This window comes from Kocuria turfanensis (genome assembly GCF_001580365.1).
GTDB lineage: Bacteria > Actinomycetota > Actinomycetes > Actinomycetales > Micrococcaceae > Kocuria > Kocuria turfanensis.
Genome location: NZ_CP014480.1, coordinates 344,215 through 399,647, shown reverse-complemented (window position 1 = coordinate 399,647; position 55,433 = coordinate 344,215). Strand labels below are relative to the sequence as shown.

The following is a 55,433-nucleotide window of genomic DNA, read 5'->3' as shown; positions in this document are numbered from 1 at the left end:
GAGCCGTCGTCCCGCGCAGGGGACGCGGGAACGAACCTGACGGTCCGCGGGTCAGAACCCATGACGGGAGCCTCCGTGATGTGCTGGACAGATGGGGTGTCCAGCGGTTGCTGCGGGACGCGCGGCATGGAGCTGGGGATTGATGCCCTGCCGCAGGTGATGTTCGAAAAGGCGGTACGTCGCTCGACAATGCGCCGGTCCATCCAAAAGGCTACCGTCGCGACGATCGCGGCTGGCGCAACCCGCAGGCAAGGAGATTCCTGACGCCGACGAGAAAGGACGAACCGGAGGGAATTTCCACTGCAAGGAGCGGCGTCTTCGATCGCAGGCCTCGCATGCTGACCAACAAGCGGATCGCGATCAGCACTCCCAGAGTCCACGCGAGTGAGCTGAACACCGGACCCAGACACGTCTCGATCAGTTGGTCAAGGATCCGAACGAGCAAGAGAGCCCCACATATCAGGACCGTTACTGCCGTCAGGATCCGGGAGAGTTGTCGTGCCATCAATTTCCCCTATCCGGCTTGTTCGGACGGGTCTCCAGTCAGGCCAAGCCGTTGCCAGAGGCATCGTCCGGCTCAATGACGAACCTCTGCCCCAGCCCGGTCGGCCGATATCCGGCCGGATGTGAGGCGCGAGCGAAAGGGCTTCTCCCGCATCAAGGCTGGCGATGGTCCCGCATCCGCTGGGACGGGGCTGTCCGATGAACGGATCAGCTGCGGCAATGGGCTTGAGCTGCTGAGCGGGCCAGGCGGCGGCCGACGTCGATCGGCGACTGGGGGTAGCCGCGCAGGAAGGCGGCGAGGGCTCCGCCGTAGGCCACGAGCACCTCGTCGGCCAGGTCCTGGGCACGGGCCCCGGCGAGGGGGCGGGAAAGGTGCAGGAGGCGATCGGTGAGCAGCGCGGTGTCCGCGGCGAGGACCTCGCCGATCTCGCCCGTTGCGTCGGGCACCTCGGTGGCCGCGGCCAGGAAGGCGCACCAGCGTGACGGGTGGCGCCGGTCGCCCCGGTAGGAGTTCAGGGCGTCGAACACCGCCAGCAGCCGGGCCATGTCGTCGCCGGCCGCCACGATGTGCTGGTCCCAGACCGCCTGCCAGTCCGCCAGCCGGACCCGCAGCGTTTCGGCGACCAGGGCGTCCTTGCTGCCGAAGTGCGTGTACAAGGTGGCCGCGGAGACCTCGGCCTCGCGCAGCAGCTCGTCAACCGGTGTGGTGCGGATGCCGCGGTCGAACAGCACGCGGTCGGCCGCCTGGAGCAGACGGAGGCGCGCGGGAGGTCGCTGGACGGTGGTCACCGCACCAGTGTAGGGACCATCCTTCCAGAACGAGCGTTTTGAATTAGCGTAAAGGGCGTTCTGCAGGGCGGGGCTCTGGACAGGGGACGGCACGAGCGGTTCTCCGGTCCCTCCGCCCCAGTGCATCGATGAGCGGTCCGGTCGAACGCCCCGTGAGGCCGATTCCGCTGCGGCCGACAGCAGCACCAACACACACCCCACCAGGAGGCATTCATGACACTCACCGCAGGCACCCGGATCGGGCTGGCCGGAGCGGCGGTGGTCGGGGTCGCCTTCGGCATGGCCCGGTACGCGTACGGCCTGACGCTGCCCGGTATCCGGGAGAACCTGGGGCTCTCCGAACTGATGGTCGACCTGGTCTCCAGCGCCACGTTCGCGGGCTACCTGGCCGGCCTGCTGCTGGGCGGCCTGGCCGTCCTGTCCGCGCTGGGCTCCTGGCGCCTGGTCTGGGCCGGCATCGCTCTGGCCGCGGTGACCGCCGCCCTCGTGAACCTCCGTCTGGTGCCACGCACCAGGCCGGCCCCGCGGTCGAACGCACAGGGCGGTGCCTCCTCGCTGGTGGCGGCGCTGCGGGTCCCAGCCGCCTACTCCGTGGTCTACTTCGCGGTCGTCGTCATCTACTTCACCTACGCCGCCGATGCCCTCGACAGCGGCGCCCTTCCGGCGACGGCCGTCCCGGCCCTGTATGCGGCCATCGGTCTCACCGGCATGGTCGGCGTGGCGACCGGGGCCCTCGCGCAAAGCATGGGTAGCCTGCGGGTCGCCGCGCTGAGCCTGGTCACGGTCTCCGCGGCGCTGTCGCTGCTCGGGCTGGCCAGCGACTCCCTGACCGCGACCATGGCCTGGGCGTGCATCTTCGGTGTCGGGTACATGACAGGATCGGCGGTGCTCGCGGTCTGGACCGCCGAGCTGGTGCCCGACCGCGCAGTCGCGGCGTTCACGGCCTGCCTCGTCGTGGGGGCCATCAGCTCGGTCGCAGCACCGGCCATCGCCGGTGCGGTCATTCCTGGTCTCGGGCTGAGGGCACTCCTCGTCCTCACCGCCGCGGTGTCACTGCTCAGCGGAGTGGCGCTGATGCTGCACGGGTTCTCGCGAGGAAGGGCCGTGGGTCGAACCAGATCATGAACGCCAGGGCCCTGCTTGCCCTTGACGCGCACACACTCCCCCGTGATGAGCCCGTCCGGCGCCTTCCCACCCGACACAGATGTCGTCGCGCTGGAGTCAGCGGCCGGTAGCCGGCCATATGACAGGTAGCGAGGATTTCCCCTGCTCTTCTCGGACCTCACGCGGTCCCGGCCGATGGCCGCGAGGCTCCTCCGTCTTCGCGTTGCCGTGCCATGGCTTCGCCTCGACACCTCGCCGCGGGCCTCATGGATCCCGAGGGACGTCTGGAGCGTCGAGGATTCACACACCCGAACTCCGAGTAGGTCGTTGAGGCGTTTTCAGCCGAACGTGTGCCTGTCACCACCTCCGCGAAGGACGTGCGGGCACGGATTTCATCGAACAACCCCGCCGAGAGGCTCCACCAGGTCCGCCGCCACACCGACGCGGTGGGGATCTTCCCCTCCCGTGGAGCGATCATCCACCTGGTCGCGGCAGTGCTGGCTGAGCAGGTCGGCGAGTGGGACGAGGGCCGCCGCCACCTCGGTCTCCAGATCTTCACCAGCTGCCGGTTCACGCCGTCGACGACACCGGAAGTGCGGTGAGCACCGACCTCTGACCACGCTCGCGACCGGGCACGCTGGAGGGAGCGTTCCACCGTGCCCGGGAGCTCGACCCGGGTGGATCCCCAGCTGCTGTCCGAGACGGGCTGGCGCCCGGCCCGTTCGGACATGAACCGCATGCTCCGAACCGGGATCGCCAGGTCCTGCATCGTGACGAGCGACCACGAAGGAATGGTCTGCCACGCTGCCTTCGTCGCCCGGTCCTCCAGCGCGGACGCCACGATGGGCCGCTGGGTTGCGGCCATCTGCGCCGCGGTCGTCGGGTCGACGTCGGCCGCGAAGACCTCCCGGAACAGCTCTGGCCGTATGTACAGGTCGCTGATCTCCCGACCTCCCGGCAGGGGATGCGGCTCGAGAGCACCGCCGAGCTCGCCGCCAGGGAATCGGCCGGCGAGTTCGGCGGTGCTCTCGCCCGGTTCCAGTTGGAAGGAGGCGATGTAGACCAGGGCGGTGACGCCGGGGGCGTCGTCGGCGGCCTCGCTCATCACCGAGCCGCCGTAGGAGTGGCCGGCGACGACGACCGGCCCGGGGATGGTGTCGATGATGCTGCGCAGACAGGCGGCGTCTTCCCCCAGGCCCCGCAGCGGGTTGGCGACGGCCAGCACCCGGTGGCCGCGTGCGTGCAGCTCGGTGATGACGCCGTTCCAGCTGGCGGACTCGGCGAAGGCGCCATGGACGAGGACGACCGTCGGAGCCGAGCTCGACGACGAGGTGGTGGTGGTCATGGGTGTTCCTCTCCTGGGGTAGCGGCCCACGGACCGCCGGCATGGTGGATCCGGGTCAAGGCGCGATGACGAGGTCCTCGATGCCGTCACTGCCGACGCGGAAGCGGAGGCGGAGGTCGGCGACCCCGCCGGGAAAGTCGCCCTCGAGGTGGGCCAGCACGGTCCAGCTGCCGTGCCCGCGCGCGACCTGGCCGACGTATGTGGTCGTATAGGCGCACTGGCTCGCCGCGGTGGCCAGCCAGCGGCGGATCTCCTCCGTGCCCCGGTACTCGGTGTCCTCGTCGACGACGCGTGCGTCGGCGGTGAAAGTCGCAGCGCGTGCCGCGACGTCGTGGGTGAGCAGCTGGTCGTGCAGGTACTGGCTGACGGGCTCGGGCAGCAGCTCGGGCCGGTATGGGTCGGTGCCGGTAGTCATCGGTCTCCACTCCTCGGGTTGCGGATGCCACCACGGTCCGCCTTCCCCCAGGGGGAAGGTCAAGCCCCGCGGTCCGGCTACCGGGAGACGCGGAATACCGGCCAGCCGATCTCCGTCCTCGTCCACTCGTCAATGCCCGGGAAGCCCTCCAGGTACGCCTCCCGGGACGGGGCCTGCACGCCGAGCTCGCGGCGGGCCACGTACTCGCCGAGCACGCCGTACACCCGTGCGACCTCCTCGTCCGGACCCTCGCTCGTCGCGACAGCGAGCTCCACCGCGGGGAGCCGGACCGTGGACACGGCCGGCGGCAACGACGCCACGCTCTCCTCGACCGGGGCGTACAGCGTCGCCGCGCCGCGTCCGTCGAGGAACAGCTCCGTGGACCACACCCCGCCGTACGGCCCGGCCACGGCCACGTCACCTGATGCGACGAGCCCGGTGAGCAGGTCGACAGAGCGGCGGAACCACACCCCGAGCACGTCGCGGTTGATCGTCGCGTGGACTGCGACGGCGTGCATCGGCGGGATGCTGCGGTGGACGACCTCGAGGGACACGGGGCCGGGGTCGAGCAGGCCCCGGAGCGTGCGCACCGCCGACCGCGTCGCGGCGAGCCGCGTCTCCATCTCACGCAGGTGGGAGCGGAGCAGGGCCGAGCGCTCGGTGACATCAGTGGTGGCCATGACCTCGCGGATGAGGTCGAGCGGCGCGTCGAGGGCCCGGAGTGAGCGAATGACCTGGGCGTCAGCCACCTGGTCGGGCGTGTAGCGGCGGTAGCCATTGTGCGGGTCCACAGTCGAAGGTGTGAGCAGACCGGACTCGTGATAGAACCGCAGCGCCTTCGCGCTCAGCCGGGTGGCGCGCGAGAAGTCACCGATGGTCATCACGCCCATGGCGGTCATGGTAGTGCGGACGCCATGGCCCGGCGCGTCGCGCCCAGTCAGTGATCCCAGCGAACCTCTACTGCAACGCCGCAGGCTGGAGGTCATGGAAGTTGCAGCAGTCCCGTGGTCGTGCGGAGGGTGAAACTCGGTGCCGTCGCGGAAGCCTTCCGTCTCGTGCCGGTCGGTGATTCCGTCGCCGTCGCTGTCCTTGAGGTTGACTTCGTCCTCGATGTTCTCGAAGATCCCGGACAGCCCGTCCGCCTGGTCGACCTGGTAGTAGGTGGGGCCGGTGCCTCCGGCGATCTCCCCGAGCAGCGCGTCGTCGACGGAGCTGCCCAGTCCCACGGTGTGCACCCGGATCCCGGCCGCCGCGGCCCGGTCGGTCAGGACCGGGTCGTAGGCAGTGCCCGGGGCCCGGGCGGTGGCCGCGGTGGCCGCCCACAACGATGAGCTCCTGGCCTGGGTGACCGCCAGTACCCCGCAGCATCTGGGCGGTGACGTCCTGCCGGCTCCTCCCCTGGCCGCCGCACCGGTGTCCGCCGGGCCGGGGCAGCTCCTCCAGCCCAGCGGTTGAGCCACCAGCCATCACGCCCGCGGACTCCCCGGCCTCCTGGTTACTGTCCCTCGGGACCCCCTTTGTGGTGCACGCACCGCTACGGTGCCGGGCCGGATAGTCCGGAAAACGATCGTGGTGTGCCTCAGCGCCCCACCGGTGCTTCCTTCTGGGGTCACGAGCGTGGCTGAGCAGGCAGCCACCCTCGCTTCATCCTCCAGGCCACCACCTTGAGCGCCCTTGCTGTTCCTGATGCCGGACATGGTGTCGTCCCGCACCGAAAGAACCAGTACGGGACGACACCGCTGCTCGACCAAAGTACGGCTCAGCCGCCCGTGCCCGCCTGATGGTTGATCCCGGCCTGGTCGAGCTCGCGATGGAAGCGCATCCCGGCGATGCCGCCCAGTACGGTTCCCAGCAGCGGGACCAGGGCAGTGCTGACCAGGGCGATGATGCCCCCGGTGGTGAGGGTGCCTTTCCCGACTTCGGGTGGCTACGGGGTGAATGCTCGCTGCCGGGGGCGTGCGCACCACCGCCGGGGGACGATCAACAGGGCTGACAGTTGACTGATCGAATCATCAGCTTGCTTAATAGGTTCTCGTACTTCCGTGGTACCCGCCGCGAGAAGGCCCACGTCCGAAGCGGCTTCACGGCGCTTCCCCGACAGGGCCTCCTTCAGCTGGAAGGTGTTCTCCGGTGGTGCGCGTGCGAAGGATAAGGTCCTCGGCCCGGTGAGCACGGTTGCGGCCGCAGGAATAGCCCCAGGTGCAGTGCTGCGTCGCTGCGGGAACGAGGTTGAGGTGTTCGAAGCACCGAGTCTGATCTTCGCGGCCGCGGGCTTGGCGGTGTTCGCCGCCGCGCTGCTCCCCCGGTTGTTGATGCGCGCTCCGGTGTCGATGCCCATGGTGTTCCTCGGAGCAGGTGTGGTGATCTTCTCCCTGGCGGAGGGTCTGCCGAGTCCGGACCCGGTGGCCCACGGCGAGATCACCCTGCACCTGAGCGAGATCTGCGTGATCGTCTCCCTGATGGGCGCGGGCCTGGCCCTGGACCGCCCGATCGGATTCAAACGCTGGGCCACCACCTGGCGTCTGCTGGGCATCGCGATGCCACTGTGCCTGCTCGCCGTGACCCTGCTGGGTCTATCGGTGCTGGGGCTGAGTCTGGCCGCCGCCGTGCTCGTGGCCGCGGCCCTGGCCCCCACCGACCCGGTCCTGGCCTCCGAGGTGCAGGTCGCAGCGCCCTCGGAGGCCCAGGAGGACCTCGACGGCGAGGACGAGGTGCGCTTCGGCCTGACCTCCGAGGCCGGGCTCAACGACGGGCTCGCCTTCCCCTTCGTCTACCTCGCCATCGCCCTCAGCGTCGTGGGAACCGCCCCGGCGGCATGGTTGCCGCACTTCACCGCCGTGGACGTCGTCTGGCGGATCGCGATCGGCTGCCTCGCCGGATACCTCGTGGGCAAGCTACTGGGCCGGATCTTCTTCCGCTCCCCGGTCGAGAGCATCCGCATGGCCTCCCACTCGGAGGGCTTCGTCGCCCTGGCCGCGACCTTCCTCACCTACGGCATCACCGAGATGATCGAAGGCTATGGGTTCATCGCCGTGTTCGTGTGCGCGGTGACCATCCGGGCCGGTGAGCGGACCCACGGGTACCACGGGGTGCTGCACAGCTACATCGAGCAGCTCGAGCGACTCCTCACCGTGGTGGTGCTCGTGCTCCTGGGCGGGGCCGTCGCCCGGGGCCTGCTCGCCGGCCTGTCCTGGACCGAGGTCGCGGCGGCTGCGGCCTTCCTGCTCCTCATCCGCCCGCTGGCCGGGTGGGTGGCCCTGGCCCGGGGCCGCACCGGCCCGTGGGAGCGCGCCGTGATCGCCTTCTTCGGCGTCCGCGGCATCGGCTCCGTCTACTACCTCGCCTATGCCCTGTCCAAGGGCGAGTTCGCCGCAGAGGACCAGGCCCTGTGGCGGATCGTGGGACTGGTGATCGTCGCCTCCATCGTGATCCACGGGGTCACCGCCGGACCCGTCATCACCTTCATCGACCACGCCAGGCAACGCAAGGCCGTACGCGAGACAGGCACCAAGGCCGCCGCACCCCACACCCCCCTCTGACATGCCATGTGGGCACCTCAGCCGAAGCGCAGTCCGCCGCTGACGGGCCATATGCGAAGTAGCGCCGATCGGGGCTCTGGTCGGTTCTCGCTGCTCAGACCTCGCACAGCGTCTTCGGACAGCGCACTGGATTGCCATCCGGCTCCAGTGGTTCAGTGTCGTGGTCGGCGTACCCGTTGCGTTCTACTCCCCGGAGTTCTGCCGGGTGTCCATGGCCCTGAAGTGTCGGCTGTTCATCCACCCCTCGAGGAGCACGAGCAGAGCGGCCAGTGGGCCGAGCACGATCCCGGCCCAGTCCTGGTGGGATGCTTGCCACAGGGCCAGAGCGCCACCGGCGATCGTCACGGCGCCGAAGACCGCGTTGGACAGCCAGTACCCTCCGGCGGCCAGCAGGGCGGGCACCCCGTCGTCGCGCAGCCACCCGGTGAACCGGCCGCCGAACTCGACGTCCAGCGGAAAGGCCGCGACGCCGACCAGGACTCACACCGCCCCCGGCACACGGGCCGGCCCACGGGGTTTGGGGCCGTCAGGTGGTTCCGGTGGTCAGGGAGCTCGAGGGATCGGGGGCATCGTTGTCCTTCCTCGCTCAGTCCTGGTCGGCTGGTGCCGGCGGGTGGCCGCGGTGGGCGTCCATCACGCGGGCGTGGGCCATCTCCATCCGCCCGGCCCACAGGATCGTCGTGCCCAGGATCGGCCAGAACGTCAGCGCCGCGCCGACCCCGACGAAGGCCAGCCACGCGACGGTGGCGGCCCAGGTGATGATTCCGAAGGCCCAGCCCAGGAACACTCCGGCCTGGGCCTGGGTCTCGTAGTCGTAGGGGGCCGGCAGCGGGTCGGGGTCGCCCTCGGTCTCCAGGCGCCGGTGCTTCACGTGCAGCCGCTGCACGCCGATGAAGCACCCGCCCAGGGTGAGCAGCCCGATGATGGCGTTGGAGAACCCGTACCCGCCGGTGGCCACCAGCCAGTCCAGTGCGGCCTCGACCACCTCGTCGGCGACGAGGGACCAGAACAGCCACGCGCCCAGCCCCCACAGCCACTTGCGGTCCTTCTTCGGGGCCGGACCCTCATCGGTGCCCGGTGCCACGAACATGGGCTCCCCCTCCCCCGGGTCGTGGGCTCACCGCAGCCATAGCCGGGTTCACGTCCTACCGGCTGGGGGACGCTTCAGGGCCGGTCCCCGGGGACCGGGACTTCCGCAGCCGGTAGCCCAGCACGGCGGCCCCGGCCAGCAGCCCGGTGCCCAGCTGGGGCAGGATCTCCTCGAACCACGGGTGCACCAGCTCCCCCAGGACCAGCCCGGCCGGCCAGGCCACCACCCCGGCGAGAACCAGCAACCAGATCCGCCGCTTCACCTTGCCCCGGCCGACGGCGTCCTGCGGCAGCGGCGCGGTGCGCTCCGGATGCTCCTGGCGGTCGAAGAGCAGCAACGGCAGGGACGCGAAGAGATTGGCGAACATCGTCCGGTATCCCAGGGACGCATCAAAGGTACTGTCCTCCCCGGCGGGCAGGGTCGCGAAGAAGACCGCCAGACCCACGACCAGCACCGTCATGGCCGCGACGGTCAGCAGACGTTTCCGGTCCCTCACCAGGACGAGGTCCTGGCCCTTGGACCGGCCGCGGATCAGCCACGCCCCACCGACGGCCAGACCGGCCCCCCACAGGAAGAAGCCCCAGATGGTCAGCTGTTCGCTGCCGGAGGTGGTGGTCGGGTACGGCAGGGACGAGAAGACGCACACCAGGCTCGAACCGAAGGTGATGGCTCCACACAGGGTGCGGAACCATGGGCCGGGCGTGCCGGTGGCGGGTCGTGTCTCGACTGCCATGGTTGCTCCTGTCATGGTCGCAAGAAGTGGAGGCGGATCGTGCGCGGCCCGAGTCGCGGCGGCATCAGAGGACTGGCGTCGTCTCTGCCGGTGTCGCGAGGGCCGTCGACGGCTGGGCCGGTGTCAGCGGGTGTAGCGCTGGGCAGCAAACCAGTCACGCAGCGGGGCCCGGAAGGCGGACACCACCCAGGCGATATTGACCGCGACGAAGGCGACCCCGATGGTGATCAGCACGATCGCCCACTGCCCGTAGAGCCAGAATCCGAAGAGGTTGGCGAAGAAGGTCACCGCGCTCAGGACGGCCAGTACGATGCCCAGGATCCGCGCCCAGTTCGCGCCCTTGGACAAGAACACGTACTCCATGACGTAGAGCCCCACCAGCACCGCCACCGCCATCACCCCGGAGGCGATCGAGACCCCGCGCATCTGCTCGAACATGGTGCCGATCTGGCCGGCGTCCTCGGCCGGCATGCCCATCCGCTGGTACATCGCGGCGAAGTCCATCGTGGCGTACATGACCGTGACCACCACCCCAAGGGCCGTATAGAGGACACCTGAGGCCACGGTCAGACCCAGCAACCGTTTGAGCTGCGGCGGCGCCGGCGCGGCACCACGCCGATGCCCGGAGACGCGCCCCGTTCCCTCCGGTTGTCCTTCCGAGGTGTAGTGGGGCGGGGTACTGCGGGCGGGCTCGTACGGGTGACCAGGGTCGCCCGGACCCTGTGGTGGGCTGGTCATATCCGGGAACTCCTTCGAGGCGCCGACGGGCTGGCAAGAGGGCCGTGCGGGAACACGAACGGGCACTGCCCGGAGCCGTAGAACCCCCTGAACAGCAAACCGGGCCCACCCCCCTCCCCCATCATGTGCTAAAGCACATGCCGAGTGGGATGCGGCGCACGTCCCCACTACTGGGGCTCCTTGCCCCTGAGGAACACCATGGGAACGGGTGGCCAAGTCATCTCCGGGCCCCGGCGAACGCCGTTTACAAAGGAACCCCGGATGCAACGTGGTATGGCATGAACCAGTCCTGAGCACCGGACGCACCTGCAGAGAAGTCAGGAGGGGTCGTTCTTCCCCCGCCCTGCGCGGTATCGCTTCGCCGTAGTCACCCAACCTGCGAGTCCGCATAGGGCCATCACACCACCGATCACCACATCTGAGGTGCTGTCACTGACCAAGAGGAGAACGATGCCGGCCAGCAGTAAGCCCACCCATGGCACATAAACCAATTTCATGGGTTATGCCCTCCAGCCATCCCAAGTCTTCGGTGGTGCATCACAGCAGCACGATTGCTTCAGTGCAGCACGAGCCTCAGTCAGAACGGCTTGTTTTCAGCCTTCCAGACACGCAGCAGTTGAGGGGACAGAGTGTCCATCTGTCTCCACTCCATCGCACCTGCTCTGTCCGGCCGGCCATCAGGAACCTCAACCGCACCCTTCTCCCATAGGACGCCGCCACCCAGAGAAAGCTAAAATTCGCGTCCGGTGAGGCGAAATATGCCATCAACGATAAGAGTGATCATTCTTCCCACAGCGACTAGACCCGAAGCCGTAAGGAGGAACGCACGGTAAAGCATGACCCCTGGATAGTTGTACCGATTGGTCCATTCAATGAACAGAAACGTCACGAGAGCAATCGAACCACCGATCACGGTAACAAGAATCCCCCACCACCGAAGTGACTCAGGTCGTTTCACATCACTCTCTTCCGGGTAAGTATTCCGCCAGATGCGAGTAGTGCTACACATGGGTCGACAGAGGTTCTGCGGATCCGGTCCGCCAGGTGACTCTCACCGCCAGGCCGTTAGCGGGCTTGAGCATCCGCATGAAGTCCCTTCAAATAGGCCCAGGCTCCCCGTAGGGAGAAGGCGGAGACGACCGCCAGCCGATGGCGCCCCAATCCCACCAGGAGAGCTCAGGCCGGATGAACGAGCAGAGGACAGTCCCGCCACAGCGCAGGCCGGAAGTGCGCGAACGATGACTTGACCGGCTGTAGGGACCAAGGTGTCCGCGCTCAGCGGGGCGTTCACCCCTGCTGCACTGGCATGCTGGTCCATTCTTCCAAGCTAGGGCCGGCGCGACGGGAAGTCTTGGCGCACATCAGGGGGGCACGAACTTCGGCGGCACCATGTCCAGCCGGGAACCCTCTGTGCGACGTGGCGGGTCACGGAATCGGCTCTTCTTCAGCAGTTCCCCGGGACGGCCTCTAGCCTCGCTGCGGCGTTCTATTCTGGCGACGGGAGAACTCCCGTTTCATCAGGACGGCGAAGACAAGAAGCAAAAGTGCGAAGGGTAGGACAAAGCCGGCTCCGAAGACGTTGCCCGACAGAGCCAGGGCGACAGCTCCACAGAGGGCCAGGAACCCGAATGCTGCCATCAGGGCGATCGCCCTGCGCCAGGTTCGCCGCTGGGCGTCGCTGAGCGCGACCACGTTGTCTTGTTCCGACCCTTCGGGCACGAAGAGCTGCAGCACAGTGCTGGCGACCAGCAAGGCCGGAACACCGGTCAGGACCTGCGGTGGCGGTGTGTTGAGCGCTGCTACGAGCAAGCCCGTACACAGCAGCGTCATCACGAGCGCGGCCCCATAGCGCCATTGCCGTTGGGTCACCACAAGCGGCTTGCCGGCCGCACGGCGCGCCAGCAGAATCCATAGGCCCATCAGCACGCCGGCTGCTCCGCATCCAAGCGCGGTCCATGCCATCGTCCGGTCTTCGCCCGCGCCGCTGCTCACATGCGGAAAGTTCACGAGGATCGGCACGATCCCCGCGGCGATCACCAACGCCCCGCCTAGCGTCTTGATCAGTCCAGTGTGGCGTAGCGCGCCCCCTGCCATGCCTGCACCATCCCGGCCGGTCCTTGTGTTTGTCCTACTCACTCTCAATGATGGGCACCCAGGAGGGAAGGTGTGCGTCAGTAAAGGGGACAGCATCGGTCCACCGTTCACCGAAGTTCGCATACGTCGGCCACCGAAGTTCGCCCAGGAACCGAGTGTGCATCACGGCGGGAGCACCGCCCTTTGCGCGCCGTGGGTTCAGCGCACCCGGTCCAGCTCGCGCAGCAACGCCTCCGGGTCGGCCACGTCGAAGAACCCGATGCCTTGGGCCTGGCCGAAGGCGAAGAAGTCCATCCCGGTGTTGAGGTACGCGGCCTGACGGCCACCACCCCCGAACACCACGGTGGCATGGCGGTTGTCGCGAGAACGGTTGACGCGCACGGGTGCGTCCTTGACCGGGGTGTCATCGAAAGACCGCTCACTGGTCGACACGATGGCTCGCGAATCCGTGAGTCCGTAGACCGTGCGCAGCTTGCGGTGCTTCTTGTAGATGAAGCGGCCAACGGTGAAGTACAGGCCCACCAGCACGAACGGGATCCCCCACAGGGCAAAGAAGATCGACTCGCTAGCGGTGATGGCCTGCCACTCCCAGACGATCGCGAAACCGCCCCACAGCAGACTGAAGGGCACCAGGAACACATCAACCGGCGCGAAGCGCACCGTCGGGTCGGGGTGTCCCACCCAGCGAAGCTGTTCGCCCGGTCGGAGGACGGGACCAAGCCGTTTCCGCGCGTCACTCATGCTCCGGAGTCTCCCAGCGACACCCACCGCACCCAGCGGCGACGCGCGGGTGCTTCCCTGCGACACTTTGCCCCACACGACAGGCGAACCCCTACCGCCTCACCGGGAGGATTCCGCTCGTAAGCTTGGGCGGGCTCGAGCGGGCAGCGCTGCGCGTCGGGTGGTGACACCGACTGGCCGGGAAGGGGCAGATCGGCCGAGAGGTCCTCCCCTGAAGTGGCTACACCACCTTCCGCAGCCTCGTACTTCCCGGACGCACATGGCTGTGTAGCGTGGAGCGCACAGGGGGTGAGGGGTCATGACCGGTGGGGTGCGCCGCGGAGTCGCCGGCGCGCTGGTGGGGATCGGCAGCGTGTCCATCTTCAACTCGGCCGAGGCGTTCACGCTCTCTCCATACTGGCTGGGCGGAAGCGTTCTGATCTTCGGGGTACTGATGTTGGTACTCGGGATCCGGATGTTTCGGCGGGCCCAGATCGATGAAGCGATCTCCAACTCCGCCCGCTACCAGGCCCAGCGGGAGCGCTACGAGCTGCTGCAGGAACGCGAACGAGAACGGGACGAAGCACGCCGGCGCAAGAGCGGCGAGGACCCCGGTGCTCCTCCGGACAACGCCTAGAAACGGCAGGTCTGGCGCCTGACCGATCTTGACTGCCTCTTGGTGCTCATCGGCTCAATGAGGTCCGCCGTCGTCGGTAAGGGCGTGCTACCGGCTATGCCGCCCGGGAAGCGATGCCGCCTATCGGGGGCATGATCTCGGCCGGATTCCTCCTGGAGGGAGCCCCGGGCTCTGAGGACCGCACCCCACGGCCCGCAGAAGTTCGCGTGGGCAACCACCCATGCAATGGTGCGGATCTTGCCCGTCCTCGAGACTGCGGCAGTCCCCGCGGGGCTCCTCATGCAGTGCAGCTTCCTCAACTACTGACGTTGGGACCGCTGCCCGTCGATTCCCGTACGAGCGTGCAGCACCCTCAGGTAGGTCAGGCTTCGGCGGAGCCGGAAGGCTGAGACCAGCGTCAGGCCGGTCGGGGCGCCGAGAAAGCTCGAGCACGGAGCGTCCGGCTGGACGAGTATGCCCAGCACGACCCCCAGGACGAAGGAAATGAGCACCACGAACGCCTGTACCTCGGTGCAGGCGACCGCCGCCGCGGTGGTCCGCACCCCTGGATCGGCCGGCACCTGCCTGTTCTTGGTGACCGAGGACAGCGCCCATTTCCACCGTTCCAGGCTGACCCGCTTGTCCGGCCGCGGCTGCGGCGACTGCACGAGGTACTGGAGCAGCCAGGTCAGGGCGAAGAGCGCAAAGATGGCCAGGAGCCACCATCCGTCGCCCGTTTTATCGGGTAGGACAACTGCCACCAGCGGAGGGCCGGCCACCGCGAACAGGACTACCGGTATGGAGCGCACAGCCATCTGACCGGCCGTGGTCACCGCAGGGCTGTCGACCTGTTCGACATGGAGTTCGGCGCCTCCGCTTCTCCGCACACCCACGACGCTACTGGCCAGCTTGCAAGGAAACCACGACGCACAAGAGAGAAACCCCTACCGAAACGGCTGCATGCGTGATGCGCGGGACAGGCGTCCAGCTGACAGGGGTCACTTCAAGTCATCATGGACGCATGATTCGACGTCCGGGAAGCCACGAACTGGCTCTCCTCCAAGGAATCGAAGTACGGGCCGGTCGGCTGTTCCTGGAGGTCGGCATGGACGCCGTGGCCGCGGATCCCCCACCGGGTCTCCTCGAGCTGGAGCAGGAACGCCGCAACGACCGGATCTGGGTGTCCACCGACGAGGAAGATCACCCGGTGGGCCACCTGCGCCTCCACATTGTCGACGGCGCCCCGCACGTGGAGCAGCTCAGTGTGGACCCTGCCCACGGCCGCCTCGGTCACGGTCGCGCCCTGCTGGAGCAGGCACAGCGCTGGGCCACCGCCTCGGGCGCACACCGGATGACGTTGACCACCTACCGTCATGTCCCCTGGAACGGCCCGTTCTACGCCCGCCAGGGATGGCGCGAGCTGGCACCGGATGAACTCGGTGACCAGCTCAAAGCCGTGCGCGCCGCAGAAGCAGCACACGGACTGGACCGCTGGCCTCGTATGGCCATGGTCAAGGACCTGTGACCACCTTCGCCCGACTCAACCACCCAGGACCTCAGCCCTATTGGCTACCCCGCGGTAGGCCCGAGGGCGGCACCACCGCGCGTTGCCCACGCCAGGAACCCCTACCGGAACACGGGACGAGCCAACCGTGGTGTGGTCCCCATCCCTCAACGGTCGTCGTTGGGCCAACGCGGAAGTGTCCACCCAAAAACGGAGTTCGCCCTCGCGGTTGACTCCGTCAGCCACCCCGCCGTTACGGCGCACGACCGTCAAGGACGCCTGATCGTCTGGAGCGACGGTCAAGAGGGCACGGACGATACCGAGTGCCTTGCACTTCTCCAAGGCGGACCGAAGCATCTGGGTGGCGTGCCCCTGACGCTCCCACGGATGGACGACGTGATAGCCGATGTGCTCACCGCCCTCGTCCTCGATCAGCCGGTGACGAATGACCACCGAGCCGATGTAGTACTCGGCGGAGGTGAACCAGAGCAGTTCCGAAGGAACACCCCATCGCTCCCTGACGCCGACACGATCGTCCACGAACCGATCGAAATCAAGGCTTGCCTCACGAAGCCATGCCCTGTCGGATCCGCGGCACATCATGTCGGCATGTTCTCCGACAAGATACGGAGTCCTGACCCGAACGGATGGCGTGGTCAGTGCCGGTGGTTCCTGCAACGTGATCAGCCAGCAAGGGCAGAGGGGTGGTCCGGATCACCGTACGCAAGGACAACCCCTACCGCAGCACGGTCCACCGCCAACCGGCCATATGTAAAGCGGAAGGGCGCTGAAGCAGGATCAGACGTGGCCTCCTGGCACGGCGGTCCCGACGTTCGAAGGTGTCGACGCCGGACGAATACTGAGCAGATGCGACGGTCGAAAAGTGAGCACTCGACGATTGGAGTGTGATCACTGTGGAAGATTGGGCGTTGATCCGTCGGCTGCATGCCGAGGGGGTGCCGAAGTCCCAGATCGCCTCGCGGCTGGGGATCTCGCGGAACACGGTTGCCAAGGCCGTGGCCGCCTCCCGGCCACCGCGCTACGAGAGGTCTGCGGGGCCCAACGCGTTCACCGATGTCGAGCCGGCCGTGCGGGCGCTGCTGGCCGAGCACCCGTCCATGCCGGCCACGGTGCTGGCCGAGCGGGTGGGGTGGTCGGGGTCCATCACCTGGTTCCGGGACAATCTCCGAGCCATCCGCAGCGAGTACGCCCCGGTGGATCCAGCGGACCGGTTGTCCTACCGGCCGGGGGACCAGGTCCAGTGCGATCTGTGGTTCCCGCCGGCACGGATCCCGCTGGGCGGCGCTCAGCAGGGATCACCGCCGGTGCTGGTGATGGTCTGTTCCTCCTCGCGGTTCGTCACCGCGGTGATGATTCCCTCGCGCACCACCGGTGATCTGCTGGCCGGGATGTGGCATCTGGTGGTCGAGCAGATCCAGGGCGTGCCGCGGCGGTGGGTCTGGGACAACGAGTCCGGCATCGGTCGCGGGGGCCGCCCGGCCGAGGGGGTGGTCGCGTTCATGGGCACGATGGCGGCGACCCTGGTGCAGCTCAAGCCCTACGATCCGGAATCCAAGGGCATCGTGGAGAGGGCCAACGGCTACCTCGAGACCTCGTTCCTGCCCGGGCGCAGTTTCGCTTCCCCGGCCGACTTCAACGCCCAACTGCGCCAGTGGCTGAGGGCCGCCAACACCCGGCGGGTGCGGGCCATCGCCGCCCGGCCGGCGGAGCTGATCGCCGCTGATCGGGCCGCGATGCTCCCTGTGCCGCCGGTCGCCCCGGCGATCGGGCACCGCTGGTGGGTGCGGCTGGGTCGGGACTACTACGTGCGGGTCGCCGGCAACGACTACTCCGTGGACCCGACCGTGATCGGGGCCATGGTCGAGGTCACCGCTGACCTGGATCGGGTGCTCGTGCGTCACCAGGGCCGGGTCGTGGCCGAGCACGCGCGCTGCTGGGCGTCAGCGACCACGGTCACCGATCCGGCGCACGTGGCTACCGCTGCGGTGCTGCGCCGGGCCTATCAGCAGCGCCCGCACCCGGGTGCCGAGGCGGATCCGCTGGTGCGGGATCTGGCCGACTACGACCGCGCGTTCGGGATCGAGGTCGCCTGATGGCCACCACACCGGCCGAGACGGCCAAGACCCTGGAGTACCTCACCGCCTCGTTGAAGGCCCCACGGATCCGTGAGGCCGCCGCCCGCATCGCCGACACTGCCCGTGCGGGGCACTGGTCCTACGAGGAGTACCTGGCCGCCGTCCTCGAGCGCGAGGTCGCCGCCCGCAATGCCTCCGGGGCCCGGCTGCGGATCACTGCCGCAGGCTTCCCCGCGATCAAGACCGCCGAGGACTTCGACTTCACTGCCCAGACGGCGATCACCCACACCGACTACGCCGCGATGGCCTCGGGCCGGTACCTGGCCGAGGCCGGCAACATCGTGCTCCTCGGGCCCCCAGGCACCGGCAAGACCCACCTGGCCACGGCCCTGGGCATCACCGCCTGCCAGCAGGGCCACCGGGTGCTCTACGCCACCGCCGTGGACTGGATCCACCGGCTCAAGGGCGCCCACGACACCGGGCGCCTGGACGCAGAGCTGCGCAAGCTGGGCCGCTACCGGCTGATCATCATCGACGAGGTCGGCTACCTGCCCTTCGAGCAAGAGGCCGCGAACCTCTTCTTCCAGCTCGTCTCGACCCGCTACGAGAAGGCCTCGCTGATCCTCACCAGCAACTTGCCCTTCGCCCGCTGGGGCGAGGTCTTCGGCGACGTCACCATCGCCGCGGCCATGATCGACCGCATCGTCCACCACGCCGAGGTCCACACCCTCAAAGGCGCCAGCTACCGACTCAAGACCTTGGGCACCGACTCCCTGCCCAGCACCACCCACCAGACCAACTAGCTGTAAGAGGGCGTGACGTTATTGACTCGGGCCGGGGTGCGTGAGGCCGGGGGCTGATCGCCGCAGGCGGTGTGGGGCCGATGGTAGTTGAAGTGGTTCACCCAGACCCCGATCGCGTCCCGGCGGTCCTGCTCACTGGAATAGGGGCGGGCGTAGAGGACCTCGTCGGCCAGCAGTCGGTTGTACCGCTCGACCTTGCCGTTGTGCCGGGGCGTATAGGGCTTGATGCGCTGGTGCCGGCCGGCGAGGGCCTCCACGCACCGGGTGAAGTCGCGGGCCTTGTAGTTGGCGCCGTTGTCCGTGACGACTCGGTGGATCCTCTGGATCCCGTGGGCGGAGAAGAAGGCTCTTGCCCGGCAGAAGAACCCGATCGTCGTCACCGCCTTCTCGTCGGCCAGGGCCTCGGTGTAGGCCAGCCTCGAGAAGCCGTCCACGGCCGAGTGCAGGTAGGTGTAGCCGACCTTCGCCCCGGGTCCGCGCTTGGCCGCCTTCGCCGCCGTACTGCCGCGGCCGTGGGCGCGCCAGCCGCCGCCGTCGGGGATCCGCCCGACCTTCTTCACATCCAGGTGGACCATGTGCCCGGGCCAGGCGGCACGGATCCGCTGGGGTGGGCGTCGCAGGTCGTCCCCCGCCGGGGTGAGGTCGCGCAGCCGGGAGATGCCCAGGCGGGCCAGCCAGCGACCGACCGTGCGCAGGTGCATTTCATGGCCGAGACCGAGCAGGTGGCGGTGGATGCGTCGGGCGGACCATTTCCGGTCTCGCCGGAGGGACTCGATGAGCTCCACGACGGCCGCCGGGGTGCGCTGAGGGCTGCGCCGGGGAGTCGAGGGCCGGTCGGCCAACCCAGCTTCGCCGGATTCGAGGTAGCGGGCCACCCACGTGGCCACCGTGGGTCGGCTGACGCGGAACTCGGTGGCCACGTGGGCCTTGGGGATCCCGTCGTCGAGGTGGCGCAGGACCATGCGCAGCCGGCCGGTCGGGGTCAGGGGTGCGTTAACGTGGGGCATGAACGGGCTCTCTTGCTGCGGACGGACGGTGTAGGAACTTCCATCCTGTGGCGAGGAGCCCGTTCCTCATCTCACCGGCACACCCGTGGCAAGAACCTCATGCCCCACAACAACTAGCGACATCCACTGCTCACTTTTGGGCCGTCGCTACTGCTCACTTTTCGACCGTCGTTGACAGAAGGGGACGCAGTGGCGACGGGGTGGTTTCTCGTCAGGGTCGCAACACCCGACCGCAAGTTAGGTCGTGACAGCATCACTGTGTACAGGTATCCCGAGGACGCAATTCCGAACCATGTCGAACACACTGCGAGGAGGGCCGGCAGCATGGGTGAGCCCCGAGCGGAACAGCGACGGCGACGGGCTCCGGGTCTAGCTGCTGCGGATCACGACGGCGTAGGCAACCATCAAGTACTTCACCAGGACCGGACGTGATGCGGAGGCGAGGGCGAACGATGCGTTGGCGTGGAAGCAAGAAGGGTGGCCGACGACCGGTCACCTCGAGCGACCCGGTCGCTGCGGCGATCGACGCAGCCGCCGCCGGCGGGCCGCTGGTCGCGCGGCACCCGGACGTCGTGCCGAGGGTCGAGGAGCTGCCGGAGTGGGTCGATGTGCACGATTCCGACGACATCGACGGCTTCAACACGGTGGTCTGGTTCGACGACGAGATCGGCTGCTACTGCGACCCGTACGACGACGGCCTGGACCAGGCGTTGGCCGACCAGCCGGGCGTCAAGGCGATCCTGGCCGAGGATCGGGAGGTGGTCTACCTGCGCACGAGGCTGGCGATTGACGACGTGAAGGCGGCGGTGATCCGCGCGGTCGTCGAGGTGAACCGATCCCCCCGGGATCCGGCATCCACCGATGTGCTCTCGACCGAGGCGGTCGACCAGCTGGCGACCGCGGTACGGCCGCTGCTCGAGCAGGCCGGGTTCGCGAACACCCCGACCGGACCGCGGTACTTCTACCGCGAAGGCAGCAACGGCTTCGTCCAGTCGATCGCGGTCACCCCCGGGGTAGGCACCTCCGGTGACGGCACCAGCTACGCCGGGCTCGTCTGGGTGATGTCCGGCACGCACGTGCCCGGCTTCGGCCGGGACATCCCCTCCAGGCCCGACCGCGTGGCGCCGGCCCACTGCGGCCAGCCCGCCTACCACTGGGTCACCCCGACCGTCGACGCGCTGACCCGGGTACTCCACGACGAGGTGCTGCCCGTGTTGAACGTGACGCGCGGCCGCGCTGAGCTCGCCGCCTGGGTAGGCGGCGACCCGACCAGGGTGCCGGTGCCGAACCATCGGCCGACGTATGCGCGGCTGTTCGCGCAGTGGGGGCTGGTCGACCAGGCCGCACGCGTGGTCGCGCACGTCGACGAGCACGAGCGGTGCCTACGGGACCACCGGGACACCGTCGCGGCCCGTGAACTCATCCGCGCTGCGCGGCCGTAGGCCTCGCAGCCGCGAATCGACAATTGTCCCCATCGCGACAACGCATCGGCTCGTGCCACGCTCTTCCAGACACGTCAGCCGGCGTGCCTGGACCAGTGATGGCAGCAGACGGCACCGGGACCCTCATCAGCCAGACCGGGCAGACACGGTGCGCCGGTGCGGTGGCCTGGCCCCATCGCCGGTGATCACCTGCCGGGGAGGACCACGTACCGCGGTGCGTGGTGCCGAAAAGGCTGGTACTGCGGGCAAGGACTCGAGGCAGGGATGCAAGAAGCGCCCCCGGGCGGACCCGGGAGCGCTTCTTGCGGTGACGTCACGGCCCGGTTAGGCCGGGGACGGAGATCCCGTCAGGAAATCAGTGGGAGCTCACGCAATGACGGAGATGTTCGCGGCCTGGGGGCCCTTGGGTCCGTCCTGGGTCTCGAACTCCACGCGCTGGTTCTCCTCCAGGGAGCGGTACCCGCTGGAGTTGATCGCGGAGAAGTGCGCGAACACGTCCTTGGAGCCGTCCTCGGGGGTGATGAAGCCGAAGCCCTTGTCGGCGTTGAACCACTTCACGGTGCCAGTAGTCATGGGGAACCTGTCTTTCTGAAGAAACGGAGCGTCCCCGGCGATCGGGGTGCTCGGGCGTTGCGATGCCTGCCAAAACGTCTTCTCAGAAAAACCGCTGCGCCCGATGTCCGGGCGAACTGCTTGCAATGCGAAAAACGAAACTTCAACAACTGGACTCAACTGTACGCTGACCGGCCCGGATACGCAGTGACGGGCGACACCTGCGGCCACAGCGACGAACCGGGGCCAACGACGACACCCCGGACCACGGGCCTGCCCAGACGCCCGCCGAGGAACCCCTTGTGCAATGAGGTAGACCAAGAAGTCAGGTGAACCCGGGGCAGTCTTTTTTAGCGGTCGGCCGAGGATCGGTTCTGCAGCACGTAGGTCTTCAGATCAGCAAGGGTCTGCTGCATGTGCTCGTCCATGGCCTGCCGGGCTCGGACGGGATCGGCCGAGGCGAGGGCGGAGATGATCTTGCGGTGCTCGGCGATGGCGTGGGCCTGGATCTCCGGCACCCGGCAGGTCTGGACGCGCCGCACTTCGAGTACCTGCTGCAGCGGCTCGAACAGGACCGGGATGAACACGTTGCCCGAGGCCAGCAGGATCCGGTCGTGAAAGTGCAGGTCGGCGGTCACGAAGGCCGCCACGTCCTGGGTGCGGTGGGCGTCCTCCATGGCGTCGGCGTCCCGGGCCAGCCCGTCCAGCTCCTCGGCGGAGAGCCGCCCGGCGGCCAGCTCGCAGGCGCCGGTCTCCAGGAAGCGGCGCAGCTCGATCAGCTGCACGGCGGCCGCCGCGTCGTCATGTCCCTCGGAGACCGCCCGGATGACCGCGTGCAACGACGCCCACCGGGACACGGGGTTCACGAACGTGCCGCGCCCGCGCTCCACGCGCAGGATGCCCTGGGCCCCCAGGGTCTTGATCGCCTCCCGCACCGTCATGCGGCTGACCTGGTGCTCCAAGCCGAGGTCGACCTCGCCAGGAACGACCGACCCCGGCGGGAAGTCTCCCGCGATGATCCGGTCAAGGAGCGCATCGGCGACCTGGTCGACCAGCGACGGTCGTGTCATGGCACTCCTTCTCGAGGCGGTCAACGGCTGACGGCGGGCCCTATGCGTGCCTCGCTACTGAGAAGAGATTCTATCAACCAACCACATGAGATGTCCGACCTATCAGGGTCTACTCCCGAACTTTCTGTGGCGTGCCACGTAGTGCTGGGCGCTTGAGTTCCCGCGGAGCCCCGCAGATCGACGTCGGTTTTCACGACGCTGCGATGAGGGCGCCGCGTCGTTGACGCTGTGATCCAGTGCACATAAGATGTCTTACATCTTACGGGTGGGCGTCAGCCCTGGATGATGACGAGGTTTTCATGACCACTACTACTCTTGTCCTGCTGGGACTGGCCGCTGTCGTGGTCATTCTCGGTCTGATCATCAAAGGGAAGGTCCATCCCTTTCTGGCTCTGCTGATCACCGCTGCCGCCCTGGCGCTGGCCGGGGGCATTCCGCTCGGGGAGGTCGTGCCCACGCTGAGCACAGGCATGGGCAACACGCTGGGCAGCGTCGCGCTCATCGTGACCCTGGGTGCGATGCTGGGCCGGATCATCGAGGTCTCCGGCGGCGCCGACGTCCTGTCCCGCTGGCTGCTCGAGAAGTTCGGGGAGAAGCGCGCCCCGTTCGCCCTGGGCGCGACCGGCTTCATCTTCGGCATCCCGGTGTTCGTGGACGTGGGACTGATCGTGCTGATTCCGATCGTCTTCGGCGTGGCCCGCCGGCTGGGCGGCAACATGCTCGCCTACGCCCTGCCCATCGTGATCGCCATGCTGACCGTGCACGTCATCGTTCCGCCGCACCCGGGCATCGTGGGCGGCTCCGAGCTGCTGGGCGCCGACATCGGCCTGGTGCTGCTGCTGGCCTTCATCCCGGCGATCCCGATGTGGCTGTTCGGCCATTGGCTGGCCATGCGCCTGTCCCGTACCGCCCACGTGGACATCACGGACGACAACCCGATGCTGAACGTGGGGGGCACCGGGCACACCGGCGTCGTCCAGACCAAGGCGCCCAGCACGGGACTTGTGGTGGCGATGATCGCGGTGCCCCTGGTGCTGATCATGCTCCAGACGACCAGCGCGCTGGTGCTGCCCGAGGACAACGGGGTCCGGGTCCTGCTCTCCATGGTGGGGGCGTCTCCGATGGCGCTGCTCATCGGCGTCATCCTCGCCTCCATCCTGCTGGGCTACCGCCGGGGCTGGGGCCGCGAGGAGACCGAGCACGTCATCAACTCCGCGCTCCCACCGGTGGCCGCGGTCATCCTCATCACCGGTGCCGGCGGCATGTTCGGCCACGTGCTGCGCGAGACCGGCGTCTCCCAGGCCGTCGCCGACGTCCTCGGCGGGACCGGTCTGCCCATCATCCTGCTGGCCTACGTCATGGCCGCCCTCATCCGGGCCGCGCAGGGCTCGGCGACCGTCGCGATCCTCACCACGGCCCCGCTGATCGCGCCCCTGGCCGCGGCACAGAGCCTCTCCCCCGTCCAGATGGCCATGCTCGCGCTGTCCATCGGCGTGGGCTCCATGGCCCTGAGCCACGTCAACGACTCCCTCTTCTGGGTCTGGAGCCGCTACTTCCAGGTCCCGGTCGGAACCGCCCTGCGGACCTACAGTGTGCTGTGCACGGCCACGTCCGTGGTCGGGTTCCTGGTGGTGTCCGTCCTGTGGCTCGTCCTGTCCTGACCGTCCCGATGTCCCGCCGAACGGAGATCCTCGCATGACCGCTCCGCGCACCCTGCTCGTGCTCGACGACGACCCCACCGGATCCCAGTGCGTCCACGACGTCGACGTCGTCCTCGAGCTCGACCCCGCCCCCGTCCTCGACGTCGTCCGGAACCCCGGGCGCACCTGCTTCGTGCTCACCAACAGCCGGGCCCAGCCCGAGGCCGAGGCCGTGGCGATCAACACCGAGCTCGTGTCGGCGGTGCTGGGACGCCTGAAGGCCGAGGGCCTGCCACTGCCCCACCTGGTCTCGCGCAGCGACTCGACCCTGCGGGGGCACGTCATCGCCGAGCCCACCGCCCTGGCGGACGTGCTCGCCCGGCACGGGGTGGCGGTCGACGGGTTCCTCTTCGCCCCGGCCATGCTCGAGGCCGGCCGCTACACCCAGGACGACGTCCACTACGCGGTCCTCCAGGGGAAGCCGATGCCGGTGGGCGAGACCGACTTCGCCGCCGACGCCACCTTCGGCTACTCCTCCTCCGACCTCAAGGACTTCCTCGTGGAGCGCTCCGGCGGGGCGCTGGAGCGGGACGCGATCCTGTCCATCGGTCTCGACGACATCCGGTCCGGGGGCGCGCCGGCCGTCGCGGGGATCCTCCGCCGGGCACGGGACCAGGCCTGGGTGGTGGTCAACGCCACCGACTACGCCGACCTGGACACGGTGGCCCGCGCCCTCGCCGTGCTCGAGGCCGAGGGCCGCACCTTCGTCACCCGCTGCGGCCCCTCGTTCGTGCGCCCGCTGGCCGGTCTCACCGGCTCCCGCGAGCTGGACCCCGAGGACATCGTGGTCGGCCCCGGGCGGCTGCCGCGCGGGCTCGTGGCCGTCGGCTCCCACGTGGGGCTGACCAACCGCCAGCTGGCCGAGCTGCGCGCCCGGCGGGACCTCTTCGAGGTGGAGCTGGACGTGCCCACCCTGCTCGACGACGCCGCCCGTCCCGGTCACGTGGCCGAGGCGGTCGCGCGCATCGTCGAGGCCCTGGCCGGCCGCGACGCGGTGGTGTGGACGAGCCGTCAGCTCGTGCGCACGGACGACCCCGAGGAGTCGCTGGCCATCGCCCGCTCCGTCTCCGACGCCCTCGTGGAGGTCGTGCACGGGGTGGCCCGGTCCCGCCCGGCCTGGGTCGTGGCCAAGGGCGGGATCACCTCCCACGAGGTCGCCCACCGCGGCCTCGGCATCCGCCGGGCGAGCGTGACCGGCCAGTTCTTCCCCGGCCAGATCTCCCTGTTCCAGCCCACCGACGCCCCCGCCACCACCCAGGGCGGGCCCTACGTGGTCTTCCCCGGCAACGTGGGCGGGGAGTCCGCCCTCGCCGACGTCGTGGACGTCCTCGACGCCGCCGCCGAGCGCGCCCGCACCGCCGCAGACCCCCGCACCTCTGATTCCCAGGAGAACCCGTCATGAGCACACCCCTGTCCGTCGGCTTCCTGGGCCTGGGCGCCATGGGCGCCCCCATGGCCCTCACCCTGGCCCGCGCCGGCTTCCCCGTCCGCGGCTTCGACGTCTCCCCCCGCGCCCAGGAGCACGTGGGCGAGGCCGTGGCGCTGCTGCCGGATCCCCGCGAGGCGGCGGCCGGCGCGGACGTCGTCGTCGTCATGGTCGCCACCGGCGCCCAGCTGCACGACGTCCTGTTCGGCGAACGCGGCATCGCCGGGTCCCTCACCCCGGAGACGGTGCTGCTCGTGATGGCCACCGTCGGGCCCCAGGCCGTGGAGTCCTGCGTCCAGGGCCTGGAGGCCCACGGGGTGCGGCGGATCGTGGACGCACCGGTGTCCGGCGGGACGGCGCGGGCCGCCACCGGGGAGCTGCTCGTGATGGTCGGCGGCGCCGAGGAGGACGTGGCCGCGGTCCGGCCGCTGCTGGACGCGATGGCCGCCAACGCGCCCCTGGTCGGGCCCCGGGTGGGCGACGGGCAGCGCTTCAAGGTGGTCAACCAGCTGCTGTGCGGGGTGCACATCGCCGTGGCCGGCGAGGCGCTGGCGCTGGCCGACTCCATGGGCCTGGACCCGGGCCAGTGCCTGGAGGTGCTCTCCACCGGGGCCGCCACGTCCTTCATGTTCGAGGACCGCGGTCCGCGGATGCTGCAGGGCGAGGCGGCCGAGGTCCGCTCCGCCCTGGACATCTTCGTCAAGGACATGGGCCTGGTCACCGACGCGGCCCGGGCGGTCGCCCAGCCCGTGCCGCTGGCCGCCGCGGCCGAGCAGCTCTACGTGCGCGGCCGCCGCGAGGGCCACGGCCGGCACGACGACTCCTCGGTCTACGACATCCTCCGCTCCCCGGCGCGTACGTCCGCAGACCACCACGGACGGCCGGACGACGGCCCTGGCGCCGCACCGGGGCCGTCCCGGCCCCAGCACGTCCTCATCGCACCGGACAAGTTCAAGGGCTGCCTCAGCGCCCTCGACGTGGCCCAGGCCATCCGTTCCGGCATCGAGTCTGACGAGAGCGGCGCGCCCGTCCAGGTCACGGTCCTGCCCCTGGCCGACGGCGGGGACGGCAGCGTGGAGGCCGCCGTCCTCGCCGGCGCCCAGGCCTCCACGGTCGAGGTCCACGACGCCGACGGGCACCTGCGCCAGGCCCAGATCGCCTTCGACGGGACCACCGCCGTGGTCGAGGTGGCCTCCACCTGCGGACTGGGCACCCTGCAAGGGCCCTTGCGCCCGCTCACCGCCTCCAGCCGCGGTCTCGGAGAGGCCATCCGGGCCGCAGCACAACTGCACCCGCAGCGTCTGGTCGTGGCCCTGGGCGGCAGCGCCAGCACCGACGGCGGCGCCGGCATGCTCGCCGCCCTGGGCGCCCGCTTCCACGACGCCCAGGGACACACCGTGGAACCCCACGGCGGGGAGCTGGCCCGGATCACCCACATCGACCTCAACGACCTCGTCGATCTCAGCGGCATCGAGATCATCGGCGCCAGCGACGTCACCAATCCACTGCGAGGACCCCACGGCGCCGCCCACGTCTTCGGCCCCCAGAAGGGAGCCGACGAGAACACCGTGACAGCACTCGATGAAGGACTGCACGCACTGGTGGAGGCCTGCGAGGACCTGCCGGGCCTCGACGCGCAGACCCTGGCCGACACCGCCGGCGCCGGCAGCGCCGGCGGAATCGGCTTCGGCCTGCTGCTGCTGGGGGGATCCCTGGTCTCGGGGGCCGACTACTTCCTGGACCTGCTGGACTTCGACACCCACGTGAGCCAGTGCGATCTGCTCGTCACCGGTGAAGGAAGCCTCGACGCCCAGACCGAAGGCGGCAAGCTCATCTCCGCCGTCTGCACCCACGCCGGCACCACCCCGGTGTGGGCCGTGGTGGGCCGCAACACCTTGGACACAGCAGCCGCCCGCCAACTGGGCCTGTCCACGGTCATCGCCCTGGGGGACCTCACCACAGAGGACACCTCGCAGAACCCCGCCATGGCAACAACCGTGCTCCAGGAAGCCGGGCGCTCCATTCGCCGCGCCCTCGGCACCCACCAACCGGACTCCTGACCCCCTGGGGGAACACCTCCCCCGGGTCAGGACACACCACCGAGAACCCGCGCCTCCACCTCCAGGCATCACCCATGACAGGAAGTCCCCTATGCGACGAGCGAAGATCGTGGCCACGATCGGCCCGGCCATCTCCTCCTACGAGAACCTCTCCCGGGCGATCCGGTCCGGCATGAACGTGGCCCGGCTCAACATGAGCCACGGCGACCACTCCGTCCACGACTCGGGACCGCCGCATGTGTAGGTGTCATCTGAGCCGGCTTGATGGCCGCTATATGCGCCATATGCAAAGCGGGTGGTGCGTTACCCCGACTGGATGTCTTCTGAGGTGTGCCCTTGGCCGCCTCCACCCGCCCCAGTGTCTTGGCAGATGCCCGCGCGATCGCCGCTGCCGACGCCGCCGGGCAGGGCACCGCTGTCGTCGCCCTGGCCATCACTGTCATCTGCGCCCGGCGACCGCCTTGGAGAGACTATTGAAACCATTTCAAGAGCGGCAACACCCGCAGGCACCCCGATGGCCGGGTCGTGGACTACCGCACCGGGCAAGTCAGGATGGTGCCCGTGATGACGATAGGTCCGTCTTGGCACTTCAGCACGTCGGACAGTGGGCTTGGGCGGCAGTTCAGTCCCGTCCGTTCCGGGGGCCGCTAACGGGGACGATTCACTCGGGCGTCAGGCGGGGCTCACCGCCGGGTCTTGAACGCCCTGGCTGGCCGTCACTTCGAGGGGGTTGCTCCGGAGAGTTCCGCTCGGATGATCTCCGCACCCGCAGCGAGAGCGATCATTTTGTCTCGCGCAACTTGTCGAGCCAGTGGCGCCATGCCGCAGTTGGTGCTCGGATACAGCTTGTCCGCATCGACGAACCGGAGCACCTGTCGGAGGGTGCTGGCCACTTCCTCCGGGGTTTCGATCGCGTCGCTGGCGACGTCGATGGCCCCGACCATCACCTGCTTACCTCGGAGCAGCTCGATGAGCTCGACCGGGACGCGGGAGTTGTGGCGTTCCAGGGAGACCATGTCGATCGTCGACTGCTGGAGTAGCGGGAATGACATCTCATACTGGCGCCACTCCGACCCGAGCGTCGCCTTCCACTCGGTATTGGCTTTGATGCCGTAGCCGTAGCAGATATGCACGGCTGTTGTGCTGCGCAGTCCCTCGGCCGCTCGCTCCAGTGCGGTCACGCCCCACTCTTTGAGGTCGTCGAAGAACACGTTGAAGGCAGGCTCGTCGAACTGGATGATGTCGACGCCCGCCGCCTCCAGCTCTTTGGCCTCCTGGTTGAGGATCTTCGCGAACTCCCAGGCGAGCTTTTCGCGACTCCTGTAGTGCTTGTCGTAGAGGGTGTCGATCATGGTCATGGGACCGGGGAGCGTCCACTTGATGGGCTGGCTGGTCCGCGCGCGGAGGGCCTTCGCGTCGTCGAGGAAAACCGGCCGCTCACGGCCCACCGCGCCGACGACCGTCGGGACGCTCGCGTCGTAGCGGTCACGGATCCGCACCGTCTTCCGGTGTTCGAAGTCGACGCCGCTGAGGTGTTCGATGAACGTGGTGACAAAGTGCTGACGGGTCTGTTCGCCGTCGCTGACGATGTCGATACCCGCCTGGCGCTGCTCGTCCACGGCCAGGCTCAGCGCATCCCGCTTGCCCTCGCGCAGTTCCTCGCCGTCCAGCTTCCAAGGGGACCACAGCGTCTCACCTTCCGCGAGCCAGGAGGGCTTGGGCAGGCTGCCGACGATGGTGGTGGGCAACAGGGTGTTCATCGGTGCTTCTCCGTCTCTCGTCCGCAGTGGGCCGCGGCCCACTGCTCCAGGAGGGTCTGGTGTGGCTTCACGAAGTGCTCCTCCGTGAACTTCCCCTGCATGAGGGCCAGCTGACTGCGCTCCTCGCGGTCGTAGGCGATCTGCGTCACCGAGTAGTCTCGACTCTCCAGGCTCGGCCGGTAGATCCGACCAGCCGCCGCATTGGCGTTGTAGATTTCCGGGCGATAGATCTTCTGGAACGCTTCCATCGTGCTGATGAGACCGATGAGTGCCAGGCTGGAATAGTCATTGAGGAGATCGCCCCGGAAGTAGAACGCCAGGGGTGCGACCGCGCCGCGGGGCATGAAGTAGCGGACCCGCAGTCCCATCTTCTCGAAGTATCGATCCGTCAAGGAGGATTCATCCTGCCGATACTCGACCCCGAGGATCGGATGGTGGTTCTCGAGCCGACGATACGTCTTGGTGCTCGAGACGCTGATGCAGATCACGGGCGGCTGGGGGAACCGCTCGCGGTAGGCCTCGGAGTCCAGGAAGTGCGTGAAGAGCTTCCCGTGCAATTCGCCGAAGTCATTGGGGATGCTGGACCGGGACGCCTTCGCGTGGTGTTCCGGCAGCACCACGCTGAAGTCGTAGTCCCGGAGGTAGGACGAGAAGTTGTTCCCCACGATCCCGTCGATGTGCACATTGGACAGCGTGTCGAGAATCTGCACGTCGAGGACCTCGATCAAAGGGAACACCGCGTCGTCGCCGTCGGCGGCGAAGTGCAGGTCCACGGAGACGATCTCGATCTCCACGGCATAGCGATCCCGGCTGGGATTGTCCCAGTGGGCCAGGTCGTTGAAGCGACTATTGATCATTGTCAGGGTGTTTCGGAGGTTCTGCCGACGGTTCTCGCCGCGGGCCAGGTTCGCGAAGTTCGTCGTGCCTCGGGAACTGGACGACGGGCAGTAGTCCTCATCGAAGCGGGTCGTGCTGATACCGAACGTGAAGTCGTTCGTCCTGGTGGTCTGATGCATCGATTCCTCACTGTGGACCGGGGGCCTGCCTCCCAGATCTGTACTCATCTCGAACGTCCTTCCCTGTTGCTCGTGAACTGCCCTCCCGAAGGTCGCCTCAGTCATGTTCCTGGCACCCCCGGCGCTGCCCGGACGACGTCAATCCTGGCCTCCGGGCTGCCGGTTCCCCGGGCCGCGCGGGCCGCAGCGGTGACGCGGCGCTGACCGGTCCGGGGCGGGTTGGACCCCCGGCTGTACTCGTGGCCGCCGTGCAGCACGTTGATGTCGTCCTGCACGAAGGTGCTGGTCTGGTAGATCGGCGGCACGACCGCCCCGGTCAGAGGGTCCGGTGCCTGGCCGGCGTGCACCGCTATCGTGTTGAAGCCCCGACGGGCCGTCGGCGCAGTGTCCGTCTGTGATGAGTCGTTCAGGAGGGTCATCTCAGCGCGCCTCCCCGGTCAGGGCCGAGGCCGGTACGGTGGCCAGCGCCCGGTCGAGGTCGGCGATCAGGTCCTCGGGACACTCCAGTCCGATGGACAGCCGGATCGTGGTCTCAGCGATGCCTGCGGCCCGGCGTTGGTTAGGGGTGAGCCGGCAGTGCGTCATGGTCGCCGGGTGGCTGACCAGGGAGCGCACGTCCCCGATGTTGGCCACGAGCTGGAACAGCTCCAGAGCGTCGATGAACGGGCCGATGGCCTCGGAGCCGGCGGCCAGGTCGAAGGAGAACACCGAGCCGGTGCCGTGCGGGAAGTCCCTCTCGGCGAGGGCGGCGCTGGGGTGTCCGGGGATCGCCGGGTGGTGGACGCGCCCGACGGTGGGGTGCCGGGCCAGGTGCTCGGCGACCGTTCGCGCGGTCTCCTCCTGCCGGGCGATGCGGACGCCGAGGGTCTCCAGGCCCTGGATGAACTGGGCGGCGCTGGCCGGGGCGAGGGAGGGGCCGAGGTCGTGCAGGAACTTGCTGCGCGCCAGCGCCAGGTAGGCGCCGCGGCCGTGCCGGTCGATGAGTGCCTGTCCGCCGTAGCGGGCCTTGGGCCGGGTCAGTTGGGGCCACCGCTCCGGGGCTGCGCCGTAGTCGAAGGTGCCGCCGTCCACGATCGCCCCGCCGAGGACGGCCCCGTGCCCGCCGATGAACTTCGTGGCGGAGTGCACCACCACGTCGGCACCATGTTCCAGTGGCCGGTACAGGACCGGCGTCGCCAAGGTGCTGTCCACCACGACCGGGACCCCGGAGGCGTGGGCGATGTCCGCCAGCGCCGGCAGGTCCGGCACGGTGGCCAGCGGGTTGGTGATCGACTCCAGGAAGAACGCGCGGGTGTCCGGCCGGATCGCCGCGCCCCAGGCCTGCGGGTCGGCCGGGTCGGCGAAAGTGACCTCGATGCCGAAGTCGGCGAAGGTGTCCGTCAGCAGGTCCACCGTCCCGCCGTAGAGCTGGCTGGAGGCGACCAAGTGCTTGCCGCCGTGGAGCAGGGTCAGCAGGGACAGCGCGACGGCGGCTTGTCCCGTGGCGGTGCCGATGGCCCCGATCCCGCCCTCCAGGGCCGCCAGTCGGTTCTCGAACACGGCGACCGTGGGGTTGCCCGTGCGGCTGTAGGTGAACCCGGGGGTCTCCAGCCGGAACATCGAGGCGGCCGTGGCGTGATCGGGGAAGCGGTAGGCCGCCGTCTGGTGGATGGGCACGGCCACCGGCCAGTAGGGGGCCTCGGGCTCGTAGCCGGCGTGGACCTGTTGGGTGGCGTGGTGATTCATTCGATCCTCCATCGGTCCTGGCGGTAGCACCGTGCCCGCCGGTCCCGGTGTCCCAGGGTCGGCTGACTGGTTGCTGCGGCGTCGTCGAGCCAGATCTCTCGGCCGCTCTGGATGGTGTGGTGCGCTCATCCCACTCGATGGACGGCTCTATAGTCCAACGGACGGTGGGGTCGGTTGTCACAAAACCACACGTCGGGACATATTCGGGCCGGGCGGTCGCGCTCGGCCGCTTCGGCCGACGTCGGGCCGGGTTTGTGACAGTTTGTGACGGCCGGCCGCCCGGCCCTCATCGTGGGCTCAGTGATGTCCCGGCGGAAGACCAGGGCGTCGTCGAGGGCGTTGTGCGCGGAAAAGATGACGCCCGCCTGGGGGTGGCGTCATCAATGGCGTGGTGAACGGCGTCAACCGGATCCCGGGAGCCGTGCACGGAGCCCTCGGATTCGTCCTCCGGCACCACAGGAGGGCTCTCCCCGGTCCCGCTCTTCGCCCGTGGCAACCCGCGGCGTATGACCAACCTCATCTGCATCGTCGTTCCCACGGGCAGTGTCCGGTAGCCGGCCATATGTAAAGTTGCGCATTGACCGCTTTGCAGGTGGTCGGGACTTTATTGCAGGTGCGGCGAGACGCGTGTGCCGGCCGTTAGCGAGAAGTGGTCTGCACGCCGCCGAGCAGACGGCGGTAGCTGCGGTGGACGTTGAGGGCCACGGCGGTGGCCACGACGGCCTTGAGCAGGTCGCCGGGGACGAACACGAGCGAGCCCAGCAAGGACGTGGACAGCGGCAGCCCGGCGACCACGGCCGTCCACGGCACCCCGAAGGCGTAGACCACGCCGATGCCGCCCACGACCGTGCTGAGCAGGACGGCGGCGAAACGGGCCGCGGGACGGGCCTGCCGCAGCGCCCAGTGCTGCACCAGGAAGCCGATGACCAGGGCGGCCGGGATCCAGCCGAGCACGTAGCCGCCGGTCGGCCCCAGGAACACCCCGAGCCCGCCCCGGCCGCCGGCCAGCAGCGGCAGCCCGGCGAGCACGAGGACCTCCAGCACGACCACGGAGAGCATGCCCCGGACCGGGCCGAGCAGCGCGCCGGCGAGCATCACGCCGAGGGTCTGCAGGGTGATGGGCACGGGGATGATGCCCACGGTGATCGGCGGCACCAGGCCCAGGGCGGCGATCAGGGCGGCGAAGACCGCCACGAGGACGGTGTTCTGGGTGGTCTGCGGGTTCTCGGCGGCCATGGGGATCCTTCGGGTGGGCGGGACGGGAGGTCAGTCGGACACGGGAGGAGCGGGGCGCGGGCCCGGCGGGGCGGAGTCGTAGCACCGGGCGTCGATCGCGGCGGAGATCTCCTGGGCGGACTCCAGGGTGCGCACCAGCAGGGGCACCAGCACGGCGACCGGGCGGTGGTGCAGGCCGCGGGCGAACTGCGCCTCGCGGATCGCGAGGTACTGGGTGCGGATCTCGGGGATGAACCGGATCGTCATGGACAGGGCCAGGCTGATCTGGGCCGGGTTCAGGCCCAGGTGCCGGGCCGGGCGCAGCAGGGTCTCGAACAGGGCCAGCATCTCGCTGAACGCGGTGCTCAGGGTGACGGCGTAGGCGAGGAAGCAGAGGCTGAGCAGCCGCAGGGCCGAGACCGCGGCGGCCTCCCAGCCGGTGGTCAGCACCAGGGTGACGGCGACGATCCCCACGACGAGGAACAGCCCGGCCAGCATGCGCGCCAGCCGCGGCAGCGGGGTGCGGGTCAGCAGCACCGCCGCCACCGCGAGGACGAAGAAGCCGATCTGCGCCGGGAGCCCGGGCACCGCGTACAGGGCGATGCTGGCGAGGAAGAGCACCGCGAACTTGGGCCCGGCCGGGACCGCGGCCAGGGGACCGGCGGGGCTGGCGCCGGTCACGAGTCGCTGATCCGGCAGTAGAACTCGAGCGCCCGGCCGGGGTCGCCGTCGAAGGCGATGCGGCCCTCGTGGACCACGAGGGCGCGGTCGTAGGCCTCGACCATGTCCAGGTCGTGGGTCACCACGATCGCCCGCTGGTCCAGGCCGTCGATCGTGGCCTGGAGCCTGCGGCGGTTGCGCCGGTCGAGCATGGTGGTGGGCTCGTCGAAGACGACGGTGGAGGGCTCCATCACCAGCACCGCGGCCAGGGCGACCATCTGCTTCTCCCCGCCGGAGAGCGTGTAGGACTCCCGGTCGCGCAGGTGGGCGATGTCCAGGTGCTGCAGGACCGCCTCCACCCGGTCGGTGAGCTCGGCACCGCGCAGCCCGAGGTTCTGCACGCCGAAGGCGATGTCCTCGGCCACCAGGGGCATCACGATCTGGTTCTCCGGGTGCTGGAACACGAACCCCACCTGGCGCCGGATCCGTTTGGCGTCCCGGGCGGTGGTCAGCCCGCCCACCTGCACCGTGCCGCGGGTGGGCAGCACCAGCGCGTTGAGCAGGCGCACGAGGGTGCTCTTGCCCGAGCCGTTGAGCCCGATCACGGCGATCCGGTGCTCGTCCAGGGTCAGGTCCACGTCCCGGAGGATGTCCCGGCCCTCCCGGGTGACGGTGACGCCCGTCAGGCGGATGCCCGGGTGCTGGGGCGCCGGAGACATCACGGGCACCTCACCACGGGAGGGATCCCACATCGAACGTTCGACCGACATCTTGCGGGTCCTCTTTCCCTGGTAGTCCTCGGCAGGGCATCGTGCCGAGGTGCATTCTTCCTCTGCGTTCGGCACCACGGACGGACGGTGCGTGACCACAGACCCCACAGGGGCATGCCGCCGCATCTCGTTCCTCCACCGCACACTGCGCCACCGGGAGGCCTGGCTCTCCTCGGGCCCGAACGTTAGTTGAACACTGTTCAAGTATTGAACGATGTTCAATACTTGGTCAATCCGAGTCCCCGCTGACGTCGGCCGGACAGCAGGCCGGCACGCCGCGCCGTAGACTGACCCGGTTCATCTCGCTCCTCGAGGAGGCCCGGTGTCTCTAACCCGCACCGCCGTGGTGGACGCGGCATGGGCGTTGCTGCGCACCTACGGGCTGGGTGATCTCACGATGCGCCGACTCGCCCGCGAGATGGGCGTTCAGCCGGGCGCGCTCTACTGGCACGTGACCGACAAGCAGACGCTGCTGCTGGCTCTCGCCGAGCGGATGCTCGAGCCGGTCCGGGACAAGGACTCCCCCACTGAGCTCGTGACCGCCCTGCGTCTGGCGATCCTGGAAATCCGCGACGGGGCCGATGTCGTCGCGGTTGCTCACGCCCTGGGGTCGGAGACCCTCCCGCCGACAACAGAGCTCGTGTCCCTGCTTCGCGTCCTCGGTCTGCCTGACGACAAAGCCCGCGGTGGTGCGCTCACCCTGATCCGATACACCCTCGGGTCCGTCGCCGCTCAACAAACCCGGACCTCGATTGCCGGCCGTTCCAGTGAAGAGCAGGACGCCATGGACGAACAGGACTTCGAGATGGGGCTCGAGACGATCCTGCGGGGACTGGGGGCCAGCCACGTATCGACAGGCGACTCCAGGACCGCCGCACGGACTCGTGACATCTGAAAGGCTCGTCCACCGCTAATTGGCCATATGTAAACCCGTGAGCTGCCGTCAGGGGTCTGTCCATCCCAGCCGCCCCGCCTGTTGAGGGGCCAGGTCCTAGGCTGGGTCGCCGGGACCAGCGCACCGGCCGGGCCGGTCCCGTTCGTGGGCTAATAGCAGGAGGACAACACCCGATGACAGCAGCACCATCGTGGGCAATAGCTACTGACGATCAGGGTCAGGGCGCCTCTCGTGCAGGGGCTTCTGGGCAGCCGGACAGGGACCGGAGGTGAACGCGGGCCGGGCGGAGGCGGTGGGGCCGGTGCTGGCGCTGATCCTGGCAACGCTGTTCTGGGCCGGAAACTACGTCGTGGGCGCCTTCGCGGTGAGAACGATGGATCCGCTGGAGCTCACCTACCTGCGCTGGGTCATTGCCGCCGTCCCGTTGCTGGTGATCGCCCAGGTCGTGGAGCGCCCGGACTGGGGCGCGGTGTGGCGGCGGTGGCCGGTGCACCTGGGGTTGTCGCTCAGCGGCATGATCGCCTACACGCTTCTCCTCTACGGAGCTCTCCGGCACACCAGCGCCATCGACGCCTCACTGATCAACGCGGCCAACCCCGCGGTGATCGCCCTGTGCGCCCTGGCGCTGTTCCGGGACCGGATCAGGCCCCGTGCGGCCACCGGCATCCTGCTCGGGCTGCTCGGGGTGCTCGTGGTCCTCACCGACGGCAACCTCCCGGCCGTGCTCGGCCTACAGATCAACCGCGGCAACGCCCTGATGCTCGCAGCGATCCTCGTCTGGAGCCTCTACACGCTGTTCGGGCGCCACCTCACCGGTTCACCACCGATCGCCTCCACCGCAGTGCAGGCCGTGCTCGCCGCGGTCGTGCTCACGCCCATGGCCCTGTGGTCCGGTGTGCACTGGCCGCAAGAGCACGAGGCCGCGTGGTCGTTGCTGTTCATCGGCATCTTCCCCTCCGTGGGCTCCTATCTGCTGTGGAACATGGCTCTGCGCAGGGTCCCCGCCGGCAGGGCCGGGGTGTTCCTCAACCTCATCACGGTCTTCACCGTGCTCATCAGCGTGGCCATGGGCGCCTCCCTGTCCCTGGCCCAGCTCGGGGGTGGAGCCCTGGTGTTCTGCGGCATCGCGCTCGTGAGCAGCCGACCCCAACCCGCTGCAGCGAGCACCCGGTCCATCGAGCCCACCACCGATCCACAGGACACGGTTTAGGAACAGCACATGTGTCGTCGAACGACGATGCCCGCACGGGAACGATCTACCGCAACATCCAACGGGAGAGCACACAAGCCGCCCGCTAAGAGCTCAGATGGTCGTTGTCTGCGGAAGCTCCCGGATCCGCCGGTACAAGGTCGCGCGGGACATCCCGAGATCGCGGGCCACCTGAGTGGCCGGCTCTCCGCCCTCGATCAGCCGCAGGGCGTTGCGGATCTGGGAGTCGGTGAACGTCTGGCGGCGGCCACCCAGGTCCTTGCCGGCGGCCCGACGTTTAGCCACCGAGTCGGTGATCCGCTCCCGCTTGATCTCCAACTCCATCTGCGCCAGGGCGGCCATGACGGTGAAGACCATCGACCCCATAGGAGTGGCCGTGTCCACGTCTCCCCCACCGAGGTTCAGCACCCGCAACCCCGCTCCCCTGCCCCGCAGCGCTTCGGCGAAGGCGAGCATATTCTGCGTCGACCGACCCAACCGGTCCAGCGTGGTGATGACCAAGGTGTCGCCTTCCTCGAGGGCGGCCACCGCCTTATCGAAGGCCGGACGGGACGCGCGCCCTCCAGACACTCCACTGTCGACATACACGTCATCGCGCCGCACGCCGGCATCCAGAAGGTCAGACACTTGACGGTCGGCGTCCTGCTGGCGCGTCGACACTCGTGCGTACCCGATCAGCTTCCCCAAGTTCACTCCATCTGTCTCGCAACCAACGTTGAGTAGCCAATTCTAGGGGTATGGATAAAGCACAAGGATGCGAGACAGACCGAACCGCGGAAACATGCGGGGGCAAATTCTCGTGACGAGACGTCTCGCATCCCTTGACCTGCGATACGCACCAACGCACCGACAGCTTCTAAGACTTCGTCTCGCCCGCGGGTGCACACCACCCGATGCAGCGTCAGTCAGTGCACCGTTCATAGGTTCACTACCGGGAGGTGTTCAAACCCCAATCGCCTTCGGCCTACGAGATCCGATCACCCGGTGTCCTGCACGGCATCGCACAGCGCCGCTTCGGCCCCGAGCGGCGCGGGCCAGGTGTGCGGTGCGGGTCTTGGGGTCGGTGTCATGACCGGCTGCCACCAGGGCCGGCGGGTGGACAGGCTCGTCTGAACCGTCGGGGCCGGGATCGCATTGGGGTGGTGCTGGGCGGCTCGGGAGCCAGGCGTGGACGCTGCCGTGACCTCGGCGCGGTAGTGGGCCACCAGTTCCGACACCCTGGAGCGGCTGCCCTGGAACCGGTGGGCGGCCTCGGCCTGGGACATCGCCCCGGCGACCACCGCCAGGATGGTCGCTTGGTTCTTCTGCACTCCCGCACGGTAGGAGCGGTGGTTCCGATGTCCCAGGACAGCTGTTTCCTATCCACTGACACCGGACACCTTCGGGCGCACCACACACGAGTTCCCTCTCCGGCGTCCTTGCCGGAGGCGGCTCCCGTGCATCCAAGGCCGAACGGTGCACGTTGCATTTGTCCAAAGATCCGAATTTCTTTGCAAATTCCTGCATTTGCACTTGTTATTGATCGGACGCGGCGGTGCACCCGCTCGCAATATCGGATCACGCGGTCAGGATGCCGCCGCCGGGCACGGGTTCCGGCGACGCCGCGAGACGGCTGCGACGTGACGGACTGCCCCGACCGTCCCCTCCGCGTGGGACCCGCACCCACCCGGAAGGCCGCTGTGACCTGCACCGTCGCACGGACGGTGCAGCAGCACCCCGACGACCGGGGTGGGCCCGCGCCGGCCGAGCCGCCGGAACGGCCGCGCACGGTCTGTGCCACCGCGTCCTCCCTTCACAGCATTCGCATCGGCAATTCTTAACTTTAAGAAATTTACTGGTGCACATGAATGTGCCGCTCCTAGCCTGATCCCACCGGATTCACCTTGGGGAATCAGGTTCATTCACGAGGGGGAACACCATGAAAGATCTGCGGCACACTCTGGCCGGCGCAGCCCTGGCGGGCATGCTGGTGGTGAGCGGCTTCTCCGCTCCGGCGTTCGCGGGGGGCGACAACGGGCACGACAAGGGCGGCCACAGCCACCACGACGAGGACGAGCGCAAGAACGGCGAGGTCGACGTCGTCGTGAAGTACTACCACCACGGCGAGTGGAAGGTCAGGGAGTACAACGACGTCGAGCTCAAGAAGGCCGCCTCCATGGCCAAGGAGAAGGCCGACGGCGGCGACTGGCACAAGTACTACCGCGACGCCAAGTACAGCGACCGGACCGACAAGACGGTCAAGACGGTCGACAAGAAGGGGCTCAAGGTCCTCTTCAAGCAGGACGACGACGACGCGCGCAAGAACGGCGAGGTCGACGTCATCGTGAAGTACCGCCACCACGGTGAGTGGGAGTCCAAGAGGTACTACGACGTGGAGCTGAAGGAGGCCGCCTCCATCGCCAAGGACAAGGCCGACGGCGGCGACTGGCACAAGTACTACCGCGACGCCAGGTACACCGACAAGACCGACAAGACGGTCAAGACGGTCGACAAGAAGTGGGTCAAGGTCCTCTTCGAGCAGGACGACGACTAGGACCCCCGCCCCCGCGGCTGAGTTCGTGGCGTGATCGACGAGGGTGCCCGTCCGGTGGACGGGCACCCTCGGCCGTGGCGGCCCGCAGGTCCCGCGGCCGGCCGGCCCGCGACGCTCTCGACGCTCTCGACGGCGCTGGGCGGCCCTCGGAGCGCTCTCTCCCCGCCAGTGGATGCGCCGCTCCCCCGCGCCGGGCTGCGGCCGCGGCTCATCGCTCGCCGACGGAGTACGGGGTGGCCAGATGCAGGGCGGTGTCCCGCAGGCCGGGCAGGTTGCCGGTGGTGGTCAGGTGTTCGGCCACGGCCCGGAGTTTGGTGGTGGTGCGGGAGCTGGCCCGGGTGAGCAGCAGGAAGGCCTGCTGGTCGGTGATCTTGTAGTGCTCCATCAGGATGCCCTTGGCCTGGCCGATCAGATCCCGGGTGGCCAGGGCCTCTTTCAGGCCGCTGATCTGCTGGGCGTCGGCGAAGGCCACCGGTCCTCGACGGAGAAGTCCGGGACTCGCTCGACCTTCTTCTCCCAGGCGGCGTCCATGCACGGGCCCTGACCGGCCTTCTGCTGCATCCGGTCCACGGCCGCCGGCAGGGCGGAGGACGGGGCGTGGGAACTGATCGTCCTGCGGGCTTCGACCACGGAGATCGAGGCCTCCGCCGCCCCGGGGATCAGGTCCAGGGCCGCGGCGACCATGGTGGCCAAGGTGGCCTCGAAGTCCTCCTCGTCCTGCAGGGACCGGGCCAGCTCGCTCAGCTGGGACGCCAGATCCCCGTCCACGGTCATTCCATGCTGACCGCCGGAGGGATCGGGGTGCGGCTGCGTCGGTGCGTGTATGCACCCCAGTGCCCACGAACCCAGGCCCGGGCAGACAGCGCCGCCGTGAACCCGAAGCTCATTGCCCGCAACCACCTCGGCGGTCTGGTCAGTCGACCGACTCCCGCTGGGCTTCGGCAGCAGTGACCGGCGTGGCCGTCACCGCCTCGGCCGGCCGGGGCGGGAGGTGGCGGTAGAGGGTGGTGCGAGTGATCCCCGTCTTGGCCACGATCTCCGCCATCGTGTGCCCGGCTTCGCGCAGATGCGCCGCGCAGGCCAGCTTGTCCGCATCCACCACCGAGGGCCGTCCAATCCGCCGGCCTTCGGCCGCGGCCACCGCCCTTGCATGGGCGGCCCGCTCCAAGGTGTAGGTACGCTCCATCTGCCCGAACAGCGCCAGCAGCACCACCGCCAGCTGCGCCATCGGATCGTTCGGGTTCGTGGAGTCCACCTGGATCGGGTCCGCCAGATTGCGCACCCCAACCCCATGCTCGGCCAGATCCTGGATCAGGTTCAACGTGTCGCGCACCGTGCGCCCGAGCCGGTCCAGGGTGTGCACCACGATCACATCGCCCTCCCGGGCGTAGGCCAGCGCTGCGGAAAGGCCGGGGCGGTCGGCGGTGGCCCCGGACCTCTTGTCCACATAGATCCGTTCGGGCGCGATCCCCACCGCTCGGAGGGCGTCAATCTGTCGGTCCAGGTCCACGACGAGGAGACCACCACCACCACCGAAGCCGACTGACCGTCGAGCCGGCGCCCTCGACCGCCACCGGCACCTGGCTTTGCGCTCCAGACGGCGTCCCTCCCTCACTGCGAGATAACGAAAGGAACGGCCCTCAGGGCCCAGAAGGTCGGGATCCAGCTGACGGACGACCTCGACGGCGTCCCGGCTGATGAGACCGTCCGTCACCTTTGCCCTGGACGGGCGCGACTACGGGATCGACCTGTCGGCCGCCAGCGCCCAGCGGCTGGGCAAGGCGCCGGGCGCGTTCGTTGCCGCCTCCTGCAAGGCCAACGACATGGGGCGCCGCAAGCACACCAGGACCGCCCGCAGCTCCGGCGGTGATGTCGCCGAGCCCCTGGCGATCCGTGCCTGGGCACAGAAGCACGGCCACCAGGCCTCCGACCGCGGCCGCATCTCCGCTCAGCTCCGTGAGTTGTAGTACGCGGCCGACGACGGTCCGCCGTGAGGTCAGCGCGGTACCGCCACACCGGGCCGCAGCAGTACCGCACTCCTTCGGGCCCCCTCGCCCGCTCCGGGGAATGCGCTGCCTTCCAAGGTCCGCCCCGCCCCGCCCATGCGCTCTGCCGGGGCCGGCCTAGGAGGCCTCGGCGGATACACGGTGACGGGACTGCTGAGGACCCTCATGCCTCCTGGCTCCGGAGGGCGAGGCCTGGCGGTAGGCCAGGAGCCGAGGTGGGCACGGCTTCACCTGTACCCTGACGGGGTGGTGGAACAAAGCGTGTGGATGACCAAGGTGCAGGCCGACCCCGGACACTCGGCCTGGTACGTCGACCGGTTCCGGAACCTGGCCGCCGCCGGAGAGGACATCGTCGGGGAAGCCCGGATGATCGACACCATGGTTCCCCGCGGAGCACGGATCCTCGACGCCGGTTGCGGAGCCGGCCGCAATGGCGGCTACCTGCACCACACCGGGCACACCGTCGTCGGGGTCGACGTCGATCCCACCCTCATCACCGCCGCCCGCACCGACCACCCCGGCCCCCAGTGGATCATCGGAGATCTGGCCGAACTCGACCTGCCCGTCCGCGGGATCCCCGAGCCCTTCGACATCATCCTGTGCGCCGGCAACGTCATGACCTTCCTGGCGCCGAGCACGCGCACCGACGTGCTGCGGCGCTTCCACCAGCACCTGAGTCCGGCAGGGCGCGCGGTCGTCGGGTTCGGTGCTGGGCGCGGCTACCCCTTCGCCGAGTTCCTCACCGACGCCGAGCGGGCCGGGCTGGTGCCCGACCTGCTCCTGTCCACCTGGGACCTGCGGCCGTTCTCGAAGGACAGCGACTTCCTCGTGGCCGTGCTGCGCGCCACCACGGCCCCGCAACCCTGAGACCGGAACCACCGAGCTGGACCTCGAGCAGCCCGGCACCACGCTCCTGGTGCCGGCTGCCGAGCACCGAGCTCCGGGGCAGCACGAACCGCCGGCCCCACCCCCCGACCGCCTGACGAACCACCCGACACAAGGCGTCTCGCATCCGATGAGCTGCGAGGTGACCACCTCCGGTCAACACGTCCTGCCGTCCAAGCTCCCTGGCCGGAAGCGTGGCCGCAGCCACCGCATGGATGCGAGGGTCAGGCCAGTCACCACCAGAGCAGTGACATCGAACTGCCGCCCGTCACCGGGCCGGTCCAACCGCCCGTCCGGTCCTCAGCGCAGGTGTGACAACGGCCTGTGCTTCCCAGCCGGGCCCCGCGGCACAGCAGCGTCGCGCCGGCGTCGCCGAGTCGAGGCCCATGGCGGAGACCGTCGACGTGGCGGCGCGGCACGCGCGACATCGGTCGGTAGCGTGGGCCCTATGCGCATGCACATCGATCAGCAGGAACAGGCGCGGGTCGCGGCCCTCCACGACCTCAGAATCCTGGACACGCCGCGGGAGGAGCGCTACGACCGTGTCGTCCGCATCGCGCGGGAGGTCTTCCAGGTGGCCGCCGCCGCGGTCAACCTGATCGATGCGGAGCGCCAGTTCACCAAGGCCGAAGCCGGGCTGCCGGGCCTCGTGCACACCCCGCGCGCCGATTCCTTGTGCAGCCACACCGTCGCCCGTGACGCGCCGCTGGTCGTGCCGGACGCGGCCGTCGAGGAGCTGTTCCGCGGCAATCCGTTCGTGACCGCCGATCCGCCGGTGCGCTTCTACGCCGGGCAGCCACTGCACGCCCCCGGTGGGGAAGCCGTGGGCTCGCTGTGCCTGGTCGACCATCAGCCCCGGCAGCTCACCGACCGGGAGCGGCGCCTGCTGGCCGAGCTGGCCGGGTGGGTGGAACGCGAGCTCGCCGCCCAGGGAGAGCTCGACCGCGCCGAGCAGATCCAGCAGATGCTCATGCCCAAGACCGATCCAGCGCTTCCGGGGTGGGAGATCGCCGGGCGCTGCACCGCCGCGCAGTCGATCGGCGGGGACTTCTACGACTGGTTCCGCAACGGAGACCGGCTGCAGCTCACGCTGGCCGACGTGATGGGCAAAGGCATCCCGGCGGCGCTGCTCTCCGCCTCGGCGCGCGCGGTGCTGCGCGGGACCTTCCAGTACAACGAGCCGGCCGAGGCGATCGCCCGTGCCACCGGGGCCCTGGACCCGCTGCTGGAGGAAGCCGGAGCCTTCGTCACCGTCTTCACCGCCCGCCTGTCCTCCACGACCGGTGTGCTCGAGTACGTGGACGCCGGTCACGGTCTGGCACTCGTCCTGTGCCCCGACGGCACCCACCGGCGCCTGGAGACCTCGGGACCGCCCCTGGGCGCAGTGCCCGGGGCGCAGTGGCGGATCCACACCACGGCACTGGAGGCCGGGGAGACTCTGCTGGTGGTCTCCGACGGGTTCCTCGACTACTTCGCCGGCATCGACGAGGGGATCGCGAGCGCCGCTGCGGCGAACGCCACGGCGGCCACGGCCGCAGAGCTGGTCGAACGGTGCGCCGGCTACGCCAGGTCCGCCGGTCTCGACGACGACTCCACTGTGCTCGCCCTGCGGTGTACGGACTGAGACCGGGCCGGGACCCGCCGCACACCGGCCGCAGGGTCGCGGTGGGCCCCCGCACCTCCTCCAGGGGCGTCCGCACGAGGCGCAGCGTTCAGCTCCAGCCGACGCGGGCAGGCCGGTCCGCCGACGTGCCGAGCATCCTGACGACGCGCCCTCCGACCGGGAGGAGCGAACGGGGCGCAGACTGGAGTCGGAACACCCCGACGTCCCCCAGGAGCCCCGCATCCCATGACCCGCTGGATCACCGCCGCCAACACCCACGACCTCGGATACGGCACCACCCTGGTCACCGGCCCGGGATCGAACTGGCTGATCCTGCGCGACGGGGCGTCCTACACGCTGATCGACTGCGGCTACCCCGGTGATCGGAGCCTGGTGGACGCCTCCATCCACGCCGCCGGCGCCACCGGTCTGCCCGAGGCCGTGGTCGTCACCCACGCCCACGGCGACCACATCGGCACCCTCGGCCGCTACATCGCCGCCGGGGTGCCGGTGCACTGCGCGGCCGCCGAGATCCCCAACATCACCGGGGCCTCCCGGGAGCAGATCGGCCCGGAGGAGTCCCTGCCCCGCGCGGCGTGCTCGCTCGGCTGGGCGAAATGGTCCCTCCACGCCCTGCGCGCCGGGGGTCTGAAGGACGTCACCGTCGAGGAGAGCGCCGTCACCCCGTTCGGCCCGGCCACGGAGGTGCTGGACCTGCCCGGCTCCCCGCGGCCGGTGGCCACCACGGGACACACCTCCGGGCACACCGCCTACCTGGTCGGTCACACCGGGATCCTCGCCGCGGGCGACGCCGTGGTCACCGGGCACCGGACCACCACGGCGGACGGGGTGCCGCACCTGCTGCCCGCCCCGTTCCACCACGACCCCACCACCGCCGAGAACGCGGCTCGCACGCTGCTCTCCGGAGTGGATTTCGAGGTCCTGGCCCCGGGCCACGGCCCGCAGGTGCGCGTGCCCACCGGTCGGCGCCTGGCGATCCGCCAGGACATTGGCGCCCTCACCGCTGAGCGGCGGGGGCTGCTCGCAGCGGACGCCCGGCGGGACCGAGCCCCCGGTGGGCGCCCTCGTGCCCCGGGGCGTCACGGCTCGGCCACCTGTTGAGCGCCGGCACCACCGGTCCTAGCCTGGATACCGCAGATCCGCTCCGCCGCGACCCGGGAGGAGAGCCGGCCATGCTGGAGACCACGGTGCAGTCCGGCACCAACATCGTCACGATCAACGCCCACGGCGGGATCACCGCCGCGGACATGCAGCACATGCGCGAGGTCCTCGACGAGGTCATCCGCGAGCACGACAGCGTGCGAATGGTCGCGGTCCGGGGCGACATCGACTTCGCCGACATCTCCCCGAGGGCGCTGTGGCTGGACCTGAAGTCGGCCGGATACATCAAGAAGCTCGAGCGTCTGGCGGTGGTCACCGACGTCGACTGGGAGGCGAAGGTCTCCGAGTGGACCACCGAGCTCCTCCACGTCCCCACGCGCCGGTTCCACCTCGACGAGCGCACCGCGGCACTGGCCTGGATCAGCCAGCCCTGACGCACACCGCCCGCGGACCGCGCCGACCCGGCCGGAGTAGCTCGTCACGGCCCGCCGGCACGACGACCGGCCCGCACGTCCGCTGCGGCGCCGCAGCTCCCTCCTCGCGGCACCCCGTCCGCGTCCCGGCGCTCCGGGTTGCCGCAGCGAGCGCTCCCTGACGGCCGCGCACGCCGACCTCCCCGCCGGCTGACGCCGACTCGCCGCCGCCCTCGAGCGGCGCCGGGTGTCCCGCGGCCTGACCGCTCACGTCCCCCACCGGCCGCGGCAGGCACTACGGTGAACGGCATGGCCCGACGGAACACTCCTGCTCCCCCGAGACTGCGCTCGCCCCGGCTCCCCGAGCTCTCCGCCGCCGACGGGGTCGAGGTCCTCGCCCACGGCACCTACGAGGCGCTGGCTTTCGCCGAGGACGACCTCACGGGGACGGACCTGTCCGACGTCGGATTCACCGACTGCTCTTTCACGCGGCTCAACATCCACGAGCTGGAGCTCACCGACGGCCGGATCACCGACTCACAGCTCACGCGCCTGGACATCCCCACGGTCTCGGCCGCCTACGCCACGCTGCGCACCGTCGTGCTCGAGGACTCCCGGCTGGGGGTGCTGCAGTGCATCGAGGGCACCTGGGACACCGTGCGGATCACCGGGTGCAAGCTCGGCTACGTGAGCCTGCGCGGCGCCACGGTGCGGGACGTGGTGTTCGAGGACTGCGTCCTCGGCGAGCTGGATCTGACCGGCGCACGCGCTGAGCGGCTGGCGTTCCCGGGCTCCGAGCTGGCGGTCCTGGACGTCTCCGGCGCCACACTGGTCGACGTCGACCTGCGCGCGCTCGACCTGCCTGACATCACCGGCCTGGCCCATCTGCAGGGCGCGGCGCTCAACCACCTGCAGCTGCAGCAGCTGGCCCCTGCGCTGGCCGCCCACCTGGGCATCCTCGTCGAGGACTGACGACCCAGCCGGGCCGCCCGCAGGACTCGACGCCCCCTACAGGTCTACGGCCGGTGCCGTTACGATCGCCCCATGTCCTCCCCCGGCATCGACATCCGCCCCGCCACCGCCGAGCTCTACCGGCAGGTCGCCCGGGGCCGGGAGCTGTCCCGCGCGCAGTTCACGGCGTGGCTGGACACCACCACGGTCGCGGTGACGCACGGGGACGTCGTCGGGCTGTGCCACGGCAACCACGCCTCGGCGACCTGGCAGAGCTTCGTCGTGGAGCCGGAGCCGCCGCTGGAGTGGCGGTGCAGCTACCTCGACACCCTCGTCGTGGCCCGTTCGCACCGGGGCCACGGCGTCGGGGCGGCGCTGCTGGAGCAGTTCCTGGACGCCGCACGTGCGGCCGGCAACACCTGGGTGGTGCTGCGGCCGGTGCCCGCCGATCCGCGGGAGGGCTTCGACGAGCTGTTGGCCTTCTACGGGGCGTTCGGCTTCGTGCCGCTGCGACACCGGCTGACCCACGGGCTGACGAACGCCCTGGTGCTCGGCCGTGCCCTGGTCGCCCGCCCCGGCCACGTCGTCCGGCCGCTGGAGGTCGACGCCACGGTCCCCGGCGCACGCTGATCGTGGTGGCTCGGCGGCGGCGCCGCAGTACATTCGGAGCATGAGCATCGTCGTCCCCGCCGCCGCCGGCCTCGTCGAGCCCGGCTCACCGGCCAGCATCGTGCTGTTCGCCCTGGTGAGCCTGGGCGTGATCGGCCTGGTCGTCACGATCCTCCTGCGCACCCGCCGTCGACAGCGCGACGTCCCGCCCCGTCCCCGCGGGGAGGACCGCGACCCGGGCGCCGACGGCGACTGAGCCCACCCGGTAGGAGCCGCTGTGCCCGACGACAGCATCGTCGCCCTCGAGGCGCTCATCCTCGCCCTGCCGCTGCTGGGCCTGCCCGCGCTGATCATCGCCCAGCTCGTCGTCGAGGCCCCCGTGCTGCGCCGGGAACCGATCCCACCTCGGCGCCGCACCGCGGCGACCGTGCTCGCCGTCCTGTCGCTGCTCGCCGCGGCCCCGCTGCTGCTCATGGCGTGGTTCCTCGGACTGTTCGGTCTCCTGCTGCTCGGGGGCCTGGCGATCCCGGCGGTCCTCACCCTGGTCCGCCTGAGCCGGCTGCCACCCCCACCGGTGCCGGGAACTCCTCGGGGAGCCTGACCCGCCATGGACCTTCCCGGGGTGCTCGCCGGGCGGCACATCGTGCGCGGCGCGGCGTTCGGCGCGGCCGCCGGAGCGGTGCTGGCGCTGTTCACCCGGAACGGGCACGCCATCGACCTCGGCGTCCTCGTCGGGGTCGCGCTGGAGCTGCTCCGGGCCCGGGTGCGTGGTGACCTGACGGCGCCGGCGGCCGAGAATGGATCCATGACCAGCACCCCGCCCAGCCGACGCCTGGATCCGCTGCAGACGGGCTTGTTCTGCGGGCTGGCCGTCGGGGTGGTCGTCGCCGCGCTCACCCGTCAGCTGTTCTGGATCGCGGCCTGCACGGGTTGCGGCGCCGGCGTGGGCTGGCTGCTCGGGAGGACGCGCCCCCGCCCGCACGAGGACGGGAGCGGCCCCCGGGACGGTCGAGCCCGGGCCGGCGGCGCGCAGCGCGAGGACGAGACGGACGATCAGGACCGTGTGGCGGGACTTCCGGTGCCCGCCCGGCGCCGGGCCGCCGTGCCGCCGCCGGAGCCGGGTCCCACCAGCGACCCCGAGCCCGAGGTGATGGCCCGGGCACGCGACGAGGACCTGCTCAACGGGGTCTTCATCCTGGTGCTCTACAACCACCGCCACGCCCGCCCGGTCCGCCCGGGGAGGGAACCGGTCGACATCCGCGCGGCCCTCAGTGATCTCCACGACGAGGCGGCGATCGAGGACGCGATCCTGCGCACCGAGGAGCTGCTCGCCCACGCGGTGGATCTGGCCTACGGCGCCCGGGACGCCCACGACGACCGGGTGGAGCTGCAGCTGGCCCACCCCGGGTTCAGCCCCGAGCACCTGTCCCGGGCGCTGAACTGGGGCCACCGCACCGCGCGCTGAGTCCCGGCGCAGGACACGAGGAGTCGGGATGGGGCGGCGTCGAACGCTCGACCCCGCCGCGGCGGCGAGCTGTGTCAGACGAGCTCGATGACGTCGGCGATCGAGTCCAGCACCCGTCCGGGGCGGTACGGATACGTGGTGATGTCCGCCGCCTGGGTGGAGCCGCTCAGCACCAGGATCGTCTCCAGCCCGGCCTCGATGCCCGCGACGACGTCGGTGTCCATCCGGTCACCGATCATCACCGTGGTCTCGGAGTGGGCCTCGATCCGGTTCATCGCGCTGCGGAACATCATCGGGTTGGGCTTGCCCACGAAGTACGGGACGGCCCCGGTGGCCCGGGTGATCAGGGCAGCGACCGCCCCGGTCGCCGGCAGCGGACCCTCCGCCGAGGGCCCGGTGGAGTCCGGGTTGGTCGCAATGAAGCGTGACCCCGACTCGATCAGCCGGATCGCCTTGGTGATGGACTCGAACGAGTAGGTCCGGGTCTCTCCCAGGACCACGTAGTCGGGGCTGACATCGGTGAGGGTGTAGCCGACTTCGTACAGCGCGGTGGTCAGACCCGCCTCACCGACCACGTACGCCGACCCGCGAGGGACCTGGTCGGCGAGGAACCCCGCGGTGGCCAGCGCCGAGGTCCAGATCGACTCCTCGGGGACGGTCAGGCCGCTCTTCGCCAGCCGGGCGGCGAGGTCGCGGGGAGTGTAGATGGAGTTGTTGGTGAGCACCAGGAAACGGCGCTCCCGGTCGACGAGTCTCTGCAGGAAGTCCGCAGCGCCGGGAAGGGCCTTGTCCTCGTGGACGAGGACCCCGTCCATGTCCGTCAACCAGCACTCCGGGTGGGACCGGTCCATCACCACTCCTCGTCTCCAGGATCTCGTGGGCAACCTTCCACGATGCTACTGCCAGGACGGGCGCCGGCTGCGGCCAGGGGCTTCTGCCGGGCCGTCCGAGGCATCATGGACGCCATGAGCGCCACCGGCTCCCCCGCCGACACCACACCTGCGCGCACGGCGCTCCTGGTCGTGGGTGTCCCGGTGCTCGCGCTGTCCGGGCTGATCGCCACGACCGGGGCGCTGCTGGCCCTGTACCTGCACCTCGGGGGGTTCGGCGGCCCGCCGGACGAGTCGTCGGACGGGGTCTACACCGCCGCACTGGTGGCCGGAGCCGCCGCCGGACTGGTGCTGCCGGCGTTCATGGCCCGGATGCTGGTCCGCGGTCGCTACCGCGCCGCCGCGGCGACCCTGGCCGTCACCGCGGCGGTCGTCGCGGTGGTCGCGGCGCTGTTGGGCACCTGGGGCTGACCGTCCGTTCCCCGACGTCCGCCCAGAGGTGGGCCCACCGGTCCGTGCGCGCATCCTGCTACGACGGTCGCCGGAGTGAATGCGGCGACCTCCTGGGTGCGGGACGGGCAGGTGCCGCTGTCCCGCGCGCACCCGACGGCCGCTGGAGCCGGAGGTCGCCCGGCGTCAGGTCACGCGTGTCGGATGACGGGCGGGGGCGTCACATCGGGCGCGCGTTCGCTTTGGTGACCAGCCGGTAGGAGGATGGAGGACGTCTCGATCCCCCGCGCCGCCCACCCCCAGATCCCCGGGCCCCCGGCGCCCTCCCCCAGGAGCGACATGACCCTCCCCCTCCCCTCGCCCGGCCGCGCCCGCGGCCGCACCGCCGCGGCCTGGACCTCGGCGGCCATGGCCCTGGCCCTGCTCACCGGGTGCTCCACGTCCGTGGCCGACCCCGGTGCCGACTCCGACGCCACCGCGAGCGCGACCACCACGCCCGCGGCCCCCAGCACCCCCGCCGAGACCGCCTCCGCCACGGCCGCGCCGACGGCGACGGCCGCGCCGGCGGCTGCCTCCTCCGAGGCGCTGAGCGCGCTGAACGGACTCAAGGTCGCCGCCCGCGGCACCATGTCCGACTACGACCGTGAGGGACTGTTCGGCGGGTGGATCGACGCCGACGGCGACTGCGAGGACACCCGCCAGGAGATCCTCAACCGCGACCTCCGCGACGTCGTCTCCGCCGACGGGTGCCGGGTCGACTCCGGGGTCCTGGACCCGGACCCCTACACCGCCACCACCATCGACTTCGTGCGCGGCCCGGCCACATCCTCCGACGTGCAGATCGACCACGTGGTCTCACTCGGCAACGCCTGGGTCACCGGGGCCCGCCGGCTCACCCAGGACCAGCGCGTGGAGCTGGCCAACGACCCGCTGAACCTGCTGGCGGTGGACGGGCCGACCAACCAGGCGAAGTCGGACAAGGCCGCCGATGCGTGGCTGCCGCCGAACGTGGACTTCCGGTGCGAGTTCGTCGCCATCCAGATCGCGGTGAAGGCCAAGTACGACCTGTGGGTCACCGCCCCGGAGAAGACCGCGATGTCCGAGGTGCTCGCCGACTGCGCGGGCCAGGAGCTCCCCACCGGCGCGGTCCTCGCCGACATCGCCGCCACGGCCCCGGCCCCGGTCGAGGAAGCCCCCGAGCCGGCCCCGGTGCAGGAGGCCCCGGAGCCCGAGCCCGTTCCCGCAGCGCCCGAGCCGGTCGCCCCGGAACCGGCCCCGGTGGCTCCGGCGCCGGTCGCCCCTGCCCCGGAAGCCGAGCCGGTCCCGGCAGCACCGGCCGTCGGGTTCGCCAACTGCACGGAGGCCCGGGCCGCCGGTGCGGCCCCGCTCCATGTCGGTTCCCCGGGCTACGCCCCCAAGCTGGACCGCGACGGCGACGGGGTGGCCTGCGAGGGCTGAGCACGGCCTCACCAGCACGAAGCCCCGCTGCTCCGCGGCCCGACCGGGACCGGGAGGGCGGGGCTTCACCGGTCACCCGGCCGCTGCTCGGGTGGAGCGGGAGACGCCGGCCGCGGCCGCGGTCGACATCGTCGGGGTCGTCCTCCCGGCTCCGGGTCCGGGGCGCCGCGCGCCCGGGTCGGGCCGCAGCCACGACGGCCCCGGTCATAGACCGGTCGCGTCTGGAACACCTTCGCGGCGCGTGCCATCATGCCCGCATGACGCACATGAGGAAGAACGTGACCGCTCCGGCTCGCCACCAGACTCCCCTTGCCGAGGAGCTCCGCGTGCCGTTCTGGATCGTGCTCGCCGGGGTGGGCGCCGGCGCACTGTGGGCGCTGGCGGGCGTGGTCGTCGGCTCCTGGGTGCGCAGCCGCGGCCTCCGCGCTCGCGGCGCTCACTGACCGGTTCCCTTCGCGACGGCTCCCCGGCTGGAGCCGGTGGCCCGTCGCGCCCGACGAACGCGGCGCCGCCCCGCTGGGGCCGTCCCGGGTTCCACGGTCGTCACGTGGCCGGCGCCGCCACCGGCGAGCGTAGCGTGGAAGAGGAACGGGACTCACGAACGGGGACTTCCGATGCGCCCGACCGACACGGAGATCGACGAGCTGCTCGCCACGCGCACCACCCACCGGAGCACGTTCCAGGACGACGCGGTCACCTTCCTGCGCACCAGCGCCGAGACCGGTGGGGAGTACACCCTCGTCCACCTCGTGGCCGGGCCCGGGGCCGGTGTGCCCCGGCACTACCATCTGCACTCCTCGGAGCACTTCGAGGTCCTCGAGGGCGCCCTGACCGTCGAGGTCGCCAGACAACCCCATGTCGTGCTGCCCGGGGAGGAGGCCACGGTGCCGGTGAACACCGTGCACCGGTGGGTGAATCAGGGCTCGTCCACGGTGCGGGCCCTGGCGGAGATCACTCCGGCCAGCGAGGGGTTCGAGAAGGGGTTGCCGATCCTCTACGGGTTGGCCGGCGACGGGCGGTCCTCCGCCAAGGGGGTCCCGCGCGACCCGCTGGTGACGGCGTGGATCACAGAGCTCACCGACATGCGCCTGCCCGGGATCTCCCGGGTGGCCGGGCCGGTGATCCACGTCCTGGCGCAGCGGGCCCGGGCCCGGGGCCTGGACCGGGAACTGGAGCAGCGGTACTGCCGCTGACGGCCGGCCGAGCACCTGGCAGGACTCCCCGCTCCGTCCGCACCCGCGGGTCGAGCCCCGGCTGCAGGGCCCGCCACGTCGTCCGTCGCGGCGGAGTCCGGACCGGGGCGCGCCGCGCCCGTTTCCGCCTCCCGGCCGCCGATAATGGTGCCGGTGGGCACCGCGGTCCCGCGCTCACCGCCCCCTTCCCCATCGGCCTCTCCTTCCCCGGAGGTACCCCATGCCCGATTCCTCCTGCTCGCGCCTCCACCCAGCAGGCGGCACCCGATGATCCTGCCGCTCTTCGAGCCCGCCCTGCCCGCCCTGCTGGCCGCCACCGGATCCATCCTGGCCGCCGCCGGGCTGCTGATCATCGCCGGCCGCCGACGCCGACGCTTCGTGGCCGTGGGCGCCGTCATCCTGGTGGCCGGCGTGGCGATCATCTCCCCGTCCGCGACCTCGCACACGGCCCGGACCACGGTGACCGCCGCCTCCGAGGCGATCACCGGGCTCACCGGTCGCGCCGAGCCGGAACCGGACCCGACGGACGGGGAGATCGTGGCCGTGGAGACACGGGCGGCTCCCTGAGAACCGCTGCGGCGCGTCCCCGCCCGGGGGCGCGCCGCAGCGCAGCCCCGGTCAGTGGTCCGAGCTTCTGTGCACGCCGTCCGAGGCCGGCCACGGCGACGACAAAAGCCCCGCCGTCGGCAGGAGTTCTCTTCCTGTCGACGACGGGGCTTCCGTCTCCGGCCTGGTCCGGCCGGTTCCTGTGCGCGAGGGGGGACTTGAACCCCCACCCTCTAATACGAGGACTAGCACCTCAAGCTAGCGCGTCTGCCTATTCCGCCACCCGCGCGAGTGGATCCAGGAGGAACGTCACACCGTTTCCGGCCGTTCTTTCCTGAACGCAACAGGAAATAATTTACCACATGCCGGCCCGCAGTTCACATCGGGGCCGGCGGCGCCGAAGCCGCCCGAGCGGCTCACAGCACGGAGCGGTAGACCTCCACGGTCCGCTCGGCGATGGACTCCCAGGAGAAGTGCTGCTCGGCGCGGCGGCGGCCGGCCGCGCCCATCTCGCGGGCCCGCGCCGGGTCGGTGACCACGTCGGTGAGGGCGGCGGCGAAGTCGGCCACGAACTTCTCCGGGTCCAGGGGCGTGCCGGTGCCGTCCTGGACCTGCTCGAGCGGCACCAGCCGGCCGGTCTCGCCCTCGACGACGACCTCGGGGATGCCGCCCGTGGCCGAGGCGACCACGGCGGTGCCGCAGGCCATGGCCTCGAGGTTGACGATGCCCAGCGGCTCGTAGACCGAGGGGCAGGCGAAGGCCGTGGCGCCGGAGAGGATCTGGACGATCTCCCGGCGCGGCAGCATCTTCTCGATGAGCACCACGCCGGAGCGGGTGGCCTTGAGCTCGTCGATCAGCGCGTTGACCTCGGCCCCGAGCTCCGGGGTGTCCGCCGCGCCGGCGCACAGCACGAGCTGGACGTCGTCGGGCAGCTGGGCGGCGGCGCGCAGCAGGAAGGGCACGCCCTTCTGCCGGGTCACCCGGCCCACGAAGGCCACCGAGGGCTTGGCGGGGTCGATGCCGTAGGACTCGAGGACGTCGGTGCCCTCGTCGGGGACCCACTGGCTGACGTCGATGCCGTTGTGCACGGTCCGCACGCGATCGGGGTCGACCTCGGGGTAGGAGCGCAGGATGTCGTCGCGCATGCCGTCGGAGACGGCGATGATCGCGGCGGCGGCCTCGTAGGCGGTCTTCTCCACGAACGAGGACACCGCGTAGCCGCCCCCGAGCTGCTCGGCCTTCCACGGGCGGAGGGGCTCGAGCGAGTGCGCGGAGAGCACGTGCGGGATCCCGTACATCAGCGACGCCAGGTGCCCGCCCATGTTGGCGTACCAGGTGTGCGAGTGGACCAGGTCCGCGCCGGCGATGTCGTCGATCATGGCGAGGTCCACGCCGAGGGTCTGGATCGCGGCGTTGGCGCCGCTCAGGTCCGCGGGCACCGGATAGGCCTGGACCTCCACGCCGTTGACCCGCGGCTCGCGCGGCGCGCCGAAGCACCGCACCCTCAGGTCGACCAGCGGGGCCAGGACCCGCGAGAGCTCGGACACGTGGACTCCGGCGCCGCCGTAGATCTCGGGCGGGAACTCCTTGGACAAGATATCGACTCGCACGGTCCCGAGCGTACTGCAGGATCGCGGCGTTGCCACGGGCGCGCCGCCGCGCGGGGCCGAGATCCCCAGTTCTGGTGACACATCGGCACGGCTGTGTCCGGGATCGCACGGCGTCCGGCGTGTTAAGACACAATGAAGGCGCCTGTCGAGTGGTTCCGCACCGCGAGGCGGAGAGGTTGCGCCCGTTGCCGTCGAAGTCAGAGAGGTCCTCCATGCCCCACCGTAAGAAGGTACTCGCCATCGTTTTGGCCGGAGGCGAGGGCAAACGCCTCATGCCGCTGACCGAGGACCGCGCCAAGCCCGCGGTGCCCTTCGGGGGCAGCTATCGGCTCATCGACTTCGCCCTGTCCAACATCGTGAACTCGGGCTACCTGCAGGTCGTGGTGCTCACCCAGTACAAGTCCCACTCCCTGGACCAGCACGTCTCCCAGACCTGGCGGCTGTCCACTCAGCTGGGCAACTACGTGGCGACCGTGCCCGCGCAGCAGCGCCGCGGCAAGGACTGGTTCCTGGGCTCGGCCAACGCGATCTTCCAGTCGATGAACCTCGTCGACGACGCCCGCCCGGACATCGTGGTGGTCGTCGGCGCCGACCACGTGTACCGGATGGACTTCTCCGCGATGGTCGACTTCCACGTGACGTCCGGCGCGCGGGCCACGGTGGCCGGCGTGCGCCAGCCCATGGAGATGGTCACCTCCTTCGGGGTGATCGAGACCGACCCGCAGGACGTCACGAAGATCACCCGCTTCGTGGAGAAGCCGGAGACCACCGCTCCCCTGCCGGACGACCCCAACGCCTTCCTGGCCTCGATGGGCAACTACGTCTTCGACACCGACGCCCTCGTCGAGGCGCTGCGGGCGGACGAGCTCAAGGAGGGCACCAAGCACGACATGGGCGGGGACATCATGCCCTGGTTCGCGGACCGGGGCGAGGCCGCCGTCTACGACTTCACGCACAACGACGTGCCCGGCTCCACGGACCGGGACCGCCAGTACTGGCGTGACGTGGGCACCCTGGACTCCTACTACGACTCGCACATGGACCTGATCCGCCCGCTGCCGGTCTTCAACCTCTACAACTACGCGTGGCCGATCTACACGCACGAGCTGCAGGCCCCGCCGGCCAAGCTCGTGCGCGGCCCGCACGGGGAGGGCGGACTGA

56 protein-coding genes, 1 tRNA gene, 4 pseudogenes and 1 riboswitch (1 of these 62 running past the window's edge) are annotated in these 55,433 nt (G+C 69.8%); of the genes and pseudogenes, 31 read left to right on the top strand and 30 right to left on the bottom strand.

The window, feature by feature from the left end:
* Window positions 1-711: 711 nt before the first annotated feature.
* Window positions 712-1,293 (bottom strand): TetR/AcrR family transcriptional regulator, encoded by a 582-nt coding sequence (locus AYX06_RS01780; protein ID WP_062733875.1) that lies wholly within the window; start codon window positions 1,291-1,293, stop codon window positions 712-714.
* A gap of 213 nt (window positions 1,294-1,506) precedes the next feature.
* Here AYX06_RS01780 and AYX06_RS01775 point away from each other — a divergent pair, with 213 nt between their 5' ends.
* Together AYX06_RS01775 and AYX06_RS20360 are read left to right on the top strand one after the other, a co-directional pair.
* The gene (locus tag AYX06_RS01775) at window positions 1,507-2,418 is read left to right on the top strand and encodes an MFS transporter (protein ID WP_062733873.1); all 912 of its coding nucleotides are present in this window, start codon (window positions 1,507-1,509) and stop codon (window positions 2,416-2,418) included.
* A gap of 338 nt (window positions 2,419-2,756) precedes the next feature.
* Window positions 2,757-2,999: pseudogene (locus tag AYX06_RS20360) on the top strand (transposase); the annotation flags it as partial.
* A 128-nt stretch (window positions 3,000-3,127) separates the two neighbouring features.
* On the opposite strand, the pseudogene AYX06_RS20355 reads toward AYX06_RS20360, so the two are convergent.
* The 3 genes and pseudogenes from AYX06_RS20355 to AYX06_RS01760 all read right to left on the bottom strand — a co-directional run.
* A pseudogene (locus tag AYX06_RS20355) lies at window positions 3,128-3,742 on the bottom strand (alpha/beta hydrolase); the annotation flags it as partial.
* 55 nt (window positions 3,743-3,797) lie between these two features.
* Window positions 3,798-4,157 (bottom strand): nuclear transport factor 2 family protein, encoded by a 360-nt coding sequence (locus AYX06_RS01765; RefSeq protein ID WP_084271391.1) that lies wholly within the window; start codon window positions 4,155-4,157, stop codon window positions 3,798-3,800.
* A 77-nt stretch (window positions 4,158-4,234) separates the two neighbouring features.
* Window positions 4,235-5,482 (bottom strand): MerR family transcriptional regulator, encoded by a 1,248-nt coding sequence (locus AYX06_RS01760; RefSeq protein ID WP_062733870.1) that lies wholly within the window; start codon window positions 5,480-5,482, stop codon window positions 4,235-4,237.
* Between the two features lie 909 nt (window positions 5,483-6,391).
* Between AYX06_RS01760 and AYX06_RS01755 the strand changes: the two genes are divergently transcribed.
* Window positions 6,392-7,696 (top strand): cation:proton antiporter, encoded by a 1,305-nt coding sequence (locus tag AYX06_RS01755; RefSeq protein WP_062733868.1) that lies wholly within the window; start codon window positions 6,392-6,394, stop codon window positions 7,694-7,696.
* A 183-nt stretch (window positions 7,697-7,879) separates the two neighbouring features.
* On the opposite strand, the gene AYX06_RS01750 is transcribed toward AYX06_RS01755, so the two are convergent.
* The 6 genes from AYX06_RS01750 to AYX06_RS01725 form a co-directional block, all read right to left on the bottom strand.
* Window positions 7,880-8,098, bottom strand: coding sequence for a hypothetical protein (locus AYX06_RS01750; protein WP_062733866.1), 219 nt, complete (start codon window positions 8,096-8,098; stop codon window positions 7,880-7,882).
* 184 nt (window positions 8,099-8,282) lie between these two features.
* The gene (locus tag AYX06_RS01745; RefSeq protein WP_062733864.1) at window positions 8,283-8,786 is read right to left on the bottom strand and encodes a hypothetical protein; all 504 of its coding nucleotides are present in this window, start codon (window positions 8,784-8,786) and stop codon (window positions 8,283-8,285) included.
* A 55-nt stretch (window positions 8,787-8,841) separates the two neighbouring features.
* Window positions 8,842-9,519, bottom strand: coding sequence for a hypothetical protein (locus tag AYX06_RS01740; RefSeq protein WP_062733861.1), 678 nt, complete (start codon window positions 9,517-9,519; stop codon window positions 8,842-8,844).
* Between the two features lie 123 nt (window positions 9,520-9,642).
* Window positions 9,643-10,083: a hypothetical protein gene (locus AYX06_RS01735; protein ID WP_147017825.1), complete on the bottom strand. Its 441-nt coding sequence runs from the start codon at window positions 10,081-10,083 to the stop codon at window positions 9,643-9,645.
* A gap of 1,641 nt (window positions 10,084-11,724) precedes the next feature.
* Window positions 11,725-12,297: a hypothetical protein gene (locus tag AYX06_RS01730; protein WP_147017823.1), complete on the bottom strand. Its 573-nt coding sequence runs from the start codon at window positions 12,295-12,297 to the stop codon at window positions 11,725-11,727.
* Window positions 12,298-12,549: 252 nt separating this feature from the next.
* A complete protein-coding gene (locus AYX06_RS01725; protein ID WP_147017821.1) occupies window positions 12,550-13,092 on the bottom strand; it encodes a hypothetical protein in 543 nt (180 codons plus the stop codon).
* A 352-nt stretch (window positions 13,093-13,444) separates the two neighbouring features.
* On the opposite strand from AYX06_RS01725, the gene AYX06_RS01720 reads away from it, so the two are divergent.
* On the top strand, window positions 13,445-13,708 hold the full coding sequence (locus AYX06_RS01720; RefSeq protein ID WP_157093442.1) for a hypothetical protein: 264 nt from the start codon (window positions 13,445-13,447) through the stop codon (window positions 13,706-13,708).
* Window positions 13,709-14,007: 299 nt separating this feature from the next.
* Here AYX06_RS01720 and AYX06_RS01715 read toward each other — a convergent pair whose 3' ends face one another.
* Window positions 14,008-14,520 (bottom strand): hypothetical protein, encoded by a 513-nt coding sequence (locus AYX06_RS01715; protein WP_062733847.1) that lies wholly within the window; start codon window positions 14,518-14,520, stop codon window positions 14,008-14,010.
* Between the two features lie 188 nt (window positions 14,521-14,708).
* Here AYX06_RS01715 and AYX06_RS01710 point away from each other — a divergent pair, with 188 nt between their 5' ends.
* Window positions 14,709-15,212, top strand: a complete 504-nt coding sequence (locus AYX06_RS01710; RefSeq protein WP_062733844.1) for a GNAT family N-acetyltransferase — start codon at window positions 14,709-14,711, stop codon at window positions 15,210-15,212.
* A gap of 15 nt (window positions 15,213-15,227) precedes the next feature.
* Here AYX06_RS01710 and AYX06_RS01705 read toward each other — a convergent pair whose 3' ends face one another.
* Window positions 15,228-15,731, bottom strand: a complete 504-nt coding sequence (locus AYX06_RS01705; RefSeq protein WP_198161409.1) for a GNAT family N-acetyltransferase — start codon at window positions 15,729-15,731, stop codon at window positions 15,228-15,230.
* A 365-nt stretch (window positions 15,732-16,096) separates the two neighbouring features.
* Between AYX06_RS01705 and istA the strand changes: the two genes are divergently transcribed.
* On the top strand, window positions 16,097-17,305 hold the full coding sequence (gene istA / locus AYX06_RS01700) for an IS21 family transposase (protein ID WP_084271390.1): 1,209 nt from the start codon (window positions 16,097-16,099) through the stop codon (window positions 17,303-17,305).
* Window positions 17,305-18,090, top strand: a complete 786-nt coding sequence (gene istB, locus AYX06_RS01695; RefSeq protein WP_047802659.1) for an IS21-like element helper ATPase IstB — start codon at window positions 17,305-17,307, stop codon at window positions 18,088-18,090. The genes istA and istB overlap by 1 nt, the downstream gene beginning before the upstream one ends.
* On the opposite strand, the gene AYX06_RS01690 is transcribed toward istB, so the two are convergent.
* Window positions 18,087-19,097, bottom strand: a complete 1,011-nt coding sequence (locus AYX06_RS01690) for an IS481 family transposase (protein WP_062733841.1) — start codon at window positions 19,095-19,097, stop codon at window positions 18,087-18,089. The genes istB and AYX06_RS01690 overlap by 4 nt on opposite strands.
* Before the next feature lie 452 nt (window positions 19,098-19,549).
* Here AYX06_RS01690 and AYX06_RS01685 point away from each other — a divergent pair, with 452 nt between their 5' ends.
* Window positions 19,550-20,539: a hypothetical protein gene (locus AYX06_RS01685; RefSeq protein ID WP_062733833.1), complete on the top strand. Its 990-nt coding sequence runs from the start codon at window positions 19,550-19,552 to the stop codon at window positions 20,537-20,539.
* Window positions 20,540-20,905: 366 nt separating this feature from the next.
* Here AYX06_RS01685 and cspE read toward each other — a convergent pair whose 3' ends face one another.
* Together cspE and AYX06_RS01675 are read right to left on the bottom strand one after the other, a co-directional pair.
* Entirely contained in the window at window positions 20,906-21,112 is a 207-nt protein-coding gene (cspE, locus tag AYX06_RS01680) for a transcription antiterminator/RNA stability regulator CspE (protein WP_062733830.1), read from the bottom strand.
* A 329-nt stretch (window positions 21,113-21,441) separates the two neighbouring features.
* On the bottom strand, window positions 21,442-22,161 hold the full coding sequence (locus AYX06_RS01675; RefSeq protein WP_062733827.1) for a FadR/GntR family transcriptional regulator: 720 nt from the start codon (window positions 22,159-22,161) through the stop codon (window positions 21,442-21,444).
* Between the two features lie 299 nt (window positions 22,162-22,460).
* Between AYX06_RS01675 and AYX06_RS01670 the strand changes: the two genes are divergently transcribed.
* The 4 genes and pseudogenes from AYX06_RS01670 to AYX06_RS19075 form a co-directional block, all read left to right on the top strand.
* Window positions 22,461-23,822, top strand: a complete 1,362-nt coding sequence (locus AYX06_RS01670; RefSeq protein ID WP_062733824.1) for a GntT/GntP/DsdX family permease — start codon at window positions 22,461-22,463, stop codon at window positions 23,820-23,822.
* 34 nt (window positions 23,823-23,856) lie between these two features.
* Complete coding sequence (locus AYX06_RS01665; RefSeq protein ID WP_062733821.1) at window positions 23,857-25,263, top strand: four-carbon acid sugar kinase family protein; 1,407 nt, start codon at window positions 23,857-23,859, stop codon at window positions 25,261-25,263.
* Window positions 25,260-27,347, top strand: coding sequence for a glycerate kinase (locus AYX06_RS20825; protein WP_307725511.1), 2,088 nt, complete (start codon window positions 25,260-25,262; stop codon window positions 27,345-27,347). The genes AYX06_RS01665 and AYX06_RS20825 overlap by 4 nt, the downstream gene beginning before the upstream one ends.
* 91 nt (window positions 27,348-27,438) lie before the next feature.
* A pseudogene (locus tag AYX06_RS19075) lies at window positions 27,439-27,573 on the top strand (pyruvate kinase); the annotation flags it as partial.
* A gap of 490 nt (window positions 27,574-28,063) precedes the next feature.
* Here the strand turns inward: AYX06_RS19075 and AYX06_RS01650 are convergent.
* From AYX06_RS01650 to AYX06_RS01620, 7 genes and pseudogenes are all read right to left on the bottom strand, one after another.
* Window positions 28,064-29,107, bottom strand: coding sequence for a methionine synthase (locus AYX06_RS01650; protein WP_062733819.1), 1,044 nt, complete (start codon window positions 29,105-29,107; stop codon window positions 28,064-28,066).
* Window positions 29,104-30,123 (bottom strand): DUF1852 domain-containing protein, encoded by a 1,020-nt coding sequence (locus AYX06_RS01645; protein WP_062736819.1) that lies wholly within the window; start codon window positions 30,121-30,123, stop codon window positions 29,104-29,106. The genes AYX06_RS01650 and AYX06_RS01645 overlap by 4 nt, the downstream gene beginning before the upstream one ends.
* A gap of 182 nt (window positions 30,124-30,305) precedes the next feature.
* A pseudogene (locus AYX06_RS01640) lies at window positions 30,306-30,542 on the bottom strand (PLP-dependent transferase); the annotation flags it as partial.
* A gap of 1 nt (window position 30,543) precedes the next feature.
* A complete protein-coding gene (locus tag AYX06_RS01635) occupies window positions 30,544-31,848 on the bottom strand; it encodes an O-acetylhomoserine aminocarboxypropyltransferase/cysteine synthase family protein (RefSeq protein WP_062733815.1) in 1,305 nt (434 codons plus the stop codon).
* Between the two features lie 5 nt (window positions 31,849-31,853).
* Window positions 31,854-31,966, bottom strand: a riboswitch (SAM riboswitch).
* A 521-nt stretch (window positions 31,967-32,487) separates the two neighbouring features.
* Entirely contained in the window at window positions 32,488-33,084 is a 597-nt protein-coding gene (locus AYX06_RS01630; protein WP_062733813.1) for a biotin transporter BioY, read from the bottom strand.
* A gap of 30 nt (window positions 33,085-33,114) precedes the next feature.
* Window positions 33,115-33,744, bottom strand: a complete 630-nt coding sequence (locus tag AYX06_RS01625; RefSeq protein ID WP_062733810.1) for an energy-coupling factor transporter transmembrane component T family protein — start codon at window positions 33,742-33,744, stop codon at window positions 33,115-33,117.
* The gene (locus AYX06_RS01620; RefSeq protein ID WP_232319369.1) at window positions 33,741-34,442 is read right to left on the bottom strand and encodes an energy-coupling factor ABC transporter ATP-binding protein; all 702 of its coding nucleotides are present in this window, start codon (window positions 34,440-34,442) and stop codon (window positions 33,741-33,743) included. The genes AYX06_RS01625 and AYX06_RS01620 overlap by 4 nt, the downstream gene beginning before the upstream one ends.
* 373 nt (window positions 34,443-34,815) lie before the next feature.
* On the opposite strand from AYX06_RS01620, the gene AYX06_RS01615 reads away from it, so the two are divergent.
* Together AYX06_RS01615 and AYX06_RS01610 are read left to right on the top strand one after the other, a co-directional pair.
* Window positions 34,816-35,388, top strand: a complete 573-nt coding sequence (locus AYX06_RS01615; protein ID WP_062733808.1) for a TetR family transcriptional regulator — start codon at window positions 34,816-34,818, stop codon at window positions 35,386-35,388.
* Between the two features lie 268 nt (window positions 35,389-35,656).
* The gene (locus AYX06_RS01610; RefSeq protein ID WP_232319368.1) at window positions 35,657-36,598 is read left to right on the top strand and encodes a DMT family transporter; all 942 of its coding nucleotides are present in this window, start codon (window positions 35,657-35,659) and stop codon (window positions 36,596-36,598) included.
* Window positions 36,599-36,691: 93 nt separating this feature from the next.
* Here the strand turns inward: AYX06_RS01610 and AYX06_RS01605 are convergent, their stop codons facing one another.
* The gene (locus AYX06_RS01605; RefSeq protein ID WP_062733806.1) at window positions 36,692-37,285 is read right to left on the bottom strand and encodes a recombinase family protein; all 594 of its coding nucleotides are present in this window, start codon (window positions 37,283-37,285) and stop codon (window positions 36,692-36,694) included.
* A gap of 290 nt (window positions 37,286-37,575) precedes the next feature.
* On the bottom strand, window positions 37,576-37,908 hold the full coding sequence (locus AYX06_RS01600) for a hypothetical protein (RefSeq protein ID WP_062733804.1): 333 nt from the start codon (window positions 37,906-37,908) through the stop codon (window positions 37,576-37,578).
* Between the two features lie 608 nt (window positions 37,909-38,516).
* Between AYX06_RS01600 and AYX06_RS01595 the strand changes: the two genes are divergently transcribed.
* Entirely contained in the window at window positions 38,517-39,131 is a 615-nt protein-coding gene (locus tag AYX06_RS01595; RefSeq protein ID WP_062733802.1) for a hypothetical protein, read from the top strand.
* Between the two features lie 208 nt (window positions 39,132-39,339).
* Here AYX06_RS01595 and AYX06_RS20350 read toward each other — a convergent pair whose 3' ends face one another.
* From AYX06_RS20350 to AYX06_RS01580, 3 genes are all read right to left on the bottom strand, one after another.
* A complete protein-coding gene (locus AYX06_RS20350; protein ID WP_062733799.1) occupies window positions 39,340-39,603 on the bottom strand; it encodes an ANTAR domain-containing protein in 264 nt (87 codons plus the stop codon).
* The gene (locus tag AYX06_RS20345; protein ID WP_232319367.1) at window positions 39,567-39,899 is read right to left on the bottom strand and encodes a hypothetical protein; all 333 of its coding nucleotides are present in this window, start codon (window positions 39,897-39,899) and stop codon (window positions 39,567-39,569) included. Before AYX06_RS20345 ends, AYX06_RS20350 begins: the two co-directional genes overlap by 37 nt.
* A 145-nt stretch (window positions 39,900-40,044) precedes the next feature.
* The gene (locus AYX06_RS01580) at window positions 40,045-40,641 is read right to left on the bottom strand and encodes a recombinase family protein (protein ID WP_062733795.1); all 597 of its coding nucleotides are present in this window, start codon (window positions 40,639-40,641) and stop codon (window positions 40,045-40,047) included.
* A gap of 187 nt (window positions 40,642-40,828) precedes the next feature.
* Here AYX06_RS01580 and AYX06_RS01575 point away from each other — a divergent pair, with 187 nt between their 5' ends.
* From AYX06_RS01575 to AYX06_RS01530, 10 genes are all read left to right on the top strand, one after another.
* Window positions 40,829-41,098 carry an Lsr2 family DNA-binding protein gene (locus tag AYX06_RS01575; RefSeq protein WP_232319366.1) on the top strand — a complete coding sequence of 90 codons (270 nt, stop codon included), beginning with the start codon at window positions 40,829-40,831 and terminating at the stop codon, window positions 41,096-41,098.
* 306 nt (window positions 41,099-41,404) lie between these two features.
* Window positions 41,405-42,004, top strand: a complete 600-nt coding sequence (locus AYX06_RS01570) for a class I SAM-dependent methyltransferase (RefSeq protein WP_198161408.1) — start codon at window positions 41,405-41,407, stop codon at window positions 42,002-42,004.
* Window positions 42,005-42,470: 466 nt separating this feature from the next.
* Window positions 42,471-43,646, top strand: a complete 1,176-nt coding sequence (locus AYX06_RS01565; protein WP_062733790.1) for a PP2C family protein-serine/threonine phosphatase — start codon at window positions 42,471-42,473, stop codon at window positions 43,644-43,646.
* Window positions 43,647-43,871: 225 nt separating this feature from the next.
* Window positions 43,872-44,747 (top strand): MBL fold metallo-hydrolase, encoded by an 876-nt coding sequence (locus AYX06_RS01560; RefSeq protein WP_062733788.1) that lies wholly within the window; start codon window positions 43,872-43,874, stop codon window positions 44,745-44,747.
* A gap of 71 nt (window positions 44,748-44,818) precedes the next feature.
* Complete coding sequence (locus tag AYX06_RS01555; RefSeq protein WP_062733786.1) at window positions 44,819-45,181, top strand: SpoIIAA family protein; 363 nt, start codon at window positions 44,819-44,821, stop codon at window positions 45,179-45,181.
* 288 nt (window positions 45,182-45,469) lie between these two features.
* Window positions 45,470-46,132 (top strand): pentapeptide repeat-containing protein, encoded by a 663-nt coding sequence (locus AYX06_RS01550; RefSeq protein ID WP_062733783.1) that lies wholly within the window; start codon window positions 45,470-45,472, stop codon window positions 46,130-46,132.
* 72 nt (window positions 46,133-46,204) lie between these two features.
* The gene (locus AYX06_RS01545) at window positions 46,205-46,741 is read left to right on the top strand and encodes a GNAT family N-acetyltransferase (protein ID WP_062733781.1); all 537 of its coding nucleotides are present in this window, start codon (window positions 46,205-46,207) and stop codon (window positions 46,739-46,741) included.
* A 40-nt stretch (window positions 46,742-46,781) separates the two neighbouring features.
* A complete protein-coding gene (locus AYX06_RS01540; protein WP_062733778.1) occupies window positions 46,782-46,976 on the top strand; it encodes a hypothetical protein in 195 nt (64 codons plus the stop codon).
* A 21-nt stretch (window positions 46,977-46,997) separates the two neighbouring features.
* Window positions 46,998-47,321 carry a hypothetical protein gene (locus tag AYX06_RS01535; RefSeq protein WP_062733766.1) on the top strand — a complete coding sequence of 108 codons (324 nt, stop codon included), beginning with the start codon at window positions 46,998-47,000 and terminating at the stop codon, window positions 47,319-47,321.
* A gap of 6 nt (window positions 47,322-47,327) precedes the next feature.
* On the top strand, window positions 47,328-48,185 hold the full coding sequence (locus tag AYX06_RS01530) for a hypothetical protein (protein ID WP_062733764.1): 858 nt from the start codon (window positions 47,328-47,330) through the stop codon (window positions 48,183-48,185).
* 74 nt (window positions 48,186-48,259) lie between these two features.
* On the opposite strand, the gene AYX06_RS01525 is transcribed toward AYX06_RS01530, so the two are convergent.
* On the bottom strand, window positions 48,260-49,036 hold the full coding sequence (locus tag AYX06_RS01525; RefSeq protein WP_062733762.1) for an HAD-IIA family hydrolase: 777 nt from the start codon (window positions 49,034-49,036) through the stop codon (window positions 48,260-48,262).
* 114 nt (window positions 49,037-49,150) lie between these two features.
* Here AYX06_RS01525 and AYX06_RS01520 point away from each other — a divergent pair, with 114 nt between their 5' ends.
* From AYX06_RS01520 to AYX06_RS19625, 5 genes are all read left to right on the top strand, one after another.
* The gene (locus AYX06_RS01520) at window positions 49,151-49,486 is read left to right on the top strand and encodes a hypothetical protein (protein WP_062733760.1); all 336 of its coding nucleotides are present in this window, start codon (window positions 49,151-49,153) and stop codon (window positions 49,484-49,486) included.
* 318 nt (window positions 49,487-49,804) lie between these two features.
* Window positions 49,805-50,923 carry an excalibur calcium-binding domain-containing protein gene (locus AYX06_RS20695; RefSeq protein ID WP_062733756.1) on the top strand — a complete coding sequence of 373 codons (1,119 nt, stop codon included), beginning with the start codon at window positions 49,805-49,807 and terminating at the stop codon, window positions 50,921-50,923.
* A gap of 257 nt (window positions 50,924-51,180) precedes the next feature.
* Window positions 51,181-51,366 (top strand): hypothetical protein, encoded by a 186-nt coding sequence (locus AYX06_RS19630; protein WP_147017581.1) that lies wholly within the window; start codon window positions 51,181-51,183, stop codon window positions 51,364-51,366.
* Between the two features lie 171 nt (window positions 51,367-51,537).
* Window positions 51,538-52,116, top strand: a complete 579-nt coding sequence (locus tag AYX06_RS01505) for a cupin domain-containing protein (RefSeq protein ID WP_062733754.1) — start codon at window positions 51,538-51,540, stop codon at window positions 52,114-52,116.
* A gap of 267 nt (window positions 52,117-52,383) precedes the next feature.
* On the top strand, window positions 52,384-52,683 hold the full coding sequence (locus AYX06_RS19625) for a hypothetical protein (RefSeq protein WP_062733753.1): 300 nt from the start codon (window positions 52,384-52,386) through the stop codon (window positions 52,681-52,683).
* A 182-nt stretch (window positions 52,684-52,865) separates the two neighbouring features.
* Here AYX06_RS19625 and AYX06_RS01495 read toward each other — a convergent pair.
* Window positions 52,866-52,951, bottom strand: a tRNA-Leu gene (locus AYX06_RS01495).
* A 127-nt stretch (window positions 52,952-53,078) separates the two neighbouring features.
* Entirely contained in the window at window positions 53,079-54,272 is a 1,194-nt protein-coding gene (gene glgA / locus AYX06_RS01490) for a glycogen synthase (RefSeq protein WP_062733751.1), read from the bottom strand.
* Between the two features lie 212 nt (window positions 54,273-54,484).
* Here glgA and glgC point away from each other — a divergent pair, with 212 nt between their 5' ends.
* Window positions 54,485-55,433 carry the 5' portion of a glucose-1-phosphate adenylyltransferase gene (gene glgC, locus AYX06_RS01485; RefSeq protein ID WP_062733749.1) on the top strand. 296 nt of this gene lie beyond the right edge of the window, so the window shows 949 of its 1,245 coding nt (coding positions 1-949); it begins with the start codon at window positions 54,485-54,487; the stop codon falls past the right edge of the window.

What these genes read in the sequence shown, in the direction of transcription:
- AYX06_RS01775 (WP_062733873.1), top strand. Translation starts at nt 1,507, where the DNA reads ATGACACTCACCGCAGGCACCCGGATCGGGCTGGCCGGAGCGGCGGTG.
- AYX06_RS01765 (WP_084271391.1), bottom strand. Translation starts at nt 4,157, where the DNA reads ATGACTACCGGCACCGACCCATACCGGCCCGAGCTGCTGCCCGAGCCC.
- AYX06_RS01745 (WP_062733864.1), bottom strand. Translation starts at nt 8,786, where the DNA reads ATGTTCGTGGCACCGGGCACCGATGAGGGTCCGGCCCCGAAGAAGGAC.
- AYX06_RS01740 (WP_062733861.1), bottom strand. Translation starts at nt 9,519, where the DNA reads ATGGCAGTCGAGACACGACCCGCCACCGGCACGCCCGGCCCATGGTTC.
- AYX06_RS01725 (WP_147017821.1), bottom strand. Translation starts at nt 13,092, where the DNA reads ATGAGTGACGCGCGGAAACGGCTTGGTCCCGTCCTCCGACCGGGCGAA.
- AYX06_RS01710 (WP_062733844.1), top strand. Translation starts at nt 14,709, where the DNA reads ATGATTCGACGTCCGGGAAGCCACGAACTGGCTCTCCTCCAAGGAATC.
- istB (WP_047802659.1), top strand. Translation starts at nt 17,305, where the DNA reads ATGGCCACCACACCGGCCGAGACGGCCAAGACCCTGGAGTACCTCACC.
- AYX06_RS01690 (WP_062733841.1), bottom strand. Translation starts at nt 19,097, where the DNA reads ATGCCCCACGTTAACGCACCCCTGACCCCGACCGGCCGGCTGCGCATG.
- AYX06_RS01685 (WP_062733833.1), top strand. Translation starts at nt 19,550, where the DNA reads ATGCGTTGGCGTGGAAGCAAGAAGGGTGGCCGACGACCGGTCACCTCG.
- cspE (WP_062733830.1), bottom strand. Translation starts at nt 21,112, where the DNA reads ATGACTACTGGCACCGTGAAGTGGTTCAACGCCGACAAGGGCTTCGGC.
- AYX06_RS01675 (WP_062733827.1), bottom strand. Translation starts at nt 22,161, where the DNA reads ATGACACGACCGTCGCTGGTCGACCAGGTCGCCGATGCGCTCCTTGAC.
- AYX06_RS01670 (WP_062733824.1), top strand. Translation starts at nt 22,461, where the DNA reads ATGACCACTACTACTCTTGTCCTGCTGGGACTGGCCGCTGTCGTGGTC.
- AYX06_RS01665 (WP_062733821.1), top strand. Translation starts at nt 23,857, where the DNA reads ATGACCGCTCCGCGCACCCTGCTCGTGCTCGACGACGACCCCACCGGA.
- AYX06_RS20825 (WP_307725511.1), top strand. Translation starts at nt 25,260, where the DNA reads ATGAGCACACCCCTGTCCGTCGGCTTCCTGGGCCTGGGCGCCATGGGC.
- AYX06_RS01650 (WP_062733819.1), bottom strand. Translation starts at nt 29,107, where the DNA reads ATGAACACCCTGTTGCCCACCACCATCGTCGGCAGCCTGCCCAAGCCC.
- AYX06_RS01645 (WP_062736819.1), bottom strand. Translation starts at nt 30,123, where the DNA reads ATGCATCAGACCACCAGGACGAACGACTTCACGTTCGGTATCAGCACG.
- AYX06_RS01635 (WP_062733815.1), bottom strand. Translation starts at nt 31,848, where the DNA reads ATGAATCACCACGCCACCCAACAGGTCCACGCCGGCTACGAGCCCGAG.
- AYX06_RS01630 (WP_062733813.1), bottom strand. Translation starts at nt 33,084, where the DNA reads ATGGCCGCCGAGAACCCGCAGACCACCCAGAACACCGTCCTCGTGGCG.
- AYX06_RS01620 (WP_232319369.1), bottom strand. Translation starts at nt 34,442, where the DNA reads ATGTCTCCGGCGCCCCAGCACCCGGGCATCCGCCTGACGGGCGTCACC.
- AYX06_RS01595 (WP_062733802.1), top strand. Translation starts at nt 38,517, where the DNA reads ATGAAAGATCTGCGGCACACTCTGGCCGGCGCAGCCCTGGCGGGCATG.
- AYX06_RS01575 (WP_232319366.1), top strand. Translation starts at nt 40,829, where the DNA reads ATGAGACCGTCCGTCACCTTTGCCCTGGACGGGCGCGACTACGGGATC.
- AYX06_RS01570 (WP_198161408.1), top strand. Translation starts at nt 41,405, where the DNA reads ATGACCAAGGTGCAGGCCGACCCCGGACACTCGGCCTGGTACGTCGAC.
- AYX06_RS01565 (WP_062733790.1), top strand. Translation starts at nt 42,471, where the DNA reads ATGCGCATGCACATCGATCAGCAGGAACAGGCGCGGGTCGCGGCCCTC.
- AYX06_RS01560 (WP_062733788.1), top strand. Translation starts at nt 43,872, where the DNA reads ATGACCCGCTGGATCACCGCCGCCAACACCCACGACCTCGGATACGGC.
- AYX06_RS01555 (WP_062733786.1), top strand. Translation starts at nt 44,819, where the DNA reads ATGCTGGAGACCACGGTGCAGTCCGGCACCAACATCGTCACGATCAAC.
- AYX06_RS01550 (WP_062733783.1), top strand. Translation starts at nt 45,470, where the DNA reads ATGGCCCGACGGAACACTCCTGCTCCCCCGAGACTGCGCTCGCCCCGG.
- AYX06_RS01545 (WP_062733781.1), top strand. Translation starts at nt 46,205, where the DNA reads ATGTCCTCCCCCGGCATCGACATCCGCCCCGCCACCGCCGAGCTCTAC.
- AYX06_RS01540 (WP_062733778.1), top strand. Translation starts at nt 46,782, where the DNA reads ATGAGCATCGTCGTCCCCGCCGCCGCCGGCCTCGTCGAGCCCGGCTCA.
- AYX06_RS01530 (WP_062733764.1), top strand. Translation starts at nt 47,328, where the DNA reads ATGGACCTTCCCGGGGTGCTCGCCGGGCGGCACATCGTGCGCGGCGCG.
- AYX06_RS01525 (WP_062733762.1), bottom strand. Translation starts at nt 49,036, where the DNA reads ATGGACCGGTCCCACCCGGAGTGCTGGTTGACGGACATGGACGGGGTC.
- AYX06_RS01520 (WP_062733760.1), top strand. Translation starts at nt 49,151, where the DNA reads ATGAGCGCCACCGGCTCCCCCGCCGACACCACACCTGCGCGCACGGCG.
- AYX06_RS20695 (WP_062733756.1), top strand. Translation starts at nt 49,805, where the DNA reads ATGACCCTCCCCCTCCCCTCGCCCGGCCGCGCCCGCGGCCGCACCGCC.
- AYX06_RS19630 (WP_147017581.1), top strand. Translation starts at nt 51,181, where the DNA reads ATGACGCACATGAGGAAGAACGTGACCGCTCCGGCTCGCCACCAGACT.
- AYX06_RS01505 (WP_062733754.1), top strand. Translation starts at nt 51,538, where the DNA reads ATGCGCCCGACCGACACGGAGATCGACGAGCTGCTCGCCACGCGCACC.
- AYX06_RS19625 (WP_062733753.1), top strand. Translation starts at nt 52,384, where the DNA reads ATGATCCTGCCGCTCTTCGAGCCCGCCCTGCCCGCCCTGCTGGCCGCC.